This is a genomic window from Dactylosporangium sp. NPDC049742, from assembly GCF_040674675.1.
In the GTDB taxonomy this organism is placed as follows: Bacteria; Actinomycetota; Actinomycetes; order Mycobacteriales; family Micromonosporaceae; genus Dactylosporangium; species Dactylosporangium maewongense.
Map to the genome: position 1 here is coordinate 151,230 of NZ_JBFANF010000010.1, position 57,671 is coordinate 208,900.

General features: G+C 72.0%; 49 protein-coding genes and 1 pseudogene (2 of these 50 cut by a window edge). 41 read left to right on the forward strand and 9 right to left on the reverse strand.

The window, feature by feature from the left end; genetic code table 11:
- Positions 1–760: the 5' portion of a helix-turn-helix domain-containing protein gene (locus AB0J72_RS15880; protein ID WP_363399354.1), read on the reverse strand. The gene continues 1,136 nt to the left of window position 1, outside the view; 760 of the gene's 1,896 nt are visible here — the first part of the coding sequence; its start codon is at positions 758–760; the stop codon falls past the left edge of the window.
- Positions 761–778: 18 nt separating this feature from the next.
- Positions 779–1,570: a 3-hydroxybutyrate dehydrogenase gene (locus AB0J72_RS15885; protein WP_363399213.1), complete on the reverse strand. Its 792-nt coding sequence runs from the start codon at positions 1,568–1,570 to the stop codon at positions 779–781.
- A gap of 140 nt (positions 1,571–1,710) precedes the next feature.
- Between AB0J72_RS15885 and ruvC the strand changes: the two genes are divergently transcribed.
- The 8 genes and pseudogenes from ruvC to AB0J72_RS15925 form a co-directional block, all read left to right on the forward strand.
- Positions 1,711–2,223 (forward strand): crossover junction endodeoxyribonuclease RuvC, encoded by a 513-nt coding sequence (gene ruvC / locus AB0J72_RS15890; RefSeq protein ID WP_344503539.1) that lies wholly within the window; start codon positions 1,711–1,713, stop codon positions 2,221–2,223.
- Positions 2,220–2,828: a Holliday junction branch migration protein RuvA gene (gene ruvA / locus AB0J72_RS15895; protein WP_363399216.1), complete on the forward strand. Its 609-nt coding sequence runs from the start codon at positions 2,220–2,222 to the stop codon at positions 2,826–2,828. Before ruvC ends, ruvA begins: the two co-directional genes overlap by 4 nt.
- Positions 2,825–3,892: a Holliday junction branch migration DNA helicase RuvB gene (ruvB, locus tag AB0J72_RS15900; RefSeq protein WP_363399218.1), complete on the forward strand. Its 1,068-nt coding sequence runs from the start codon at positions 2,825–2,827 to the stop codon at positions 3,890–3,892. Before ruvA ends, ruvB begins: the two co-directional genes overlap by 4 nt.
- A 152-nt stretch (positions 3,893–4,044) precedes the next feature.
- The gene (yajC, locus tag AB0J72_RS15905; RefSeq protein WP_363399356.1) at positions 4,045–4,422 is read left to right on the forward strand and encodes a preprotein translocase subunit YajC; all 378 of its coding nucleotides are present in this window, start codon (positions 4,045–4,047) and stop codon (positions 4,420–4,422) included.
- Between the two features lie 85 nt (positions 4,423–4,507).
- The gene (secD, locus tag AB0J72_RS15910; protein ID WP_363399220.1) at positions 4,508–6,355 is read left to right on the forward strand and encodes a protein translocase subunit SecD; all 1,848 of its coding nucleotides are present in this window, start codon (positions 4,508–4,510) and stop codon (positions 6,353–6,355) included.
- Between the two features lie 2 nt (positions 6,356–6,357).
- Positions 6,358–7,491 (forward strand): protein translocase subunit SecF, encoded by a 1,134-nt coding sequence (gene secF, locus AB0J72_RS15915; protein WP_363399222.1) that lies wholly within the window; start codon positions 6,358–6,360, stop codon positions 7,489–7,491.
- Between the two features lie 52 nt (positions 7,492–7,543).
- Complete coding sequence (locus AB0J72_RS15920) at positions 7,544–8,095, forward strand: adenine phosphoribosyltransferase (protein WP_363399358.1); 552 nt, start codon at positions 7,544–7,546, stop codon at positions 8,093–8,095.
- A 423-nt stretch (positions 8,096–8,518) separates the two neighbouring features.
- Positions 8,519–10,774 (forward strand): annotated as a pseudogene (locus AB0J72_RS15925) (bifunctional (p)ppGpp synthetase/guanosine-3',5'-bis(diphosphate) 3'-pyrophosphohydrolase); the annotation flags it as partial.
- Positions 10,775–11,970: 1,196 nt separating this feature from the next.
- Here AB0J72_RS15925 and AB0J72_RS15930 read toward each other — a convergent pair.
- A complete protein-coding gene (locus tag AB0J72_RS15930; RefSeq protein ID WP_363399224.1) occupies positions 11,971–12,786 on the reverse strand; it encodes a peptidylprolyl isomerase in 816 nt (271 codons plus the stop codon).
- 94 nt (positions 12,787–12,880) lie between these two features.
- Positions 12,881–13,780 carry a peptidylprolyl isomerase gene (locus AB0J72_RS15935; protein ID WP_363399226.1) on the reverse strand — a complete coding sequence of 300 codons (900 nt, stop codon included), beginning with the start codon at positions 13,778–13,780 and terminating at the stop codon, positions 12,881–12,883.
- 166 nt (positions 13,781–13,946) lie between these two features.
- Between AB0J72_RS15935 and AB0J72_RS15940 the strand changes: the two genes are divergently transcribed.
- The 15 genes from AB0J72_RS15940 to aroB all read left to right on the forward strand — a co-directional run bounded on the left by AB0J72_RS15940 (position 13,947) and on the right by aroB (position 31,924).
- Positions 13,947–14,621, forward strand: coding sequence for an MBL fold metallo-hydrolase (locus tag AB0J72_RS15940; RefSeq protein WP_363399228.1), 675 nt, complete (start codon positions 13,947–13,949; stop codon positions 14,619–14,621).
- A 6-nt stretch (positions 14,622–14,627) separates the two neighbouring features.
- Positions 14,628–15,944, forward strand: coding sequence for a histidine--tRNA ligase (gene hisS / locus AB0J72_RS15945; RefSeq protein ID WP_363399230.1), 1,317 nt, complete (start codon positions 14,628–14,630; stop codon positions 15,942–15,944).
- Positions 15,945–15,989: 45 nt separating this feature from the next.
- Entirely contained in the window at positions 15,990–17,819 is a 1,830-nt protein-coding gene (gene aspS / locus AB0J72_RS15950; protein WP_363399232.1) for an aspartate--tRNA ligase, read from the forward strand.
- A 2-nt stretch (positions 17,820–17,821) separates the two neighbouring features.
- Positions 17,822–18,598, forward strand: coding sequence for a sugar nucleotide-binding protein (locus tag AB0J72_RS15955; protein ID WP_363399360.1), 777 nt, complete (start codon positions 17,822–17,824; stop codon positions 18,596–18,598).
- A gap of 154 nt (positions 18,599–18,752) precedes the next feature.
- A complete protein-coding gene (locus AB0J72_RS15960) occupies positions 18,753–20,156 on the forward strand; it encodes a replication-associated recombination protein A (RefSeq protein ID WP_363399362.1) in 1,404 nt (467 codons plus the stop codon).
- Positions 20,153–22,927: a hypothetical protein gene (locus AB0J72_RS15965; protein ID WP_363399234.1), complete on the forward strand. Its 2,775-nt coding sequence runs from the start codon at positions 20,153–20,155 to the stop codon at positions 22,925–22,927. The genes AB0J72_RS15960 and AB0J72_RS15965 overlap by 4 nt, the downstream gene beginning before the upstream one ends.
- 103 nt (positions 22,928–23,030) lie before the next feature.
- Positions 23,031–23,480, forward strand: coding sequence for a DUF948 domain-containing protein (locus tag AB0J72_RS15970; protein WP_363399364.1), 450 nt, complete (start codon positions 23,031–23,033; stop codon positions 23,478–23,480).
- Positions 23,481–23,535: 55 nt separating this feature from the next.
- A complete protein-coding gene (locus tag AB0J72_RS15975; protein ID WP_344503550.1) occupies positions 23,536–23,802 on the forward strand; it encodes a hypothetical protein in 267 nt (88 codons plus the stop codon).
- Positions 23,799–26,459, forward strand: coding sequence for an alanine--tRNA ligase (gene alaS / locus AB0J72_RS15980; protein WP_363399236.1), 2,661 nt, complete (start codon positions 23,799–23,801; stop codon positions 26,457–26,459). The genes AB0J72_RS15975 and alaS overlap by 4 nt, the downstream gene beginning before the upstream one ends.
- 86 nt (positions 26,460–26,545) lie before the next feature.
- On the forward strand, positions 26,546–27,013 hold the full coding sequence (gene ruvX, locus AB0J72_RS15985) for a Holliday junction resolvase RuvX (RefSeq protein ID WP_363399238.1): 468 nt from the start codon (positions 26,546–26,548) through the stop codon (positions 27,011–27,013).
- A gap of 21 nt (positions 27,014–27,034) precedes the next feature.
- Complete coding sequence (gene mltG / locus AB0J72_RS15990; RefSeq protein ID WP_363399240.1) at positions 27,035–28,228, forward strand: endolytic transglycosylase MltG; 1,194 nt, start codon at positions 27,035–27,037, stop codon at positions 28,226–28,228.
- On the forward strand, positions 28,229–29,023 hold the full coding sequence (locus AB0J72_RS15995; RefSeq protein WP_363399242.1) for a shikimate dehydrogenase: 795 nt from the start codon (positions 28,229–28,231) through the stop codon (positions 29,021–29,023).
- 114 nt (positions 29,024–29,137) lie between these two features.
- Positions 29,138–30,316 (forward strand): chorismate synthase, encoded by a 1,179-nt coding sequence (gene aroC / locus AB0J72_RS16000; protein WP_363399244.1) that lies wholly within the window; start codon positions 29,138–29,140, stop codon positions 30,314–30,316.
- The gene (locus AB0J72_RS16005) at positions 30,313–30,810 is read left to right on the forward strand and encodes a shikimate kinase (RefSeq protein WP_363399246.1); all 498 of its coding nucleotides are present in this window, start codon (positions 30,313–30,315) and stop codon (positions 30,808–30,810) included. The genes aroC and AB0J72_RS16005 overlap by 4 nt, the downstream gene beginning before the upstream one ends.
- 46 nt (positions 30,811–30,856) lie before the next feature.
- Positions 30,857–31,924 carry a 3-dehydroquinate synthase gene (gene aroB, locus AB0J72_RS16010; protein WP_363399247.1) on the forward strand — a complete coding sequence of 356 codons (1,068 nt, stop codon included), beginning with the start codon at positions 30,857–30,859 and terminating at the stop codon, positions 31,922–31,924.
- An 887-nt stretch (positions 31,925–32,811) separates the two neighbouring features.
- On the opposite strand, the gene mptB is transcribed toward aroB, so the two are convergent.
- Entirely contained in the window at positions 32,812–34,191 is a 1,380-nt protein-coding gene (gene mptB, locus AB0J72_RS16015) for a polyprenol phosphomannose-dependent alpha 1,6 mannosyltransferase MptB (protein ID WP_363399249.1), read from the reverse strand.
- A gap of 138 nt (positions 34,192–34,329) precedes the next feature.
- Here mptB and efp point away from each other — a divergent pair, with 138 nt between their 5' ends.
- Both efp and nusB read left to right on the forward strand, forming a co-directional pair.
- Positions 34,330–34,887, forward strand: a complete 558-nt coding sequence (gene efp / locus AB0J72_RS16020; protein WP_344503560.1) for an elongation factor P — start codon at positions 34,330–34,332, stop codon at positions 34,885–34,887.
- Positions 34,888–34,937: 50 nt separating this feature from the next.
- Positions 34,938–35,345, forward strand: a complete 408-nt coding sequence (gene nusB, locus AB0J72_RS16025) for a transcription antitermination factor NusB (RefSeq protein ID WP_363399366.1) — start codon at positions 34,938–34,940, stop codon at positions 35,343–35,345.
- Between the two features lie 203 nt (positions 35,346–35,548).
- On the opposite strand, the gene AB0J72_RS16030 is transcribed toward nusB, so the two are convergent.
- Positions 35,549–36,037 carry a transcriptional regulator gene (locus AB0J72_RS16030; RefSeq protein ID WP_033356835.1) on the reverse strand — a complete coding sequence of 163 codons (489 nt, stop codon included), beginning with the start codon at positions 36,035–36,037 and terminating at the stop codon, positions 35,549–35,551.
- A gap of 190 nt (positions 36,038–36,227) precedes the next feature.
- On the opposite strand from AB0J72_RS16030, the gene pyrR reads away from it, so the two are divergent.
- The 13 genes from pyrR to AB0J72_RS16095 all read left to right on the forward strand — a co-directional run bounded on the left by pyrR (position 36,228) and on the right by AB0J72_RS16095 (position 52,257).
- Positions 36,228–36,797 carry a bifunctional pyr operon transcriptional regulator/uracil phosphoribosyltransferase PyrR gene (pyrR, locus tag AB0J72_RS16035; RefSeq protein WP_344503561.1) on the forward strand — a complete coding sequence of 190 codons (570 nt, stop codon included), beginning with the start codon at positions 36,228–36,230 and terminating at the stop codon, positions 36,795–36,797.
- Positions 36,794–37,705, forward strand: coding sequence for an aspartate carbamoyltransferase catalytic subunit (locus AB0J72_RS16040; protein WP_344503562.1), 912 nt, complete (start codon positions 36,794–36,796; stop codon positions 37,703–37,705). The genes pyrR and AB0J72_RS16040 overlap by 4 nt, the downstream gene beginning before the upstream one ends.
- Before the next feature lie 26 nt (positions 37,706–37,731).
- The gene (locus tag AB0J72_RS16045) at positions 37,732–38,928 is read left to right on the forward strand and encodes a dihydroorotase (protein ID WP_363399368.1); all 1,197 of its coding nucleotides are present in this window, start codon (positions 37,732–37,734) and stop codon (positions 38,926–38,928) included.
- Positions 38,925–40,037, forward strand: coding sequence for a glutamine-hydrolyzing carbamoyl-phosphate synthase small subunit (gene carA / locus AB0J72_RS16050; protein WP_363399252.1), 1,113 nt, complete (start codon positions 38,925–38,927; stop codon positions 40,035–40,037). The genes AB0J72_RS16045 and carA overlap by 4 nt, the downstream gene beginning before the upstream one ends.
- On the forward strand, positions 40,030–43,332 hold the full coding sequence (gene carB, locus AB0J72_RS16055; RefSeq protein WP_363399254.1) for a carbamoyl-phosphate synthase large subunit: 3,303 nt from the start codon (positions 40,030–40,032) through the stop codon (positions 43,330–43,332). The genes carA and carB overlap by 8 nt, the downstream gene beginning before the upstream one ends.
- A 184-nt stretch (positions 43,333–43,516) precedes the next feature.
- Positions 43,517–44,503: a quinone-dependent dihydroorotate dehydrogenase gene (locus AB0J72_RS16060; protein ID WP_363399257.1), complete on the forward strand. Its 987-nt coding sequence runs from the start codon at positions 43,517–43,519 to the stop codon at positions 44,501–44,503.
- Positions 44,500–45,342: an orotidine-5'-phosphate decarboxylase gene (gene pyrF / locus AB0J72_RS16065; protein ID WP_363399259.1), complete on the forward strand. Its 843-nt coding sequence runs from the start codon at positions 44,500–44,502 to the stop codon at positions 45,340–45,342. Before AB0J72_RS16060 ends, pyrF begins: the two co-directional genes overlap by 4 nt.
- Positions 45,343–45,462: 120 nt before the next feature.
- Complete coding sequence (gene mihF / locus AB0J72_RS16070; protein ID WP_033356842.1) at positions 45,463–45,783, forward strand: integration host factor, actinobacterial type; 321 nt, start codon at positions 45,463–45,465, stop codon at positions 45,781–45,783.
- A 279-nt stretch (positions 45,784–46,062) separates the two neighbouring features.
- Complete coding sequence (rpoZ, locus tag AB0J72_RS16075) at positions 46,063–46,329, forward strand: DNA-directed RNA polymerase subunit omega (protein WP_033356843.1); 267 nt, start codon at positions 46,063–46,065, stop codon at positions 46,327–46,329.
- A gap of 6 nt (positions 46,330–46,335) precedes the next feature.
- Entirely contained in the window at positions 46,336–47,565 is a 1,230-nt protein-coding gene (coaBC, locus tag AB0J72_RS16080) for a bifunctional phosphopantothenoylcysteine decarboxylase/phosphopantothenate--cysteine ligase CoaBC (protein WP_363399262.1), read from the forward strand.
- A 124-nt stretch (positions 47,566–47,689) separates the two neighbouring features.
- The gene (gene metK, locus AB0J72_RS16085) at positions 47,690–48,883 is read left to right on the forward strand and encodes a methionine adenosyltransferase (protein WP_344503570.1); all 1,194 of its coding nucleotides are present in this window, start codon (positions 47,690–47,692) and stop codon (positions 48,881–48,883) included.
- 194 nt (positions 48,884–49,077) lie between these two features.
- Positions 49,078–51,147, forward strand: coding sequence for a primosomal protein N' (locus AB0J72_RS16090; RefSeq protein ID WP_363399265.1), 2,070 nt, complete (start codon positions 49,078–49,080; stop codon positions 51,145–51,147).
- Between the two features lie 72 nt (positions 51,148–51,219).
- On the forward strand, positions 51,220–52,257 hold the full coding sequence (locus AB0J72_RS16095) for a class I SAM-dependent methyltransferase (protein ID WP_363399267.1): 1,038 nt from the start codon (positions 51,220–51,222) through the stop codon (positions 52,255–52,257).
- Here the strand turns inward: AB0J72_RS16095 and AB0J72_RS16100 are convergent.
- The 3 genes from AB0J72_RS16100 to AB0J72_RS16110 are packed head-to-tail and all read right to left on the reverse strand — an operon-like array spanning position 52,246 to position 55,599.
- Positions 52,246–52,815 (reverse strand): AAA family ATPase, encoded by a 570-nt coding sequence (locus AB0J72_RS16100; protein WP_363399269.1) that lies wholly within the window; start codon positions 52,813–52,815, stop codon positions 52,246–52,248. The genes AB0J72_RS16095 and AB0J72_RS16100 overlap by 12 nt on opposite strands.
- Positions 52,812–54,533 carry an ABC transporter ATP-binding protein gene (locus AB0J72_RS16105; protein ID WP_363399271.1) on the reverse strand — a complete coding sequence of 574 codons (1,722 nt, stop codon included), beginning with the start codon at positions 54,531–54,533 and terminating at the stop codon, positions 52,812–52,814. Before AB0J72_RS16105 ends, AB0J72_RS16100 begins: the two co-directional genes overlap by 4 nt.
- A 10-nt stretch (positions 54,534–54,543) precedes the next feature.
- Positions 54,544–55,599, reverse strand: coding sequence for an amidohydrolase family protein (locus tag AB0J72_RS16110; RefSeq protein ID WP_363399273.1), 1,056 nt, complete (start codon positions 55,597–55,599; stop codon positions 54,544–54,546).
- Positions 55,600–55,648: 49 nt separating this feature from the next.
- On the opposite strand from AB0J72_RS16110, the gene def reads away from it, so the two are divergent.
- The 3 genes in view from def to AB0J72_RS16125 are tightly spaced (each overlapping or abutting the next) and all read left to right on the forward strand, a layout consistent with a single transcriptional unit that may run on beyond the window.
- Complete coding sequence (gene def / locus AB0J72_RS16115; RefSeq protein ID WP_344503576.1) at positions 55,649–56,194, forward strand: peptide deformylase; 546 nt, start codon at positions 55,649–55,651, stop codon at positions 56,192–56,194.
- Complete coding sequence (fmt, locus tag AB0J72_RS16120) at positions 56,191–57,159, forward strand: methionyl-tRNA formyltransferase (protein WP_363399276.1); 969 nt, start codon at positions 56,191–56,193, stop codon at positions 57,157–57,159. The genes def and fmt overlap by 4 nt, the downstream gene beginning before the upstream one ends.
- Positions 57,156–57,671: the 5' portion of an RsmB/NOP family class I SAM-dependent RNA methyltransferase gene (locus AB0J72_RS16125; RefSeq protein ID WP_363399278.1), read on the forward strand. The gene runs 924 nt beyond the window's last position; only the first 516 of its 1,440 coding nucleotides appear in the window; the start codon lies at positions 57,156–57,158; its stop codon lies off the right edge, out of view. Before fmt ends, AB0J72_RS16125 begins: the two co-directional genes overlap by 4 nt.

Genomic DNA, 57,671 nt, shown 5'->3' on the forward strand with positions numbered 1-57,671 from the left:
GGGCGGCGGCGGCCCGCTCGACGGAGTCGCTGTGGGCGCGGATCGTGCCGTTGGCGGCGGACAGCTCCTCGAGGGCGGCCTGGGTCTCGCCGAGGAGGCGGGCGGTGTCGATGGCGACGGCGGCGTTCGCGGCGAGGGAGACGAGCAGCGACACCTCTTCGCGGGCGAACGGGCGGGCGGAGCGGTTCGCGGCGTACAGGACGCCGATGATGCGGGATCCGAGCCGCAGCGGCACGCCCAGGATCGCGACGAGCCCCTCCTCGCCGACGCCGGCGTCGATGTCTCCGGTGTGCCGGAAGCGGGCGTCCTCGGGGTAGTTGGCCGTCACGTACGGGCTGCCGGTCTGCGCCACGAGGCCGCCGAGGCCCGCGCCCATCGGCAGGCGCAGGGCCTGGAACTTCGCGGAGATGGAGCCGTCGGTGACCCGCATGTAGGTGTCGCCGTGCTGTTCGTCGTTGAGCGTCATGTACGCCACGTCGGCGCCGAGCAGGGTCCGGGCGCGGTGCACGATGGCGGCGAGGACCGCGTCGACGTCACGGAGCCCGGCGAGGTCGCTGGCGGTGTCGAAGAGGCCGGAGAGCTCCTCCTCGCGGCGCCGCCGGCGCTCCAGCAGGGCCCGGACGCGCAGGGCGACGACCTTGGCCTGCTCCAGCTCGGCGAGGCGGTCGGGTGGGAGGCCGGCGTTGCGGGCGGCGACGAGCGGGCCCTCGAACTCGACCGCGGCGGCCTCCCGCGCGAGCAGCTCCAGGTACTCCAGCATCGTCACACCCCCATTGTGCTAGTGGGCGGTCCAGCCGCCGTCGATTGCGACGGACGTGCCGGTGATGAACCCCGCGGCGTCGGAGCAGAGGTACGCGACGAGCTCGGCGACCTCCGAGGGCTCGATGAGCCGCTTGATCGCCGCGCTGGTGAGCATGATCTTCTCGACGACCTCGGTCTCGTCGATGCCGTGCGTGGCGGCCTGGGCGGCGATCTGGCCCTCGACGAGCGGGGTGCGCACGTAGGACGGGTTGATGCAGTTGCTCGTGACGCCGTGCGGGGCGCCTTCGAGCGCGACCGTCTTGGACAGGCCTTCCAGGGCGTGCTTGGCCGTCACGTACGCGGACTTGAACGGCGACGAGCGAAGGCCGTGCACGGAGGAGATGTTGACGACGCGGCCCCAGCCGGCGCGGTACATGTGCGGCAGGACCCGGCGGGTGAGGCGGAACGGCGCCTCGACCATGACGGTCTGGATGTAGGCGAACCGCTCCGGCGGGAAGTCCTCCAGCGGCGCCACGTGCTGCAGGCCGGCGTTGTTGACCAGCACGTCGGCGTCCCAGTGCTCCGCCAGGAGCGACTCGGCCTCGTCGAGGTCGGACAGGTCCGCGACCACCGGCGTGAGGCCGAGGTCGGCGAGCGGCTTGATGCCGTCCGCGTCGCGGTCGACGGCGACCACCTTCGCGCCGGCGGCGGCGAGGCGCACGGCGACGCCCCGGCCGATGCCGCTGCCCGCGCCGGTCACCAGTGCGGTCCGGCCGCGCAGGTCCAGGGCGACCACCTGGTGCGGCGAAACGGGATGTGGCGTCGTCATGGCGGGAAACGTACGAGCCTTCGCGCGTGCGTCCCATGGGGGCCGCCCACATACCTTCACGGCACTCGGTGTGTGTGTCCTGTCGCCGGTACGAGCGGCGGGTGGGCTAGTGTGTCGAACACACGTTTGAGGGGGTGCCGGTGCGGGTGCTGGGGGTCGACCCGGGGCTGACCCGCTGCGGGGTCGGCGTGGTCGAGGGCGTGCCGGGGCGGCCGTGCAAGCTGGTGCACTACGAGGTGGTCACCAGCGACCCGGACACCGACCTGGCGCACCGGCTGCTGAACCTCGACGAGCGGCTGACCGCGCTGGTCGCCGAGCACCGGCCCGAGTCCGTCGCCGTGGAGCGGGTGTTCAGCCAGCACAACGTGCGCACCGTCATGGGCACGGCGCAGGCGGGCGCGGTCGCGATCCTCGTCGCCGCGCGGGCCGGCCTGCCGGTGCAGACCTACACGCCGAGCGAGGTCAAGGCCGCGGTGAGCGGCAACGGGTCGGCGGACAAGGCACAGGTCACCGCGATGGTGACCCGGCTGCTGCGGCTGACGGTCGCGCCCCGGCCCGCCGACGCCGCCGACGCCCTGGCTCTGGCAATCTGTCATGTCTGGAGGGGCGGCACCAAGGACCGCATCCAGGCGGCGCTGAGGAGAGCACGATGATCGCGAGTGTGCGGGGGCGGGTCGCCGCCGTGTCACCGGACGGGGCCGTGATCGAGGTCGGCGGGGTGGGCCTGGCCGTGCTGTGCTCGCCGCACACCATCGCGGACCTCCGCGTCGGTGAGGAGGCCCGGCTGGCGACGTCGCTGGTCGTGCGGGAGGACTCCCTGACCCTGTACGGGTTCGCCGACGACGACGCCAAGCAGCTGTTCGAGCTGCTGCAGACCGCGTCCGGGGTGGGGCCGCGGCTGGCGCAGGCGGTCCTCGCGGTGCACACCCCCGAGGTGGTGCGCCGGGCCATCGCCGGCAACGACACGTCGACGCTGACCCGCGTCCCGGGCATCGGCAAGAAGGGCGCGGAGCGGCTCGTGCTGGAGCTGCGCGACAAGATCGGCGCGCTGCCCGGCGACGGCGCGGCGCTGGTCGGGGTCGGTGCCGGCGCGGCGTGGGCCGAGCAGGTCCGCCAGGCGCTCGTCGGGCTCGGCTGGACCGCCGGCCAGTCCGACCAGGCCGTCGCCGCCGTGGCCGAGCAGCTCGACGGCGGCACCGTCCCGCCGGTGCCGGTGCTGCTGAAGCAGGCGATCCGCATGCTGGGCACCATCCGGTGACCGATCCTCTCGTCAGCGCGTACTCCTCGCCGGAGGACCGGGCCGCCGAGCAGAGCGTGCGCCCGAAGCGGCTCGCGGAGCTGATCGGCCAGCACCGGGTCCGCGAGCAGCTGGACCTGCTGCTGCAGAGCGCGCTGCGGCGCGGCAGCCCGCCGGACCACATCCTGCTGTCCGGCCCGCCGGGCCTGGGCAAGACCACCCTCGCCATGATCGTCGCCGCGGAGCTGTCGGCCGGCCTGCGGATGACCAGCGGCCCGGCGATCGAGCGCGCCGGCGACCTCGCCGCGGTGCTGACCAGCCTGTCCGAGGGCGACGTGCTGTTCATCGACGAGATCCACCGGATCGCGAAGCCCGCCGAGGAACTGCTGTACAGCGCGATGGAGGACTTCCGCGTCGACGTCGTGGTCGGCAAGGGTCCGGGCGCGACCGCGATCCCGCTCGACGTCGAGCCCTTCACGCTGGTCGGCGCGACGACCCGTAGCGGCCTGCTCACCGGCCCGATGCGGGACCGCTTCGGCTTCGTCGGCCAGCTGGAGTTCTACGACCCGGACGAGCTGGAGCTCATCATCGCCCGGTCGGCGGGGATCCTGGACGTGCCGATCACCGACGAGGGCTCGGTCGAGATCGGCCGGCGGTCGCGCGGCACGCCCCGCATCGCCAACCGGCTGCTGCGCCGCGTCCGCGACTACGCGGAGGTGCGGGGGACCGGCGTGGTCGACCTCGCCGCGGCCAAGGCGGCCCTGGCCGTGTACGACGTCGACGAGCTCGGCCTGGACCGCCTGGACCGCGCGGTGCTGCACGCGCTGATCCGGCAGGGCGGGGGACCGGTCGGGCTGTCCACGATCGCCGTGGCCGTTGGTGAGCAACCCGACACCGTCGAAGAGGTCTGTGAACCTTTCCTGCTGCGGACGGGCCTGCTCGCGCGTACTCCGCGTGGGCGAGTGGCCACGCCGAGTGCATGGCGCCATCTCGGGCTCCCGGTTCCCGCTGGTACCGTCGGTGGCGGGAGCCACGCAGGGGGAACATCGCCACAATTGCCCGATCTTTTCAGCTTGGAGCCGTAGCGTCCCTAGCTGTCGTGATCGGACCGTGATAGACGCCGGTCTGCGTGTCTTGCGACACACCGACTAGACTCGCCGCGGTCCGCCGCGCGGACTTCATACTTCGCTCGGTCCACCCAGGCAACTGGGTTCCGAGCCGACCGGAAGGCATGATCGTGCTGTTCGCCGAGGCGCAGGGTTCAGGGGGCAGCGGCTTTCCCAGTCTGCTGCTGATCGTCGGGGCCTTCGTCCTGCTCTACTTCATGATGATCCGCCCGCAGCAGCGCCGCCGCCGGGAAGTGCAGAACATGCAGTCCTCGATGGGGGTCGGCGACGAGATCGTCACGGTTGGTGGCCTGTATGGCACGATTCGTGAGATCGACGACGAGACTGTCCTGCTGGAGATCGCGCCCGGCGTCACCGCCAAATACGCCAAGGCCGCGATCGGCAAGGTGAACCAGAAGGCCGCCGCCGTCGACGAGGACGTGACCGAGGCCGAGACCGAGGAGGCCGACGAGCCGGCACCGGGCTCGACGCCGAAGTCGATCGACTGAGCGATCGGCTGAGCTACCGCCACCACCACGACGAACAAGCACGCCGCGCACCCCGCCGGCGTTAGTGCAGGGAGACCCGACAGCCGTGGCACAACCTCAGGCACCGATGCACCCGGGCCGTCAGCTCGGTGTGCTCGGCACCATCTTCGTTCTGCTCGCCATCTGGGTGTGGTTCGGCGGTGACGGCGGCTGGCGCAACCGGCTTGAGCCTAACCTCGGCCTCGACCTCATCGGCGGGACCACGGTCACGCTGCAGGCGAAGACCGACAACGGCAAGCCGCCGACGAAGCAGCAGATGGCGACGGCCAAGGACATCATCGACAGCCGGGTCAACGGCCTCGGTGTCTCCGAGGCCGAGGTTGTCGTCGAGGGCGACACCAACATCGTCGTCTCCCTGCCGGGCAAGAGCGACGACCGGTTGAAGCAGATCGGCCAGACCGCCGAGCTGCGCTTCCGCAAGGTGCTCGGCTCGACGCAGGACATCGGCGGCGCAGACCCGTCGGCGTCCGCCTCGGCGTCGCCCTCCACCGCGCCCTCCTCGGCGGCTCCTTCGGGGACCCCGTCGGCGTCCGGGTCGGCCAGCGCCAAGCCGTCGGGCTCGGCGTCCGCGCCGTCCTCCGCGCCGGCGACCTCCGCCCCCGCGTCGGACCCCGCCTCCGCGCCGGCCTCGTCCGCGCCCCCGGTGGCGGCGGACGTCGCCCAGCAGCGCGCGGCGGTGCAGAAGAAGCTCGGCGAGTCCGTCTGGGCCGCCGCCATGGCCGAGACCGCGCCGGTCGACCTGTCCGCCGACCCGGCGAAGGCCCAGCTCTACGCGCCGTTCAAGACCCTGACCCCCGAAGAGGTCGCGGTCCTGCCGCCGGCGATGCAGTACAACATCCCGACCGTCACCTGCGCCCAGCTCGACAAGCGCCCGGTCGGCTCGATCCGCGACGAGAAGCAGCCCGCGGTCGCCTGCCAGCCCGGCGTCAAGTACAACCTCGACGTCGCCAAGGTGCTCGGCACCGACGTGGACAACGCCGACTCCTCCATCGACTCGACCAACGGCAAGTGGATCGTCACGATCTCCTTCACCAGCGGCGGCCAGAACCGGTGGACCGAGCTGACCCGCGAGGCGTACAACAACGGCACCGACAGCAAGCAGGTCGCGGTCGTGCTCGACAACCAGGTCGTCTCGGCCCCGGTCATCGAGAGCGTCATCCCCGGCGACGCGCGGATCACCGGCCAGTTCACCAAGCGTGACACCGAACTGCTCGCCAACCAGCTGCAGTACGGCGCGCTCCCGCTGTCGTTCACCCCGCAGGACGCGCAGAGCATCTCCGCCACCCTGGGCAGCTCGCACCTGGAGGCGGGCGTCCTCGCCGCCGGCATCGGCCTCGGCCTGGTCGTGCTCTACTCGTTCTTCTACTACCGGCTGCTCGGCCTGGTCATCACGATCAGCCTCGTGCTGTCCGGCGCGATGGTCTACATGGCGCTGATCATCCTGGGCCGCACGATGGGCTTCACCCTGACGCTCGCCGGGTTCGCCGGCTTCATCGTGTCACTGGGTGTCGCCGCCGACTCGTTCGTCATCTACTTCGAACGATTGAAGGACGAGATCCGGGAGGGCCGCAGCCCACGCAGCGCCGTGCCGCGCGCCTGGACCCGGGCCCGCCGCACGATCATCTCGGCCAACGCGATCACCCTGCTCGCCGCCGCGGTGCTGTACTTCTTCTCGATCGGCTCGGTCCGAGGCTTCGCGTTCGCCCTGGGCGTCGCGACCATCCTCGACCTCGTCGTCGTGTTCCTGTTCCGCCATCCGATCATGACGATGTTCGCGCGCAGCAAGGCGTTCTTGTCGCCGCGGGTCTCCGGCCTCGGCCGGATCGTCGAGCAGCGTCCGAGCACTGGTGTGGCGTCCTCCGCCCCCCGTCGTAACCGCCCGAAGGAGGTCTGACGATGAGCGGCAAAGGTGGCATCGCAGCCCGGCTCTACCGTGGTGAAGCCAACGTCAACGTCGTCGGTCGCCGGCGCCTCTGGTTCACCGTCGCCGGCATCGCCCTGCTGATCGCGATCGCCAGCATGGTGTTCCGGGGCTTCACGCTCGGCATCGAGTTCGAGGGCGGCAACCAGTACAACGTCCCGGTCAGCGTCGGCACGCTCGACGAGGTCGAGAAGGCGTTCGGCGACGCCGGCGTCGAGGTCAAGACGGGCCAGACGGTCGGTGACACGCAGTACGTCATCAAGACCGAGCTGATCAACGACGCGGCCCGGCAGACCGAGATCAAGGAAAAGGTCGCCGACCACTTCAACATCGACGCCACCCAGATCAGCGACAGCGCCGTCAGCACCTCGTGGGGCGACCAGGTCACCGAAAAGGCCCTGGTGAGCCTCGTGATCTTCCTGGCGCTGGTGACGGCCTACCTGGTCTTCCGCTTCGAGTGGCGGATGGCCGTGGCGGCGCTCGGCTCGCTGCTGCTCGACCTGGTCCTCACCGGCGGCGTCTACTCGCTCGTCGGCTTCGAGGTCACCCCGTCGACGGTCATCGGCTTCCTCACCATTCTCGGTTTCGCGCTGTACGACGTCGTCGTGGTGTTCGACAAGGTGCAGGAGAACACCCGCGGCATCACGGGCAACAACAACAGCACCTACAGCGAGGCCGCCAACCTGGCGGTGAACCAGACGCTGATGCGCTCCATCAACACCGGTCTGGTCGCGCTGCTGCCCGTCGGCGGCCTGCTCTTCATCGGTGCCGGCCTCCTCGGCGCGGGCACCCTGAAGGACCTCGGCCTGGTGCTGTTCATCGGTATGGGCGTCGCCGTCTACTCGTCGATCTTCTTCGCCACGCCGGTCCTGGCGGAGCTGAAGGTCCGCGAGCCGCGGCTGCAGGCGCACGAGTCCCGCGTGGCGAACCGCCGGGCGGCGCTCGCCAAGCAGGCCACCCAGGCGCCCGTCGTCGACAGCGACGGCGTGCCGCTGACCAAGACCGGGGAGCGTTCCGAGCTCGCCGGTGCGGCACCCCGCCCGGGCAGCCGGCCGCAGGCCAGGCGGCCTCGGGCCGGCGGACGGCCCGGCGCCTCCGGGCGCCGCTGAACCCTCAATTGATCACCGGCACGGGCGTCGCTTCGCAGCGGCGCCCGTTCCGCTGTTACCGGAGGTGTACCCCAAGTTGGAGATCTCGGAGCTGGTCGCGAGCAAGGTCGTCGACGTGCCCGACTTTCCCAAGCCCGGCATCCTGTTCAAGGACCTGATGCCCCTTTTCTCCGACGGCCCGGCGTTCGCCGCCGTCATCGACGCGATCATCGCCGAGCACGGCTCGGACAGCTTCGACGTGGTGGCCGGGATCGAGGCGCGGGGCTTCGTGATCGCCGCCGCCATCGCGTACGCCACGGGCAAGGGCGTCGTCCCGGTGCGCAAGGCCGGCAAGCTGCCCCGCGCCACCGTGTCGGCCAGCTACGCCCTCGAGTACGGCGAGGCGACCCTGGAGGTCCACGCGGACGCCTTCGTGGCCGGTGAGCGCGTCCTGGTGGTCGACGACGTGCTGGCGACCGGCGGTACGGCCGCCGCCACCCTCAGCCTCGTCGAACGCGCCGGCGGGACCGTCAGCGGCTTCAGCGTGCTGCTGGAGCTCGGGTTCCTCGACGGGCGGTCCCGGATCGCGCCGCGCCCGGTTCATGCCCTGCTGACCGTGTCCTGACCCCAATTCTGGCCTGGGAATGTCGGTGGGGGCGGGTACGCTTGCGGTCCATACGTTGACGGCGATGAGGAGTGGCCGGTGACCGGCGACATCGCATCCCCGAAGGGGGGTACGGTCAAGCGGATGGGCGCTGCGTCGACACCGGAGGCGGTCCACGTGCCAGACGATCAGCAACACGCACCGCAGGGCACCGAGCCCGAGACGGCCGAGGCCGGCGGTGTGGTGCTGCAGTTCCCGACCCCCGACGGCGCCGTGGTGCACAACCGGCGCTCGACCGACCCGGGCTACACCGGTCCCCAGCCCCCGGCGCCCGCCGGGGGCCCGCCGGCGCGCCGGGTGGTGGACGAGCCGCCGGGCGAGGACACCGAGGACCTGACCGAGGCGGCCGGCTCGATGACGGGCGCCGCCCTGGGCCTCGTCGGCGCCGCGCCGACCGGCCGGCGGGTCCGCGCGCGGCTCGCCCGGTTCAACGCGCCGTGGCAGAGCCCGTCGGTCAGCGAGGTGCTCGAGCCGCTGATCGCCCAGCACAAGGCCAGCCACCCGAAGGCCGACGTGCGGCTGCTGCAGCGGGCGTATGACATGGCCGAGCACTTCCACAAGGGGCAGTACCGCAAGTCCGGCGACCCCTACATCACCCACCCGCTCGCCGTCGCCACGATCCTCGCCGACCTGGGCATGGACACCACCACCCTGGTCGCGGCGCTGCTGCACGACACGATCGAGGACACCGAGTACACGATCGAGCGGATCCAGCACGACTTCGGCGGCGAGGTCACGCTGCTCGTCGACGGCGTCACCAAGCTCGACAAGGTCAAGCTCGGCGACGCGGCCAAGGCCGAGACGATCCGCAAGATGGTCGTCGCCATGGCCAAGGACCCGCGGGTGCTGGTCATCAAGCTCGCCGACCGGCTGCACAACATGCGGACCCTGACCTTCCTGCCCCGCCCCAAGCAGGAGCAGAAGGCCAAGGAGACCCTGGAGATCCTGGCGCCGCTGGCGCACCGCCTCGGCATGAACACGATCAAGTGGGAGCTGGAGGACCTCGCGTTCCGCACGCTCTTCCCGAAGCGGTTCGACGAGATCAGCCGGCTCATCGCCGAGCACACCCCGCAGCGCGACTCGCTGCTGCGCACGGTCACGCAGAAGGTCGCCGCCGACCTCAAACAGGCGAAGATCAAGTCCGAGGTCACCGGCCGGCCGAAGCACCTGTACTCCGTCTACCAGAAGATGATCGTCCGCGGCCGCGACTTCGGCGACATCTACGACCTCGTCGGCGTGCGCATCCTCGTCGACACGGTCCGGGACTGCTACGCGGCCCTCGGTGTCATCCACGCGAACTGGCAGCCCGTCCCGGGCCGGTTCAAGGACTACATCGCGATGCCGAAGTTCAACATGTACCAGTCGCTGCACACGACCGTGATCGGCCCCACCGGCAAGCCGGTCGAGCTGCAGATCCGCAGCTACGCGATGCACCGCACCGCCGAGTACGGCATCGCCGCGCACTGGCGCTACAAGGAGTCCAAGAGCGCGACGATCGCCGGCCCGCCCGCCCACATCGACGAGATGACGTGGCTGCGGCAGCTGCTGGACTGGCAGCGGGAGGCGAGCGACCCGTCGGAGTTCCTCGACGCGCTGCGCTTCGACCTCTCCAGCCAGGAGGTCTACGTCTTCACGCCCAAGGGCGACGTGATCGCGCTGACCACCGGCTCCACCCCGGTCGACTTCGCCTACGCCGTGCACACCGAGGTCGGCCACAAGTGCATCGGCGCCCGGGTCAACGGCAAGCTCGTCCCGTTGGAGAGCACCCTCTCCAACGGCGACGTCATCGAGATCTTCACGTCGAAGTCCGAGACCGCCGGCCCCACCCAGGACTGGCTCGGCTTCGTCAAGAGCCCCCGGGCCCGCACCAAGATCCGGCAGTACTTCAACAAGGAGCGCCGCGAGGAGGCGATCGAGGCCGGCAAGGAGGCGATCGTCAAGGCCATGCGCAAGCAGGGGCTGCCCCTGCAGCGCCTCCTGACCTCCGAGTCGCTCATGACGATCGCCCGCGAGCTGCACCTCGCCGACGTCGCCGCCCTCTACGCCGCCGTCGGCGACGGCCAGGCCTCGGCCCAGTCGATCGTCCAGCGCCTCGTCGCCGGCTACGGTGGCGAGGAGGGCGCCGTCGAGGACATCGCGGAGACCGCCACCCCGACCCGCCCCGCCCGCACCCGCACCGCAGCCTCCGACCCCGGCGTCGAGGTCCTGGGCGTCGACGACGTCTGGATCAAGCTCGCCCGCTGCTGCACCCCGGTCCCCGGCGACGCCGTCTTCGGCTTCGTCACCCGCTCCGGCGGCGTCAGCGTCCACCGCGACGACTGCGCCAACGCGGCCGACCTCAAGGAGCAGCCCGAGCGCGTCCTCGAGGTCAACTGGAAGCCGACCAGCGCCTCCACCTTCCTGGTCGCCATCCAGGTCGAGGCCCTGGACCGCCACAAGCTCCTCGCCGACGTCACCCGCGTCCTCTCCGAGGAGCGCGTCAACATCCTCTCCGCCACCGTCACCACCACCCGCGACAGGGTGGCGATCAGCAGGTTCAGCTTCGAGATGGCCGACCCGAAGCACCTCAACCACCTACTGGCCGCCGTCCGCCGCATCGACGGTGTCTACGACGCCTACCGGGTCACCTCGGGCGCCTAGCCGCTTTTCCGGGCTCCTGCTTCCCGCGCACGCCACCGCCCGCGCGTGGGTCCCACCTGTCCCTTTGCGGTGCGGCGACCTTGTGCCCGCCGCGCCCGCCCAGCGCTGGTGGCGCGGTGGATCCGGCCGCCTCGGGCGCACCGCCACCGGCGAGACGGCTTCCTGTCTACGACCAACGACGGCGTGGAGCCTTGGACGGCGCTGGACCGTGCAGGGACGGCATCGGGGGAACATCACCGGCACCGCGGCACTTGCGGGCAACCACGCCACCTGACACACGGCTCGCCGCCCTGCGGGCTGAATGAACACACCCACCGTCTTGTCCGGTGTGGCCAGTTCCCACCAAGATCTGCGAACGCGCCCCAGCACGGACCGAGATCCCCGGCCGGGCACTCGCAACTCAAGACGCACCGAAAGCCAGGCACTCGCAGCTCGAGACGGACCATGATTCCCCTGGTCCGGGCGCCGCGCGGCCAAGCCCGACCGAGATCCCAGGCAGGGCTGGCCGCGTGCAGGGATCTCGGGCCGGGTTGGCCATGTGCAAGCGCGACCGGGATCCCTGGCCGGCGGTGGGCCGTGTGCAGGCGCGACCGAGACCTTGCAGGGCGCCATCGCCACACCAGTAGGACCGCCCGCGCCGCCCGTGCTGGACTCGGCCCGTGCTGGCCTCTGCTTGCGCTGAACTTCGCCCGTGCTGGACTTCGCCCGTGCTGGACTTCGCCCGTGCTGGACTTCGCCCGTGCTGGACTTCGCCCGTGCCGGCCGTGAAAGACGTTGGTCAATGCCCGTGTTTGCGGCGTTTTGTGCATTGAGGTTGGGCGATCTGCCGCTGCTTCAGTGACCCAATTGGGGTGGATCGCGCGACGCCTATCCGGAAAGTGGGCAAATCGGGGCATTGGCCAACGTCTGTGTGGGGCGGCGGCTGGGCCGGTTCTCGCCGTTGCCGGGCAGATCCACGGTGCTGTCGCGGGTTCCCTATGCCGGTGCGTGTCGGCGCGAGTGGGCTCCTGGGCTGCTGGCCTCGGCTGCGGCGAGCATCAGTAAATGCGCGGATTTGGGGCTTTTGTGTATCGGTGCTTCATCTGGAAAGGAGCGAATCTCGGTATTGGTCGACGTCTGTGCGGGGAGTGGTTGTCGGGGAATGCGAAACGGCCGCGGGTGGGAGCCCGCGGCCGTTCGGTGGAGAGTGATGAGCGTCAGGAAGCTGGGCTCATCGTCAGGGTCTTGATCTTCACCTCGGTCTTCGGGGCGCCGTCGCCGGAGGCGGCTGCGGCGGGGTCGCCGGAGGCGGCGGGGTCGGGCAGGGTGCCCGCCTCGGCGACCTTCTTGACCAGGTCGAGGCCCTCAGTCACGCGGCCCAGGACCGTGTAGTCGGCGGAGAGCTGCTCGATGTCCTTGTAGACGATGAAGAACTGGCTGCCGCTCGAAGCCGGGTTCTGGGTCTTCGCGATGGCGACCATGCCCTCGGTGTACGCGGGGCGGCGGCCGGTCGGCAGGTTCTCCTCGGCGTAGCGGTACGTCGGGCCGCCGAGGCTGGTGCCGGACGGGTCGCCGCACTGCAGGACGTAGATGCTCTGCGTCACCAGGCGGTGGCACTTGGTGTCGTCGAAGAACTTCTTGCTGGCCAGGTACGTGAAGCTGGCGGCCGCGCACGGAGCGTTGGCGGTGTCGACCTTGATCTTGATCGTGCCGACGCTGGTGTCCATGGTCATGGTCTGCGAACCGGTGCGCGGCTCGCCGGAGGTGGGCGGGGTGCCCACGTCCTTGACCTCCTTGGGGATCTCGGGCGCGGGCGACGCCGACGGGTCGACCAGGGGCAGCCAGGTGCAGTTGGTCGGGGCCGCCGAGGCGGACCCCGAGGCGGCAGCCTCGGGGCTCGCCTTGTCATCGCCCTTGGTCAGCACGATCACCAGCCACGCCACACCGAGCAGGACCACCAACCCGCCGGCCGCAGCGGCGATCGTCGTGTTCCTGCGCCGTCGGCCGGCTGAGCGCTCTGCGCGGTCTGCCATCTCCCGCTCCAGCCGCGCACGCGCTGCGGCGCGCTGGCGGTCCCGGTTGGAGGTCACGGTTGGTACTCCTTGCTCAGCAGGGATTGGGATGGAGTTACGACTTGCTGGAAGCGCTGGCCAGCGGCGTCGCGGGTGCGGACGACGCGGGCGTCGAGGCCGGGACCGACGTGGCGGGCGTCGGGTCCTTCTGCGGCGCGACGTCGGTGACCGTCAGCGAGCTGATCTTGGCCTCGGTCTTCGGCTTGCCGTCGTTGGCCGGCTCGGAGCCGCCTTCACCGATCTTGGTGAGGACGTCCATGCCGCCGACGATCGTGCCGAAGACGGTGTAGTTCGGCGGCAGCTTGACGTCCTTGAACACCAGGAAGAACTGGCTGCCGTTGGTGTCGACGCCCGAGTTGGCCATGGCGACCGTGCCGGCCGGGTACAGGACGTTGGTGTCCGCCGGGGCCGACGGGTCCGCCGCGGAAGCGGACGGCGCGGGGGCCGGCGGCGGGTTGTTCTCGTCCGGGAACCGGTACGCGGGTCCGCCGCTGCCGGTCGCCGACGGGTCGCCGCACTGCAGCAGCGAGTCGTTGACCATCCGGTGGCAGGTGGTGTTGTCGAAGAACTTCTTGCCCGCGAGGTACGTGAAACTCTCCACGGTGCACGGCGCCTTGCTCGGGTCGAGCTTGGTGGTCACGGTGCCCTGACCGAGCGCGATCGTCATCGTCTTGACGCCGTTCTTGACGATGTCGTTGGTCCGCGGCTTGCCCACGTCGGTCACGCCGTTGCCGGCGTCGATCGGGGTCCAGGCGCACTCGGAAGCGCGGATCGGTTCGGGGTCGAAGCCTCCGGTCTTCCAGATCACGGCAAGGACCAGCAGGGTCAGTGCCACCGCCCCGCCGATGCCGGCCTGCCATTGCCGACGACGCCGTGCCGCTGCCGCCCGACGGGCGATCTGCCGCTCGGTCTTCGCCCGCGCCAAGGCGCGTTGCCGGCTCTTACTGGAAGCCACCTGTGCTCCCCTCCAGGAAAATACGTTTGGGTCCCACGTCACACGCCCGCCAGAGTGTACGGGTAGAAACCGGAATGGTGGTCGCCGCCCGGTCACGGTTCGCTGTGCCTGACCTCCGGATAGGGTCTGAGGGGTTGTCGCGCGGAAATCGACAGGGAGGAGCGCCGTGCTCGTCGCCGGCTTTCCCGCCGAAGCGTTCGGGACCAACTGCTACGTGGTCGCCCCGGCGCCAGGTGAGCAGTGCGTGGTCATCGACCCCGGGATCGGGGTCGTCGACCGGCTCGACGCCGTGCTCGCCGAGCACCGGCTGCAGCCGGCCGCGGTCCTGCTGACCCACGGCCACCTGGACCACACGTTCTCCGTCACGCCGGTCTGCGGCGCACGCGGGATCACGGCCTACATCCACCCGGACGACGGCGAGATGCTCGCCGACCCGGCGAAGGGGCTCAGCACCGACCTGACGGCGCTGTTCGGCGGCCGGCTGACCTGGACGGAGCCCGAGGACGTCGCACCCCTGGAGGACGGCCTGGTCCTCAAGATAGCCGGGCTGGAGCTGATCGTCGACCACGCGCCGGGCCATACGCGCGGGTCGGTGATGTTCCGCAGCGCCGAGGAGATCTTCACCGGCGACGTGCTGTTCAAGGGCTCCATCGGCCGCACCGACCTGCCGGGCGGCAGTATGACGCAGATGATGGCGAGCCTGCGCGACAAGGTGCTCACGCTCCCCGACGACCTGGTGGTCCTGCCCGGGCACGGGCCCGGCACCACGATCGGCCGGGAGCGCAAGGGCAACCCGTACCTGCGCGAGGCGACGACACAGAACCCCAACCGAGGCTGGTAGAGACAGATGACCCGTCCCACGCCGCTGTCCGGGTTTCCGGAGTGGCTCCCCGAGCAGCGCCTCGTCGAGCAGCAGGTCCTGGACCGGCTGCGGCGCACCTTCGAGCTGTACGGCTTCTCGCCCCTGGAGACGCGCGCCGTCGAGCCCCTCGACCAGCTGCTGCGCAAGGGTGAGACCTCGAAGGAGGTCTACACCCTGCGCCGCCTGCAGGCGGCCGAGGGCGAGGACGATCAGAGCCTCGGGCTGCACTTCGACCTGACCGTCCCGTTCGCGCGGTTCGTCCTTGAGAATGCCGGAAAGCTGCAGTTCCCGTTCCGCCGGTACCAGATCCAGAAGGTGTGGCGGGGGGAGCGGCCGGCGGCGGGTCGCTATCGCGAGTTCCTGCAGGCGGACATCGACATCGTCGACCGTGACACCCTGCCCTCCCACTACGAGGCCGAGATCCCGCTGGTGATCGGCGACGCGCTCAGGTCGTTGCCGATCCCGCCGGTCAAGATCCTGGTGAACAACCGGAAGCTGTGTGAGGGGTTCTACCGGGGCCTCGGCATCGAAGACCCGGAAGAAATTCTGAGAATAGTCGACAAATTGGACAAAGTGGGTCCAAGTGCGGTAAAAGACGAAATCAAGGAAAAGTACACAGAAGCCCAGGCGGACGCCTGCCTCGCGCTGGCCGGGATCACCGCGCAGGACGACTCGTTCGCCGACGAGGTCCGCAAGCTCGGCGTCGAGCACCCGCTGCTCGACGAGGGCATCGCCGAGCTCGCCGCGGTCGTGGAGACCGCCCGCGAGCACAGCCCGGGCCTGGTCCAGGCGACCCTGAAGATCGCCCGCGGCCTCGACTACTACACCGGCACCGTGTACGAGACGGAGCTCGCCGGGTTCGAACAGTTCGGCTCGATCTGCTCCGGCGGCCGGTACGACAACCTCGCCAGCGCCGGCCGCGACGTCTTCCCCGGCGTCGGCATCTCCATCGGCGTCTCGCGCCTGCTCGGCCTGCTGTTCAAGGCCGACGCGCTCGGCGTCACGCGGCCCGTGCCGACCGCCGTCCTCGTCGCGCTGTGGAGCGAGGAGGAGCGCGCCGTCAGCAACCGGATCGCCGCCTCGCTGCGCGCCCGCGGGATCCCGACGGAGGTGGCACCCGTACCGGCGAAACTCGGCAAGCAGATCCGCTACGCCGAACGGCGCGGCATCCCGTTCGTCTGGTTCCCCGCCAACGGGGAGAACCCGGACCAGGTCAAGGACATCCGGTCCGGCGAGCAGACCGGGGCCGACGCCCAGACCTGGGCGCCCCCGGCCGCGGACATGGCACCGACGCTGCGGTGACAGAATGACTACCACCTGCCCATGCGCGAAGGAGAGAGACATCCCGTGATCCGATCCCATCAGTCCGGCGCCCTGCGGGCCGGCGACGCCGGCACGACCGTGACGCTCGCCGGCTGGGTGGCCCGCCGGCGCGACCACGGCGGCGTGATCTTCGTGGATCTCCGGGACGCCTCCGGTGTCGTCCAGGTCGTGTTCCGCGAGGACATGGAGGTCGCGCACGCGCTGCGCAACGAGTACTGCGTGCTCGTCACCGGCGAGGTGCGCGCCCGGCCCGCCGGCAACGAGAACGCCGACCTGCCCACGGGCGACGTCGAGGTCGTCGCGACGGCCCTCGAGGTGCTGTCGGAGGCCGCGCCGCTGCCGCTGCCGATCGACGACGGCGAGGCCGCCAGCGACGACGTGCGCTACCGGTACCGCTACCTCGACCTGCGCCGCTCCGGCCCGCACAAGGCGATGAAGCTGCGCTCGCGCGCCAACCAGATCGCTCGCAACCTGCTCGCCGACCGCGACTTCGTCGAGGTCGAGACGCCGACGCTGACCCGCTCCACGCCCGAGGGCGCCCGCGACTTCCTGGTCCCGGTCCGCCTGCAGCCCGGCACCTGGTACGCGCTGCCCCAGTCGCCGCAGCTGTTCAAGCAGCTGCTCATGGTCGGCGGCCTGGAGCGGTACTACCAGATCGCCCGCTGCTACCGCGACGAGGGCTTCCGCGCCGACCGGCAGCCGGAGTTCACCCAGCTGGACATCGAGATGTCGTTCGTGACCCAGGACGACATCATCGAGCTCGGCGAGTCGATCGTCCGGGCGCTGTGGTCCGACCTGGCCGGCCACGAGATCACCGGCGAGATCCCGAAGCTGACCTGGCACGACGCCCTCGCGCGGTACGGCTCCGACAAGCCCGACCTGCGCTACTCCGTCGAGCTGACCGAGCTGACGGAGTACCTGCGCGGCACCGAGTTCCGCGTCTTCGCCGGCGCCATCGACGGCGGCGGCTACGTCGGCGGGGTCGTCATGCCCGGCGGCGCCGCGCAGACCCGCAAGGAGCTCGACGCCTGGCAGGACTGGGCGAAGGCGCGCGGCGCCCGCGGCCTCGCCTACGTCGTCCTCGACGCCGAGACCGGCGAGCCGAAGGGCCCCGTCGCGAAGAACCTGTCCGCGGAGCACCTGGCCGGCCTCGCCGACGCCGTCGGCGCCAAGCCCGGCGACGCGGTGTTCTTCGCCGCCTCCGCCGAGCGGCGCCAGGCGCAGGAACTGCTCGGCGCGGCCCGCGTCGAGATCGCGAAGCGGGCGAAGCTCGTCGACGAGTCGGCGTGGTCGTTCTGCTGGATCGTCGACGCGCCCATGTTCGAGCCGACCGACCCGGAGGCCGGCGGCACCGGCGGCGGCGCGAAGGGCTGGACGGCCGTGCACCACCCGTTCACCTCGCCCAACCGCGAGTGGATCGACCGCTTCGAGGAGTCGCCGGGCGAGGCCCTCGCCTACGCGTACGACATCGTCTGCAACGGCAACGAGATCGGCGGTGGGTCGGTCCGTATCCACCGGGGCGACGTGCAGCGCCGGGTCTTCGACATGCTGGGCATCAGCGCCGAGGACGCCGCGGACAAGTTCGGCTTCCTGCTCGAGGCGTTCAAGTACGGCCCGCCGCCGCACGCCGGCATCGCCTTCGGCTGGGACCGCATCTGCATGCTGCTGTCCGGCGTCGACTCGATCCGTGAGGTGATCGCGTTCCCGAAGACCGGCGGCGGCTTCGATCCGCTGACCGGCGCGCCGACCCCGATCACCACCCAGCAGCGGTTGGAGGCCGGCGTGGACGCCAAGCCCAAGGCGGCCGGGGCCACCGAGGCGAAGACTGAGGCGAAGACAGAGGTCAAGGCTTGACGGTGCTCGTGACCGGCGCCTCCGGGTATCTCGGAGGCGCCGTCGCCGCCCTGGCCGGGGCCGTCCCCGCGCCGCGGATCGACATCAGGGACCTGGGCGCCCTGTCGGCGATGTTCGCAGTGGTACGACCGGCGACGGTCATCCACACGGCCACGGTCCTCGGCAACAAGGGCGGCTCGGCCGACGACCTCTGGCCGGTCGTCTCGGCGGGCGCCGCCAACGTCGCGGTCGCCGCCCGCTCGATCGGCGCCCGGCTCGTGCACGTCTCCTCCGACGCCGTGTTCGCGGGACGTGACGCACCGTACACGGAGGCGGACGCCCCGTCGCCGGTCTTCGACTACGGCGCCGCGAAGGCCGCCGCCGAGGAGGCCGTCGCCGCCGTCGACCCGGGCGCGGCGATCGTCCGCACGTCCCTGATCGTCTCCGGCGGCCGCGGGAAGCTGTCCCGGCACGAGCAGACCTGCCTCGACCTGGCGAACGGCACCGCTTCGGGCGCCCTGTTCACCGACGAGATCCGCTGCCCGATCGCCGTCGACGACCTGGCCGCCGCCCTGGTGGCGTTCGCCGCCACCGACTACGCCGGCGTGCTCAACGTGGCCGGCCCCGAGGCGCTGTCCCGGCACGCACTCGGTGTGCGAATCGCTGCCCGAAACGGCATGGATCCTGCAACGGTGCCGTCTTCGACACTCGCGGAGAGTGGTCTCAACCGTCCCGGCCGGGTCGTTCTGGACTCCTCGGCGGCGGAGAAGCTGCTCGGTCTCGCCCCTCGGCCTGTCTGACCAAGGTCTTTCGCAGCGCACACAAAGTTTGAGTGCGGACGCGGAGCGTTCGCATGGGGGGTGTGGGGAGGCGCAGTCCCCCACAAAAACGCGGCCCGCAAGGGTCGGGGAGCTAGAAGCTGTAGGGTCTGGGGCCGTGGACGGCTTGTTCGAGATGCAACCACCGGGCGGCGGCGGCGATCCCGCGCCCCCGGGTGGGTTCGACGACGTCGCCGCCGACGCGCCCCTCGCCGTGCGGATGCGCCCGCGGACCCTCGACGAGCTCGTCGGGCAGCAGCACCTGCTCGCGCCGGGCGCGCCGCTGCGGCAGCTGGTCAGCGGCGACGCGCCGATGTCGGTGATCCTGTTCGGGCCGCCCGGCTGCGGCAAGACCACGGTCGCGCACCTGGTCGCCCGGGCCACCGACCGCAAGTTCGTGGCGCTGTCCGCGCTCAACGCGGGCGTCAAGGACGTGCGGTCGGTCATCGATGTCGCACGCCGGGAGCGCCGCCGGGGCGGGCCGCCGACCGTGCTCTTCATCGACGAGGTCCACCGCTTCAGCAAGACGCAGCAGGACTCGCTCCTCGCGGCCGTCGAGGACCGCACCGTCACCCTGCTCGCCGCCACCACCGAGAACCCGTTCTTCTCCGTCATCACGCCGCTCATGTCGCGCTGCGTGCCGCTGAAGCTGCATCCGCTGACCGAGGACGACGTGCGCGAGCTGCTGCGCCGTGCCGTGGCCGACCCGCGGGGGCTCGGCGGCGCGGTGACGCTCGCTCCCGACGCGGAGGCGCATCTGGTACGCCTGGCGGGCGGCGACGTGCGGAAGGCCCTCACCGCTCTCGAGGCGGCCGCGGCCGCGACGACGGCACAGGGCGCCGACGTCATCGACCTGACCACCGCCGAGCAGGCCATCGACGTGGCGGCGCTGCGGTACGACCGGGACGGCGACGAGCACTACGACGTGGTGAGCGCGTTCATCAAGAGCATCCGCGGCTCCGACGTCGACGCGGCCCTGCACTACCTCGCGAGGATGCTGGAGGCGGGGGAGGACGCCCGGTTCATCGCCCGGCGCCTGATCGTGCACGCCAGCGAGGACGTCGGCATGGCCGACCCGACCGCCCTGCAGACCGCGACCGCCGCCGCGCACGCCGTGCAGTTCGTCGGCCTGCCCGAGGCGCAGATCGTCCTGGCGCAGGCGGTGATCCACCTGTCGGTCGCCCCGAAGTCCAACGCGGTCGTGGCCGCGATCGGCGCCGCCATGTCCGACGTCCGTGCCGGGCACGGCGGTGCAGTTCCCGCGCATTTACGCGATTCGCACTACAGCGGTGCATCCAAGCTCGGCCACGGCAAAGGGTACAAATACCCTCACGACGACTCCCGAGGCGTTGTGCAGCAACGGTACGCCCCGGAAGGGCTCGACGACCGGGAGTACTACCGCCCTACGGGCCATGGCGCAGAGCGCGCTGTGGCGGAACGATTGCCGAAACTGCGGCGTATCGTGCGGGGGACCACAGTGTCGGCAGCAGACCCCGCAACCGACGGCGCGACCAGCATGGTGGAGGAGCGGCACCGGTGACATCGGGTCGAGATGAGGCCAAGAAGCGGCGCGGCCGCGGCAAGGCCGAAGAAGGCCCGAGCGACGAGGACCTCGGCTGGCTCGCCGAACTCCGCAGCGCCCGAGGCGACGAGGACGTCCTTCAGCAGCCGCCCGCGGCCCCCCGCGACGGCGGCCACGACGTCCTGGACCAGCCGGCCCCCCGCCGCGCCGAGCCCACCCAGGCCTGGCAGGCCCCCCGCGCCGCCGGCCGCGGTGAGGTCGAGCGTGAGTCGCCGTCGGGTGGTGTACCGGCGGCGGGTCGTCGCGCCGCCCCTGAGCCGACGGCGGCGTGGCAGGCCCCCCGCGCTGCTGGTCGCGGTGAGGTCGAGCGTGAGTCGCCGTCGGGTGGTGTACCGGCCGCGGGTCGTCGCGCTGCCCCTGAGCCGACGCCGGCGTGGCAGCCCGAGACTTCCCAGTCCGGCCGTCGCGCCGCTGGTCGCGGTGCGGTCGATCGTGAGTCGCCGTCGGGTGGCGTGCCGGCGGCTGGTCGTCGTGCCGCGCCTGAGCCGACGACCGCGTGGCAGCCCGAGACCTCCCAGTCCGGCCGTCGCGCCGCCCCCGACACCTCCCAGCCGGCCGGTCGCCGCGCCGCGGCCGACACGTCGCAGCCGACGGGTCGCCGGGCCGCTCCCGAGGCCGGCCCCTGGCAGCCACAGGCCGACCCGGTGGTGCGCCGCGAGCCGGCGACCGGATCCGTGCCGGGTGCGCCGGCCGCCCCGCCGGCAGGCCCTCCGCCCGCCGCCGGTCGTGCGTCCGCGACCGGTCGCACCTCGGTGCCCGGACCCGTCACCGGTCGCCCCGGCGTTCCCGAGGTGCCGCCGGCCACAGGTCGCACCGCCGTTCCCGGGCCCGCCACGGGCCGCACGACCGTGCCCGACGCCACCCCCGCCACAGGCCGCACGTCGGTGCCCGGGCCCGTCACGGGCCGCACGTCCGTGCCCGAGACCGGGCCGGCGGCGGGCCGCACCTCGGTCCCCGGCGCCGGACCGTCGGCGGGTCGCCCGGCAGCGCCCGGGGCAGGGCCGGCGGCGGGTCGCGGCGGCGTGCCGTCCGCGTGGGACGCCCCAGCCCGTGAGGCGACACCGGGCGGGCACCGGGCCGCCGACGAGGAGTCGCCGTCGCGCGGGCGCCGGGCCGCACCCGAACCCCGCCGCGGCGAGCCCGACCTGGAATCCAGCGGCGGCCGGAGGTCGTTCGAGGCGGCCGCCGGCGCCGTTCCACCGCCGCAGCGTCGTGGCGAGCCGGACCTGGAGTCGAGCGGCGGTCGTAGGTCGTTCGAGGCAGCCGGCGGCGCCATCCCGCCGCAGCGTCGTGGTGAGCCGGATCTGGAGTCCAGCGGCGGTCGCAGGTCGTTCGAGGCGGCTGCCGGTCCGATCCCGCCGCAGCGCCGTGGTGAGCCGGACCTGGAGTCCAGCGGCGGCCGGAGGTCGTTCGAGGCGGCCGCCGGCCCCGTCCCGCAGGCGCAGCGCCGCGGCGGCGCCGAGCCGACCGGCCGCTTCGCCGCCGACGCCGGTCCCGCCGCCGCCCAGGGCCGCGCCGGCCACGGCTCCGCCGGCTCCAGAGGCGTCGGCTCGCAGCAACCCGGACCGGACAAGACCGGCCCGCAACACACCGGACCGCACGGCCCGGGCGCGGGACCGCAGGAGCCCGGACCGCCCGGCGCGCGCGGCCAGAGCGGCCCGCGGACCGGCACCGGCCCCCAGAGCGACCCGCACGGCCGTGCCCAGGGCGAGGCGTACGGACGCGGCGGACCCCAAACGGGCGCCACGGCCGGCAACCAGCACGGCCCCCAGGGCGGGCCGCACGGCGGCGGGCCCGGCGGCGGGCAGGGGCCGGCGCACCCCGGCGGCGGGCCGCAGCAGCGGGGACCGCAGCAGCGCGGCCCGCACGGCGCGCCCGGCGGGCGGCCACCGGTCAACGCACCGGGCGGGCGGCCCTCGCCCTACGGCGTGCCGCGGCAGCCGGGGGAGGCGCCGCCGAAGCCGTTCGTGGACCTGGCGCGGTTCGACCCCAACCCCGCGACCACGTACCGCGGCATCGCCACCACACCGGGAGCGTTCGACTGGGAGTCCACGACGCAGATCGCGCCGTTCGGGCTGCTGCAGCTCGCGCAGGCCAAGCGGGTGCGGCAGCTGCGGCTCGCGACGATCATCTTCGTGGTGCTCGCGGTGGTGAGCGCGCCCGCGGCGTTCTTCGTGATCCGGGAGTTCACCAGGGACCCGGTGTTCGTGGAGCTCGACAACCTCAACCTGCCGGAGTGGGCGGCCCGCAACCCGACCGACGGGGCGCTCGGCAGCCGCTGGTGCATCCGGGAGTGCCGGTCCCGGCAGCGGACCTGGGAGTCGGCGCGCGGGCCGGAGGAGACCAACCGGGCGTTCGTCGGCAAGCTCAAGGACGCCGGCTGGGTCGAGTGGGACATCCCCGACTGCCAGGCCGAGGGCGTCGACGGGATCGAGACGTGCTGGCAGCGCGACGAGTACGTCCTGGACCTGTGGGTGCGCGCGGCCGTCTGCGAGGTGAAGGGCGCCCGCCCGACGGTGAACCCGTCGCAGGCGAACCCGTCCCAGTCGGGCAAGCCGACGCCGAAGGCACCGGCCAGCCAGCCCGCGTCGCAGGACCCGGCGCCGCAGCCGTCGGGGGAAAGCGACCCGGGCCCGGCGCCCACCGCGATCTGCCCCCTCGCGGTGGCGACCATCAAAGTCTTCAACCGGATCAGCTACGGCCCAGGTGGCGAGCAGGGCGGCGGCTGACGGCGACACCGGCCGGTCGAGAAGCGCCGCCTCATCACGGAGGGTAGGGTTCCTCCGTTGGATGAGCGCATCCACGCGGGTGAAGGAGGAAACGGGCGTGACCGTGTCCCTGGGCGGTATCGCGGCGCTGGTGGCGTCGGGTGGTTTTTTCGTGCTCGTGCTGGTGCTCGCGGTGCCGATCCTTCGGGTCCGGCACACGATCGACGCGGCGACCGGCGCGCTGCGCGACGCCGCGGACCAGACGACCCCCATGCTGGAGCGGATCAACAGCACGATCGACAACGTCAACGTGGCCCTCAGCCAGGTGCACACCACGCTTGACGGGGTGAACATGCAGCTGGCGCGCATCGACACGATCACCGAGAACGTGTCGCACGTGAGCGCCAACGTGGCGAACCTGTCCACGGTGGTCAGTGCGGCCGCGGCGAACCCGCTCGTGAAGGTCGCCGCGTTCGGCTACGGCGTGCGCAAGGCCGCCGCCAACCGCCGCGCCGCCGCCGACGAGGCCGAGGTGCGCGAACAGATCAAGCAGTCGCGGCGCAAGCGCGTCTAGTCGCGCGGGCGCTGCCCGTACACCACCTGACAAACGAGACAAGAAAGGTTGAGCCATGCGGCGCATGCTGTGGCTCGGGATCGGACTCGCCATAGGCGCTTTGGTCGTCCGCGCGGTCACCAAGAAAGCGCAGGCCTTCACCCCGCAGGGCATCGCCGCCTCGGCGCGCGACTCGGCCGTCGGCCTCGCCGGCACCGTCCGCGGGTTCGTCGACGACGTGCGTGACGGCATGGCGGAGCGTGAGGCCGAGATCCACGCCGCGTTCGCGGAAGGCGCGACCCTCGACGAAGACCTTTACCCGGAAGGCCGGCAGCACCGATGAAGACCGCGGAGATCAAGCGTCGTTTCCTCGCCCACTTCGAGGGGGCGGGACACACGGTCGTGCCGAGCGCGCCGTTGCCGGCGATCGCCGACCCGAACCTGCTGTTCATCAACGCGGGCATGGTGCAGTTCGTGCCGTTCTTCCTCGGCCAGCGCACGCCGCCCTACCCGCGGGCCGCGAGCGTGCAGAAGTGCATCCGGACGCCGGACATCGACGAGGTCGGCAAGACCAGCCGGCACGGCACGTTCTTCCAGATGAACGGCAACTTCAGCTTCGGCGACTACTTCAAGGACGGCGCGATCAAGCTCGCCTGGGACCTGTCGACCAACCCGGTCGACAAGGGCGGCTTCGGCCTGGACCCGGAGCGGATCTGGGCGACGGTCTACCTCGACGACGACGAGGCGATCGAGATCTGGAAGAAGACCGGCCTGCCCGCCGAGCGGATCGTGCGGCGCGGCAAGAAGGACAACTTCTGGTCGATGGGCATCCCCGGGCCGGCCGGTCCGTGCTCCGAGCTGTACTACGACCGCGGCCCCGCCTACGGCAAGGAGGGCGGCCCGGAGGTCGACGAGGACCGTTACCTGGAGTTCTGGAACCTCGTCTTCATGCAGTACGAGATCACCAACGTGCGGTCGAAGGAGGACTTCGACATCGTCGGTGAGCTGCCGGCGAAGAACATCGACACGGGCATGGGCCTGGAGCGCATCGCCTCGATACTGCAGGGCGTCGACAACCTGTACGAGATCGACGAGGTCAACCCGATCCTGAGCAAGGCCGCGGAGATGACCGGCAAGCGCTACGGGCAGACCGTGTCGAAGGTGGCCGGCGAGTCGCACCCCGACGACGTGCGGCTGCGCGTCATCGCCGACCACGTCCGCACCGCGCTCATGGTGATCTCCGACGGGGTCACGCCGTCGAACGAGGGCCGCGGCTACGTGCTGCGCCGCATCCTGCGCCGGGCGATCCGCTCGATCCGCCTGCTCGGCTGGCACGAGGGTCCGGCGCTGCCGATCCTGCTGCCGATCGCGCGGGACTGCATGTCGCCGTCCTACCCGGAGGTGGCGGCCGACTTCGACCGCATCTCGACGTACGCGTACGGCGAGGAAGAGGCCTTCCTGCAGACGCTGAAGGCGGGCACCACGATCCTCGACACCGCCGTCACGGAGACGCGCGCCGCCTCGAAGACCGTGCTGTCCGGGGACAAGGCGTTCCAGCTGCACGACACGTACGGCTTCCCGATCGACCTGACCCTGGAGATCGCGGCCGAGCAGGGCCTGACGGTCGACGAGGAGGGCTTCCGCCGCCTCATGGCCGAGCAGCGCACCCGCGCCAAGGCCGACGCGAAGGCCCGCAAGACCGGCCACGCCGACCTGTCGCAGTTCCGCGCCGCCCTGGAGCAGGGCGGGCCGGTCGAGTTCACCGGCTACCGCGAGGTGGCCCGGGAGTCGGTCGTGCGGTCGCTGCTCGGTGCCGCCGCAGGGGGCCAGGGCGAGGAGATCTCGCTGGTGCTGGACGCCACCCCGTTCTACGCGGAGGGCGGCGGCCAGATGCCCGACCTGGGCGTCATCACCACCGGCAGCGGCAAGGCCGAGGTCCTCGACGTGCAGAGCCCGCTGCCCGGCCTGATCGTGCACCGGGTGAAGATCCTCGAGGGCGAGATCCGGCCCGGCGAGTCGGCGTTCGCGGAGATCGACACCGCGCGCCGGCGGGCCGTGTCGCGGGCGCACACCGCGACCCACCTCATCCACCAGACGATGCGCAACTTCCTCGGCGAGTCGGCGACCCAGGCGGGCTCGCTCAACGCGCCCGGCCGGCTCCGCTTCGACTTCAACACCCCCGGCGCCGTGCCGCAGAGCGTGCTGCACGACGTCGAGCAGCAGGTGAACGAGGTGCTGCTGCGGGACCTGCTGGTGCACGCGTTCGTCACGTCGCAGGAGGAGGCGCGCAAGCTCGGTGCCATGGCGCTGTTCGGCGAGAAGTACGGCGACGAGGTCCGCGTCGTCGAGGTCGGCGACTACGCCCGCGAGCTCTGCGGCGGCACGCACGTCGAGCGCTCCAGCCAGCTGGGCCTGGTGAAGATCCTCTCCGAGTCGTCGATCGGTTCGGGTGTACGACGGGTCGAGGCGCTCGTCGGTCTGGACGCGTTCGGGCACCTGGCGCGGGAGCACGTCCTCGTGTCGCGCCTGGCCGAGCTCTTCCGGGTCCCGGGCGACCAGGTCGCCGACCGGGTCGAGCAGACCGTCGCGCAGCTGCGCGACGCCGAGCGGGAGCTGGAGAAGCTGCGCACCCAGCTGGTCCTCGCCAACGCAGGCGGGCTCGCCGACGCGGCGAAGGACGTGCACGGCGTCGCGTACGTCGGCACCGAGGCGCCCGAGGGCACCTCCGCGAACGAGGTCCGGACGCTGGTGCAGGAGATCCGCGGCCGGATCCCGGCGGAGCGGCCCGCGGTCGTCGCCGTCGCCGCCCGCGCGGGCGGCAAGGCGTCGCTCGTCGTCGGCATCAACGCGGCCGCGAAGAGCCGCGGCCTGTCCGCCGGTGACCTGGTCAAGGGCGCCCTGTCCGGCCGCGGCGGCGGCAACGCCGACCTCGCGCAGGGCGGCGGCGTGCCGGCGGCGGAGGCCCCCACGTTGCTCGCCGCGGTCGAGCGAGCGCTGTAGATCGGCTGCCATGCGGGTAGGTGAATTCGTCGATTCACCTACCCGCGGGCGTTTGCGGGGTGCGCGGTGCGCATAGGGTGCTACCCGTGACGACGCAGCCGTGGACCCGTGGCCGGCGGATCGGCGTCGACGTCGGCAGTGTCCGCGTCGGCGTCGCGATGTGCGATCCGGACGGGATCCTCGCGAGCCCCGTCGCCACCCTGCCGCGCGATCAGGTCACCGAGAGTGACAAGGTTGCATCCGACATGTCGGAAATCCTGCGGCTGGTCGCGGAACACGAAGTGGTGGAGATCGTTGTCGGCCTGCCGATTAACCTGGCCGGCAAGGAAGGGCCCGCAGCGGCTCTGATCAGGCAATATGCCGACCGTCTGGCGGAGCTGGCGGACCCCGTGCCGGTCTTGCTGACGGACGAGAGGATGTCCACCGCGGCGGCAACACGTAGGCTGTCGGAGCGCGGCGTCCGTGGCAGGCGGCAACGCGCGGTCATCGATCAGGTGGCCGCCGTGGAGATCCTGCAACGATGGCTCGACGCGCGACGGGCCGTTCGCGGCTGAATGCCAGGAGGCGAAGGACAGATGGGCGAGCTTGACCTGGGCTGGGACGACGAGGAGCGGCCCAGCAGACATCGGCGCCGCGCCGCGTCCGCTCCGGCCCGCGGCAGACGGAAGGGCCGTGGCGGGAGGACCTTCCTCGCGCTCTTCATCAGTCTGCTGGTCTTCGGCGGTCTCGCGTTGGGCGTCTATGTCGGCGTCGACCGGGTCAAGGACATGTTCACCGCTGCCGACTACAACGGCGGCGGCTCCGGCGAAGTGACGGTCGAGGTCCTGCCCAACCAGTATGCCGCCGACATCGCCAACACGTTGGCGGAAAAGGGCGTCGTGAAGAGCGCGAAGGCGTTCGTCGAGGCGGCGAAGAAGGACGAGCGCAGCAAGAAGCTGCAGCCGGGCTTCTACAAGCTGCGCAAGCAGATGGCCGCCGCCCAGGCCCTGTCGCTGATGCTCGACCCGAAGAGCCGCCTGGTCAACAAGGTGACGCTGCCCGAGGGCCTCACGTTCCAGGAGACGTTCAAGAAGCTGGCCGACGTCACGAAGATCCCCTACGAGGAGTTCGAGAAGGCCTCGCAGGACACCAAGGCGCTCGGCCTGTCCGACGTGTGGTTCCAGCGCCAGGACGGCAAGGGCGTCGCCAAGAGCATCGAGGGCTTCCTCTTCCCGGCGACCTACGACTTCCCGCCGAACGTCGACGCGACCGCCATCCTGAAGATCATCATCAACCGGTTCAACCAGGAGATCGAGTCCCTCGGGTTCATCGACGGCGTGCAGAGTTCGCTGCACATCTCGCCCTACGAGGCGCTGATCGGCGCGTCGATCGCCCAGGTCGAGGGCCTCGACAAGGACCAGGAGGGCATCGTGCGGGTGCTCTACAACCGGGTCTACTCCGGCAAGTTCCCGTGCAGCTGCCTGCAGGTCGACAGCACCGTCAACTACTACCTGCGGATCACCGGCAAGGGCGCCAAGCCGTCCACCGAGCTGCTCAACTCGGAGCTGCACAACAAGAAGAACCCGTACAACGCCCACGACGTCCCCGGCATGCCGATCGGTCCGATCAGCAACCCCGGCACCAGCGCGCTGAAGGCGGCGATCAACCCGCCGAAGCACGACTACTACTACTTCTGCGCCATCGACACGGCCGGCAACACCGGATACGCCAAGACGTACCCCGAGTTCGAGAAGCTGTGGGCCCAGGCGCAGAAGAACGGCGTCAAGTAGGTGCGTGCCGCCGTCCTCGGCCAGCCGGTGAGCCACTCGCGCTCACCGGCGATCCACAACGCCGGCTACGCGGCCGCCGGGCTGCGCGACTGGACCTACACGGCGATCGAGTGCGGCACCGAGGACCTGCCCGGGTTCGTTGCCGGGCTCTCGCCCGACTGGGCCGGGCTGTCGCTCACCATGCCGCTCAAGGAGGTCGCGCTGACGGTCGCCGCGATGGTCGACCCCTTCGCGGCGGCGATCGGCGCGGCGAACACGCTGGTCCGGCGGGCGTACGGATGGCACGCGTACAACACCGACGCCCCCGGCATGGTCCGGGCGCTGCTGGAGGCGGGTGTCTCGCGCACGCCGCGGCTCGCCGTGCTCGGTGGCGGCGGCACCGCCCGGGCCGCCCTGGCCGCGGCCGCTTCCCTGTCGGCGGACGTCACGCTGTACACGCGGCGGCTCGAAGCTTTTGAAGAGCTGCTGCCGGTGGCCTCGGCGCTCTCCGTGGACCTCGTGCACGCGCCCTGGTCGTCGCTCGACTCGTGCACCTCCTTCCCGGTGGTGATCTCCACGGTGCCGAAGGGGGCGGCGGACCCGCTCGCGGTCGCGGACTGGTCCGGGCGGCCCGTCGTGTTCGACGCGATCTACGAGCCGTGGCCGACGCCGCTGGCCGCCGCGGCGTCCGCTGCCGGGTGTGCGATCGTGTCCGGGCTCGATCTGCTGCTGTGGCAGGCGGTCGACCAGTTCGAGCTGTTCACCGGCAAGGCTGCGCCGGTCGCGGCGATGCGGGCGGCGCTGCGTTCCGCCTGACTGCGTGTTGTCTTTTGGATCGCTGTTCGTCGGCGAGGCGGCCGTGCGTTCCGTCTGATGGGCTTTGGTGACCTCATTGCGGGAAGTGTCATACCCGCGTGACATGCTTGCCGGGTGTTGCGCTGGTTGACCGCAGGTGAGTCGCATGGCCCGGCACTCGTCGCGATCCTGGAGGGTGTTCCCGCAGGTATCGAGCTGACGAGCGCGTCCGTGGCGGCAGAGTTGGCCCGTCGACGTCTCGGCTATGGCCGCGGCGCGCGGATGGCGTTCGAGCAGGACGTGGTCGAGTTCGTCGGCGGCCTCCGGCACGGGCGCACCCTCGGCAGCCCCGTCGCGATCCGCGTCGGCAACAGCGAGTGGCCGAAGTGGGAGACCGTCATGGCGGCCGACCCCGTCGACCCCGACGTGCTCGCCGCCCAGGCGCGCAACGCGCCGCTGACCCGGCCCCGCCCCGGCCACGCCGACCTCGCCGGCATGCAGAAGTACGGGCACACCGACGCCAGGCCGATCCTGGAGCGGGCCAGCGCGCGGGAGACCGCCGCCCGGGTCGCCGTCGGCGCCGTCGCCAAGGCCCTGCTGCGCCAGGCGCTCGGCATCGACATCGTCTCCCACGTCATCGAGCTCGGCTCCGTCGCCGCCAAGCCCGGCCTGCTGCCCCGGCCCGAGGACTTCGACCGCATCGACGCCGACCCGCTGCGCTGCCTCGACCCCGACGCGAGCGCCCGCATGGTCGAGGAGGTCGACGCCGCGAAGAAGGACGCCGACACCCTCGGCGGCATCGTCGAGGTCCTCGCCTATGGCGTCCCGCCGGGCCTCGGCAGCCACGTGCAGTGGGACCGCAAGCTCGACGCCCGCCTCGCCACCGCCCTCATGTCCATCCAGGCGATCAAGGGCGTCGAGATCGGTGACGCGTTCACGCAGGCCCGGTCCCGCGGCTCGCAGGCGCACGACGAGATCATCCCCACCGCCGACGGCGTCCGCCGGGTCACCGACCGCGCCGGCGGTCTCGAGGGCGGCATCACCACCGGCGAGCCGCTGCGGGTCCGCGCCGCGATGAAGCCCATCTCGTCGCTCAACCGGGCGCTGCAGACCATCGACGTCACCACCGGCGAGCCCGCCACCGCCATCAACCAGCGCTCCGACGTCTGCGCGGTCCCCGCCGCGGCCGTCGTCGCCGAGGCGATGGTCGCGCTCGTCCTCGCCGAGGCGGCCCTGGAGAAGTTCGGCGGCGACTCGGTCCCCGAGATCCAGCGCAACGTCACCGGCTACCTGTCGAACCTGGTCATCCGGTGAAGCCTCGCGCCGTCCTCGTCGGCCCGCCCGGAGCGGGCAAGACGACCGTCGGCACGCTGCTCGCCGCCGCGCTGGGCGTCGACTTCCGCGACGTCGACGCGGACATCGAGGCCGTCGCCGGCAAGCCGATCCCGGAGATCTTCATCGACGAGGGCGAGGACCACTTCCGCGCGCTGGAGCGGGCCGCGGTCGCCTCGGCGCTGTCCACGTTCGACGGGGTGCTGGCCCTCGGCGGCGGCGCGATCCTGGCCGCCGAGACCCGCGAGCTGCTCTCCGGGCACACCGTGGTCTACCTGACGGTCGAGCTGTCCGACGCGGTGTCCCGGGTCGGGCTCGGCAGCGGGCGGCCGCTGCTCGCGCTCAACCCGCGGGCCACGCTGAAGTACCTGCTGGACCAGCGGCGGCCGCTGTATGAGCAGGTCGCCACCGTCACCGTCGGCACCGGCGGCCGCACCCCCGAGGACATCGCCGAAGAACTGGCCGGCAAGCTGTGACCGCTGTCGCTGTCGCTGCCGGTGTCGCTGGGTTGGAGGGTCTGCTGTGACCGCCGTTTCCGTGGTCGACGTCTCGGGCTACTCCGTCCTGATCGGGCGGGGACTCTTCGACCGGGTGCCTTCGCTGGTCAGCGGCGCGGCGCAGGTCGCCGTGCTGTTCGCCGGGCCGGTCCGCGGGCACGCCGAGCAGGTCATGGCGGCGCTGCGGACCGCCGGCCACGTTGTGCTGCCCCTCGAGGTCCCCGACGCCGAGGCGGGCAAGGACATCGCCGTCGCCGCCGGCTGCTGGGACGCGCTGGGGGAGGCCGCGTTCACCCGCAGCGACGCCGTCGTGGGCGTGGGCGGCGGGGCCGTCACCGACGTCGCCGGGTTCGTCGCCGCGAGCTGGCTGCGGGGCGTCCGGCTCGTCCAGGTCCCGACCAGCCTGCTCGGCATGGTCGACGCCGCGGTGGGCGGGAAGACCGGCATCAACACCGCCGCCGGCAAGAACCTCGTCGGCGCCTTCTACCCGCCGGTCGGCGTCGTGTGCGACCTGTCGACCCTGGACACGCTGCCCGCCGACGACCTGCGCGCCGGCATGGCCGAGGTGGTCAAGTGCGGGTTCATCGCCGACCCCACCATCCTCGACCTCGTCGAGGCCGACCCGGCGCTCGCCCTCGACCCGCACGGCGCGGTGCTGCCCTCGCTGGTCGAGAAGGCCGTCGCCGTCAAGGCCCGGGTGGTCTCCACCGACCTGCGCGAGTCCGGCCTGCGCGAGATCCTCAACTACGGCCACACCCTGGGCCACGCGATCGAGCGCCGCGAGCAGTACCGCTGGAAGCACGGCCACGCGGTCTCCGTCGGCCTCGTCTACGCGGCCGAGCTGGGCCGGCTCACCGGCCGCCTCCCCGCCGACGTCGCCACCCGCCACGCCGCGGTGCTGAAACTGCTGGACCTCCCTGTCACGTACGACGCCGCCGCCTGGCCCGACCTCCACGCCGCGATGCGCGTCGACAAGAAGGCCCGCGGCGCGACGCTGCGCTTCGTGGTGCTGGACGGCCTCGCCACCCCGGGCACCCTGGCCGGCCCACCCGACGACCTGCTCTTCGCCGCCTACGCCGCAGTAGCCGCCTGACCCCACCCCCTGGGCCGCGCCGGTCGATCGCTGAACCGGCCGGTACCAGGACAGCTTTTCCGTGATCCGGAAGAGTTTGTGCTGCTATGACGACATGAAGTCTTCCGGATCATGGGGTGGGTGAGGGCTGAGGTCGTGGTGCTGTTCCCCGACCGTTGTCCTCGTGTGGTCTGGCGCCGTTGAGGGCGTTGTTCGCTGCTCCGTGCCGCCCGCTGGTCTAAGAACCAGGACTGTCGATTGCTGGACTGGGCGGTACCAGGACAGCTTTTCCGTGATCCGGAAGAGTTTGTGCTGCTATGACGACATGAAGTCTTCCGGATCATGGGGTGGGTGAGGGCTGAGGTCGTGGTGCTGTTCCCCGACCGCTGTCCTCGCACGGTCCGGCGTCGTCGAGGGCGTTGTTTGCTGCTTCCGTGTCGCCGTTTGGTCCAAGAACCAGGGTCGCCGATTTGCCGGACTGGTTGGTGCCAGCTCGCTCCCCGTGATCCCGAACTGTCCTGGTAGCCCTGGCTACCGGAACCGCACGGGATCACGGGGGAGGGAGCCGTGTCGATTGCTGGACCGGCGGGTACCAGGGCAGTTTTCCGTGATCCGGAAGAGTTTGAGTTGCTATGACAGCACAAAGTCCTCCGGATCATGGGGTGGCTGGCGTGGGTGGCGCTGGCTGGCTGCTCATGATCCCGAATGGTTCTGGTAGCCCTGGCTACCGGAACCGCACGGGATCATGGGGAAGAGGGACGCGTCGATTGCTGGACTGGCTGGTGCCGGGGCGGCTTTCCGTGATCCGGAAGAGTTTGTGCTGCTATGACGGCACAAAGTCTTCCGGATCATGGGGTGAGTGGCGTGGTGGTGCCGGCTGGCCGTCGTGATCTCGAATGTGTTCTGGGTCAGGGGGTGGCGGGGGCTGGGGTGGCAGGGGCTGCAGTGGAGAGCAGGGTGGGCAGGGGTGGGCGGAGGCGCAGGTACAGGATGCCGCCGACGGTGCCGAACATGGCGGCCACGACGGCCTGCGGGTAGGTGGGGGCGCCGAAGGGGAGCAGGAACATCGCGATGCCGACCGAGAGGCGGATCGCGGCGGGGGGCGGGTGGTGCAGGCCGGCCGCGAGCGGGACGATCGGCCACAGCAGGTACCACGGGTGCACGACCGGGCCGCACAGGACGATCGCGGCCAGGGCCAGGCCGAGGCCCGCGACAGGGTTCGGGGCGCGCAGCAGGGCCCAGCCGGCGAGCGCGCAGCCCGCGGCCGCCGCGACGAGGCGGATGACGGCCATCGCGGAGGGGTGGCCGGCGGAGGCGAGGAGCATGCCGACGTCGGTGCTGAGGGAGAGGCCGTTGCGGACGGTGGTGGGGGTGTGCAGGGCGGCGATCCAGCCCAGGCCCAGACCGGACGCGGCCTGGAGCACGATGAAGGCGAGGCCCGCCCCCGCCGCCGTGCGGATGAGGGCGCCCCGGCGGCCGCGGGTCAGGGCGACGACCGTGACGAGGGCGAGGATCGCGGGCGCCTTGACCAGGGCCGCGGCGACGATGAGGGCGGCGCCGAGCAGGGGGCGGTCGCGGACGGCGGCGAGCAGGCCGGCGGCGACGAGGCCGACCATGAGGGCGTCGTTGTGGACGCCGGCGACGAGGTGGAGCAGGAGCAGCGGGTTGAGCGCGCCGAACCACAGGGCGCGCTGCGGTGGGACGCCGAAGCGGGCGGCGAGGCCCGGCAGGCAGGCGACGGCCAGGGCGACCCCGGCCAGGGCGACGAGCCGCATCGCCCAGACGCCCACGACGGTGTGCTCGCCGGTGACGGCGACGATCATCGACGCGCAGCGCAGGAAGACGGGGCCGTAGGGGGCGGGCGTGTCCTGCCAGATGGGCGGGACGTCCAGGGCGAGGGGGCCGCCGAGCGTGGAGGGGCCCCAGCGGTACGCGTCGAGCCCCTGCCGCACCATCGCGCCCTGGGCGAGGTAGCTGTACACGTCGCGGCTGAACATGGGGGCCGTGGCGGCGAGCGGCGCCGCCCACCACAGCAGGGTCTTGATCAGGTCGGCGGGGCGCTGGCCGTCGACCGTGGACCGCATCCGCAGCCACGCGCCGCACAGCAGCACCAGCCCGAAGTAGGTGATGGCGACGCCCGCGAGGGGGAAGGCGCGCAGCTCGCGGATCAGCGGCCAGTCCTCGAACGGGTCGCGGCGAGGAAGGGCGCCGGCGGCGACGCCACCCAGCGCGATCGCGACGGAACCCGCGAAACCCAGGGTACGGTTGACGATGTCCGGTCTGCCCACTACGGCACACTGGCTGAGTTTCATGTCCTGGTGGCCAATGCGACATGAACTCCGGCCACCTCGACCGGTACACTGCTTCGGGCCTTTCCGCCGGCACGACGCCGCACGGACCAACTGACGAAAGTGACGTCTATCCACATGGCAACCACGAACGACCTGAAGAACGGCCTGGTGCTCAACCTCGACGGCGATCTGTGGGCCGTTGTTGAGTTCCAGCATGTGAAGCCGGGCAAGGGCGGCGCGTTCGTGCGGACCACCCTGAAGAACGTGCTCTCCGGCAAGGTGGTCGACCGCACGTTCAACGCCGGGACGAAGGTCGAGACCGCCACCGTCGACAAGCGGACGATGCAGTACCTGTACATCGACGGCGAAGACTACGTGTTCATGGATCTGCAGTCGTACGAGCAGATCTCCGTCCCCGCCGGCACGGTCGGCGAGGGGACCAAGTTCCTGCTCCCCGAGGCCGAGGTGACGGTGGCGACCCACGAGGGTGTGCCGCTGTACGTCGAGCTGCCCACGTCGGTGATCCTCGAGGTCACCTACACGGAGCCGGGCCTGCAGGGCGACCGCTCCACCGGTGGCACCAAGCCGGCGACGGTCGAGACCGGCGCCACGGTCAACGTGCCGCTGTTCATCAACATCGGCGAGAAGATCAAGGTCGACACCCGCGACAGCCGTTACCTCGGCCGGTCCTGACCGTGTCCTTCACTGGGGGCTCCTTCCTCGGGGGCGACGTCACCGCGCAGATGACCGCGCGGCGGAAGGCCCGCAAGCGTGCCCTCGACGTGCTCTACCAGGCCGACCTGCGCGGTGAGCCGCGCGGGTCGGTCCTGACGGCCTACGTGGCGAACCTCGAGGAGCCGAAGCCGGGCTACCTGCCGTACACCGTCCAGCTGGTGGAGGGTGTGGAGAGCCACGCCGTCCGGATCGACGAGCTGCTGTCCAGCTACGCCGAGGGGTGGACCCTGGAGCGGATGCCGGTGGTCGACCGGAACCTGGCCCGCATCGCGGTGTACGAGCTGCTCTACAACGACGAGATCGACAACCCCGTGGCGATCACGGAGGCGGTCGAGCTCGCGGAGGCGCTGTCGACCGACGACTCGCCCCGCTTCCTCAACGGCATCCTGGGCCGGATCGCCGACTACGCCACGTAAGACGCCGCTAAGCAAGGTGAGCCGGGTGTGATCCGCCGTCGGACGACGGGGGATCCGCCCGGCTTTGTGCTGCCTGCGGGAGGTCGGCGACGCGGCGAGATCATCATCACGCCCTCCGCGGAGAGTGATGTCCGCCCCACCCGGGGCGGGGTATCAACGCAAGGAGGGGGCCGCCGGAGCGACCCCCTCCTTGCTACGGAAGGTCAGGACTGAAACAGGCTGCGCGGGTCGGTGACCAGCACACCGTGCTCGTTGAGCCGCTCGACCAGCCCCGACGGCGAGGCGTCGTAGACGATCGCCAGGGCGCGCAGGTCGTCGGCCCGGATGGACAGCACGCGACCGTTGTAGTCGCCGCGCTGCTGCTGGATGGCGCGCGCGTAGCGGGCCACGTAGGCAAGGTCCTCGGCGCCGGCGTCGTACAGCCGCTCCAGGTCCAGGACGATCTTGTTGGTGGGCTCGTGCCTGACACCGCTGCCCTCGGGCAGCAGCTCGGCGACGGGGACGCGGTAGAACTCGGCCAGCTCGGCCAGGCGGGACACGGTGACGGCCCGGTCGCCCCGCTCATACGAACCGACGACGACGGCCTTCCAGCGCCCTGCCGACTTCTCCTCGACACCCTGCAGAGACAGCCCCTGCTGCTGTCGGATCGAGCGCAGGCGAGCACCAAGAGACTTGGCGTACTCAGACGGCATACGGACACTCCCAGTCACTGGCCTGAGGGGTTTCCCCAGCGATCGCTACGGAGCGTGACCGTAACTGGCGGAAGTCGCGGGGTCAAGTGGTCGAGACCCATCCGTTGCCCAGGTCAGGGCGGTTGTTAGGGTGGTTGCCGTTCGACGTCCTTTAACGACCCGTCCGGTGAGGCGGGGAAGGAGGTCTGGTTTGTCGACCCCGACAACAGGCGCTGAGCTGGGCAAAACCATCCTAACGGCGGCAGATGTCGCCCGTGTGGTGGACCGGATTGCCCATCAGATTCTGGAAAAGACGTCCGGAGCCACCGAAACGGTGCTGCTCGGCATACCTACCCGAGGCGTACCGCTCGCTCGCAGACTCGCCGCCAGGATCGCCACTTTCGAGGGTGCTGAGATCCCGGTGGGTGTGTTGGACATCACGCTCTATCGGGACGATCTTCGCCTCCAGGCGACCCGTGCGCTGGGTCACACGGAGATCCCGCCCGGTGGTCTCGACGGGCGCCGGGTGATCCTCGTCGACGACGTCCTCTTCTCCGGCCGCACGGTCCGCGCGGCCCTCGACGCGCTCAAGGATCTCGGCCGGCCGCGGATGGTCCAGCTGGCGGTCCTCGTCGACCGGGGCCATCGCGAGCTGCCGATTCGCGCCGACTACGTGGGCAAGAACATCCCGACCTCGATCGACGAGAGCGTCCGGGTGTCCGTCGCCGAGCAGGACGGCGACGACGCCGTGGTGATCGTGAGCAAGGAGAGGCAGGCATGAAGCACCTGCTCAGCGCCGCCGACCTGGACGCCGCCGCCGCCACGCTGGTGCTCGACACCGCGGCGGAGATGGCGAGCATCGCGGGGCGCGAGGTGAAGAAGCTGCCCGCGCTGCGGGGGCGCACCGTGGTGAACCTGTTCTACGAGGACTCGACCAGGACCCGGATCTCGTTCGAGGCGGCGGCGAAGCGGCTGTCGGCCGACGTCATCAACTTCTCGGCGAAGGGCTCCAGCGTCTCGAAGGGTGAAAGTCTCAAGGACACCGCCCTCACGCTGCAGGCGATGGGCGCCGACGCGGTCGTGATCCGCCACCCGGCCAGCGGCGCGCCGCACCGGCTCGCCAACTGGGTCGAGGGCAGCGTCGTGAACGCCGGCGACGGCACGCACGAGCACCCCACGCAGGCCCTGCTCGACGCGTACACGATGCGCAACCGCCTCGGCAGGCTCGCCGGGCTCAACGTGGCCATCGTCGGCGACGTGCTGCACTCCAGGGTGGCCAGGTCGAACGTGCAGCTGCTGCACACCCTCGGCGCGAAGGTGACGCTCGTCGCACCGCCCACGCTGCTGCCGGTCGGCGTCGGCGCGTGGCCGGCCAGCACGTCCTACGACCTCGACGCGGTGGTCCCGGATTCCGACGTCGTCATGATGCTGCGGGTCCAGCGGGAAAGAATGAACCAGGCGTACTTCCCCTCGGAGCGGGAGTACGCGCGGCGCTACGGCTTCGACGTGCCGCGCATGAGCCGGCTGCCCGAGCACGCGATCGTCATGCACCCCGGGCCGATGAACCGGGGCATGGAGATCGCGCCCGAGGTCGCGGACTCGCCCCGCTCCACCATCGTCGAACAGGTCGCCAACGGGGTGTCCGTGCGGATGGCCGTCCTCTACCTGCTGCTCGGAGGCAAAGCGTGATCATCTCGGACACCCAGCTGGGCGAGATCACCGTCGAGGACGGGGTAATTGTCGGCATAAATCCGGACAAGAAGGGTGGCAAGATCGCGCTTCCCGGACTCGTGGACCTGCACACCCATCTGCGGGAGCCCGGGCGGGAGGACGCCGAGACGGTCGAGTCCGGCTCGCGCGCCGCGGCCCTGGGTGGATACACGGCCGTGTGCGCGATGGCCAACACGAGCCCGGTCGCCGACACCGCCGGCGTCGTGGAGCAGGTCTGGCGCCTCGGCCGCGAGGCGGGCCTGGTCGACGTGCAGCCGATCGGCGCCGTCACCGTCGGGCTGGGCGGCGAGCAGCTCGCCGAGCTCGGCGCGATGGCCGACTCCGCGGCGAAGGTCCGCGTGTTCTCCGACGACGGCCACTGCGTGCACGACCCGCGCCTCATGCGCCGGGCTCTCGAATACGTCAAGGCGTTCGACGGGGTCGTCGCCCAGCACGCCGAGGAGCCGCGGCTGACCACCGGCGCGCAGATGAACGAGGGCGAGGTCGCCGCCCGCCTGGGCATGACCGGCTGGCCGGCCGTCGCCGAGGAGGCGATCATCGCCCGGGACGTGCTCCTCGCCGGGCACGTCGGCGCCCGCCTGCACATCTGCCACGTGTCGACGGCCGGCAGCGTCGAGCTGATCCGCTGGGCGAAGTCCAAGGGCTGGCGGGTGACCGCCGAGGTGACGCCGCACCACCTGCTGCTCACTGAGGACCTCGCCGTCGACTACGACCCGGTGTACAAGGTGAACCCGCCGCTGCGGACCCAGGCCGACGTGCTCGCGCTGCGCAAGGGCCTGCAGGACGGCACGATCGACTGCGTCGCGACCGACCACGCCCCGCACAGCGTCGAGGACAAGGAGTGCGAGTGGGCGTACGCCAGGCCGGGGATGCTCGGCCTGGAGACCGCCCTGGCGATCGTCGTACAGACGATGGGGCCGCAGTGGGACAGGATCACGGACTGGATGTCCGTCGCGCCGGCGAAGATCGCCGGTCTCGCCGGGCACGGCCACGCCCTGCAGGTCGGTCAGGTCGCGAACATCGCGGTCTTCGATCCGGAGGTCCGGTGGACGGTCGACCCGACCGCCCTGGCCAGCCGGTCACGCAACACCCCATACGCCGGGATGGAGCTGCGCGGTCGCGTCGAGGCGACCTATCTGCGCGGCGAGCCGACGGTGTTGAACGGAAAGGCGACTCGGTGAAGCGCAGAGCAGCATTGTTGGTACTGGAGGACGGCCGCACCTTCCGCGGCGAGGCCTTCGGCAGCATCGGGGAGACCTTCGGCGAGGCGGTGTTCAACACCGGCATGACCGGCTACCAGGAGACGCTGACCGACCCGTCCTACCACCGGCAGGTCGTCGTGCAGACCGCGCCGCAGATCGGCAACACCGGGATCAACGACGAGGACGACGAGTCGGGCCGCGTCTGGGTCGCCGGTTACGTGGTGCGCGACCCCGCCCGGTCCTACTCCAACTGGCGCGCCTCCGGCAGCCTCCAGGACCGGCTCGCGGTCGAGGGGATCGTCGGGATCAGCGGCGTCGACACCCGCGCCCTCACCCGCCACCTGCGCGAGCGCGGCGCGATGCGCGTCGGCGTCTCCAGCGTCGACGACGACCGCGACGGCATCCTCGAGCGCGTCCGCCAGCAGCCCGAGATGCTCGGCGCGGACCTGTCCGCCGAGGTGAGCACGCCCGAGCGGTACACCGTGGAGGCCGAGGGCGAGCACCGCTTCACGGTCGCCGCGATCGACCTGGGCATCAAGCGCAACGTCCCGCGCCGGCTGGCCGCCCGCGGGGTGACCACCCACGTGCTGCCCGCGAGCACCACCCTGGAGGACATCCGCGCGCTGAACGCCGACGCGGTGTTCTTCTCGCCCGGCCCGGGCGACCCGTCCACCGCCGACGGCCCGGTCAGCCTGGCCAAGGAGGTCATGTCCGCGAGGATCCCGCTCTTCGGGATCTGCTTCGGCAGCCAGATCCTGGGCCGCGCGCTCGGGTTCGGCACGTACAAGCTGGGCTACGGCCACCGCGGGATCAACCAGCCCGTCCTGGACCGGACCACCGGCAAGGTCGAGGTGACCAGCCACAACCACGGCTTCGCCGTCGACGCGCCCCGCGAAGGGCGCACCAGCACCGAGTTCGGCGAGGTCGAGGTCAGCCACGTCTGCCTCAACGACGGGGTCGTCGAGGGCCTGCGCTGCCTCGACGTGCCGGCCTTCACCGTCCAGTACCACCCGGAGGCGGCAGCGGGGCCGCACGACGCGGACTACCTGTTCGACAGATTCGCGGAGTTGATGAACACCAATGCCTAAGCGGACCGATCTCCGGCACGTCCTCGTCATCGGCTCCGGCCCGATCGTCATCGGCCAGGCGTGCGAGTTCGACTACTCCGGCACGCAGGCGTGCCGCGTGCTGCGCGCCGAGGGGCTGCGGGTCAGCCTCGTCAACTCCAACCCGGCCACCATCATGACCGACCCGGAGTTCGCCGACGCCACGTACGTCGAGCCGATCACCCCCGAATTCGTCGAGCAGGTCATCGCCAAGGAGCGCCCCGACGCGCTGCTCGCCACGCTCGGCGGGCAGACCGCGCTCAACACCGCCGTCGCGCTGCACGAGGCGGGCGTGCTCGACAAGTACGGCGTCGAGCTCATCGGCGCCAACATCGACGCCATCCGGCGCGGCGAGGACCGGCAGCTGTTCAAGGACATCGTCGCCAAGGCCGGCGGCGAGACCCCGCGCAGCCGGGTGTGCCACTCGATGGACGAGGTCCGCGCGACCGTCGCCGACCTCGGCCTGCCGGTCGTCATCCGGCCGTCGTTCACCATGGGCGGCCTCGGCTCCGGCATGGCGCACACCGACGCCGACCTGGAGCGGCTCGCCGGCGGCGGGCTCGTCGCCTCCCCGGTGCACGAGGTCCTCATCGAGGAGAGCGTGCTCGGCTGGAAGGAGTACGAGCTGGAGCTGATGCGCGACAAGCACGACAACGTGGTCGTCGTCTGCTCCATCGAGAACGTCGACGCGATGGGCGTGCACACCGGCGACTCCGTGACCGTCGCGCCGGCCATGACGCTCACCGACGTCGAGTACCAGCGGCTGCGCGACCTCGGCATCGCCGTGCTGCGCGAGGTCGGCGTCGACACCGGCGGCTGCAACATCCAGTTCGCGGTGCACCCGCAGACCGGCCGGCTGGTCGTCATCGAGATGAACCCGCGCGTCTCCCGCTCCAGCGCCCTGGCCAGCAAGGCGACCGGCTTCCCGATCGCGAAGATCGCCGCGAAGCTCGCCATCGGCTACACCCTGGACGAGATCCCCAACGACATCACCCTCAAGACGCCGGCGGCGTTCGAGCCCTCGCTCGACTACGTCGTGGTGAAGATCCCGCGGTTCGCGTTCGAGAAGTTCCCCGGCGCCGACGCGGAGCTGACCACGACCATGAAGTCGGTCGGCGAGGCCATGTCGATGGGCCGCACGTTCCAGGAGGCCCTGGGCAAGGCGATGCGGTCGATGGAGACCAAGGCCGCCGGGTTCTGGACCTACCCCGACAAGGCGGGCGTCGACCCGATCGAAGCGCTGAAGGTGCCGCACGACGGCCGGCTGTACACCGCCGAACGCGCGCTGCGGGAAGGGCACAGCGTCGCGGCCGTGGCCGAGGCGAGCGGCTTCGACCCGTGGTTCGTCGACCAGATCGCCGCGCTGGTCGACCTGCGCGCCGAGATCCTCAGCGCCGCCGTGCTCGACGAGCCGCTGCTGCGCACGGCGAAGCGGGCCGGCCTGTCCGACCGGCAGATCGCCGCGCTGCGGCCCGAGTTCGCCGGCGAGGACGGCGTGCGCAGCCTCCGCCAGCGGCTCGGCCTGCGGCCCGTCTACAAGACCGTCGACACCTGCGCCGCCGAGTTCGCGGCCGGCACCCCGTACCACTACAGCACCTACGAGGAGGAGACCGAGGTCGCCCCGTCGGACCGGCCCAAGGTCATCATCCTGGGCTCCGGGCCGAACCGGATCGGGCAGGGCATCGAGTTCGACTACTCGTGCGTGCACGCGGTCATGGCGCTGCGCGCCAAGGGCTTCGAGACCGTCATGGTCAACTGCAACCCGGAGACGGTGTCCACCGACTACGACACCGCGGACCGGCTGTACTTCGAGCCACTCACGTTCGAGGACGTCCTGGAGGTCGTGCACGCCGAGGACGAGTCCGGCAAGGCCGCCGGCGGCCCCGGCGTCGTCGGCGTCGTCGTGCAGCTCGGCGGGCAGACCCCGCTCGGCCTCGCCCAGCAGCTCGCCGACGCGGGCGTGCCGATCGTCGGCACCTCGCCCGAGGCGATCGACCTGGCCGAGGACCGCGGCGCGTTCGGCAAGCTCCTCACCGGGGCCGGCCTGACCGCGCCGGCGCACGGCACCGCGACCAGCTTCGGCGAGGCCAAGCTCATCGCCGACGAGATCGGCTACCCGGTGCTGGTGCGGCCCTCGTACGTGCTGGGCGGCCGCGGCATGGAGATCGTCTACGACGAGCAGACCCTGCGCGGCTACATCGCCCGGGCCACCGAGATCTCCCCGGCGCACCCGGTGCTGGTCGACCGGTTCCTCGACGACGCCATCGAGATCGACGTCGACGCCCTCTGCGACGCCGACGGCGAGGTCTACGTCGGCGGGGTCATGGAGCACATCGAGGAGGCCGGCATCCACTCCGGCGACTCCTCCTGCGTCCTGCCGCCGATCACCCTCGCCGGGGTGCACCTGGACGAGGTGCGGCGCTACACGGTCGCCCTCGCCCGTGGCATCGGCGTCCAGGGGCTGCTCAACGTCCAGTACGCGCTGAAGGACGACGTCCTGTACGTCCTGGAGGCCAACCCGCGCGCGTCGCGCACCGTGCCGTTCGTGTCGAAGGCGACGGCGGTGCCCCTGGCGAAGGCCGCGGCCCGCATCGCGCTCGGCGCCACGATCGCCGAGCTGCGCGCCGAGGGCCTGCTGCCCGCGACCGGTGACGGCGGCACCCCGCCGGAGCACGCGCCGATCGCGGTCAAGGAGGCGGTGCTGCCGTTCAAGCGCTTCCGCACGATCGAGGGCAAGGGCGTGGACAACCTGCTCGGCCCGGAGATGAAGTCGACCGGCGAGGTCATGGGCATCGACACGTCCTTCGGCCACGCCTTCGCGAAGTCGCAGGCCGCCGCGTACGGGTCGCTGCCCACCACCGGCACGGTGCTGGTCACGGTCGCCAACCGGGACAAGCGCGGCATCGTGTTCCCGGTCAAGCGCCTCGCCGACCTCGGCTTCTCGATCGTCGCCACCGCCGGCACCGGTCAGGTCCTGCGCCGGTACGGGGTCGCCTGCGAGATCGTGCCGAAGCACTTCGAGGAGGGCGGCGGCCGCAACGCCGTGTCGATGATCGCCGGCGGCGAGGTCGCCCTGGTGATCAACACCCCGCAGGGCTCCAGCGGCCGGCAGGACGGCTACGAGATCCGCAGCGCGGCGGTCGTCGCCGACATCCCGTGCATCACCACGCTGCCGGGCGCGGCGGCCGCGGTCATGGGCGTCGAGGCGCTGCTGCGCGGCGAGATGACGGTCCGGCCGCTGCAGGAGCTGCACGCCGCCCTGCGCGGGCAGCAGTGAGCGGCCAGCGGAGCGTCTTGGGCCGCTCACGGGCAGTGCAGGTTGGGCTCGCGGCGACGCCGGAGGCGGCGTTGTGAGCGGCCAGCGAAGCGTCTTGGGCCGCTCACGGGCAGCGCAGGTTGGGCTCGCGGCGACGCCGGAGGCGGCGTCGTGAGCGGTCAGCGTCGGCCTTGGAGGCTGCGTCGTGACGTATGAGCGGCTGGTCCGCCCGGTGCTGTTCCGTCTCGGCGGCGGCGACGCCGAGACGGTGCACGAGCGGACCCTGCACTGGCTGTCGCGGGTGCCGTCGAAGAAGCGGGCCTACAGCCCGCCCGGTGCGCGCCGGACCGTGTTCGGGATCGACTTCCCGAACGCGGTCGGGCTCGCCGCCGGCATGGACAAGGACGGCCGGGCGCTGCGGGCCTGGCCGCGGCTCGGCTTCGGCTTCGTCGAGGTCGGCACCGTCACCTGGCACCCGCAGCCCGGCAACGACCGCCCCCGCCTGTTCCGGTTCCCTCCGCAGGAGGCGATCGTCAACCGGATGGGCTTCAACAACGGCGGCGCGCGGGCCCTCTCGGCCCGGCTGAAGGCCCTCGGGCCCCTGCCCGTGCCGCTGGGCATCAGCCTCGGCAAGTCGAAGGTGACGCCCCTGACCGGCGCCGTCGAGGACTACGTCAGCAGTTTCCGGCAGCTGTACGACCAGGGCGCGTACTTCGCGGTGAACGTCAGCTCACCGAACACCCCGGGGCTGCGGGAGCTGCAGGACAAGGCGCACCTGACGGCGCTGCTCGGCGCGCTGCACGCGGAGAACCGGGCGGGCAAGCCCGTGCTGGTCAAGGTCGCCCCCGACCTGACCGACGCGGCGCTCGGCGAGCTGCTCGACGTGTGCCTGGCCCAGGGTGTCGCCGGGCTGATCGCCACCAACACGACCGTCGCCCGGCCGGGCGTGACGACCACCGAGACCGGCGGGCTGAGCGGCCGCCCGCTCGCGCCGCGGGCCCTGGAGGTCGTGCGTTTCGTCGCCAAGGAGAGCGGGCTGCCGGTCGTCGGTGTGGGCGGGATCACCTCCGCCGACGACGTGACCCGCATGCTCGAGGCCGGGGCGTCGCTCGTGCAGCTCTACACCGGATTCATCTACCACGGCCCGCGCCTCGTGAAGCAGGCCGTCCACGCCACCAGGGAGCACGCGTGAGCGAACGGTTCGGGGCCCGGCTGAGGGCCGCCATGGACACGCTGGGGCCGCTGTGCGTCGGGATCGACCCCCACCCCTCCCTGCTGGCCGCCTGGGGCCTCTCCGACGATGTCAAGGGCCTGGAAGCGTTCAGTCGGACGGTGGGGGAGGCCCTGGCCGACCGGGTCGCGGTGATCAAGCCCCAGTCCGCCTTTTATGAGCGTTTCGGCTCCAGGGGCATAGCGGTGCTGGAGTCGACTATCCGACAGTTTGACTCGACCCGGACTCTTGTAGTTCTCGACGTCAAGCGGGGTGACATCGGTTCGACGGCCGCCGCGTACGCGGACGCGTACCTCGACCCGGCGTCCCCGCTGCGGGCCGATGCGATCACCGTCAGCCCGTTCCTCGGGGTCGGTTCGCTGCGCCCGATCTTCGACAAGGCGGCCGCGAACGGCCTCGGCGCGTTCGTCCTCGCGCTGACGTCGAATCCCGAGGGCGCGTCGGTCCAGCGGGCCGTCGGGGCCGGCGGAAGGACCGTCGCGCAGACCGTCGTCGACGAGATTGCGCAGCTCAACGCGGGTGTGACGCCCCTCGGCGACGTCGGCGTCGTGATCGGCGCGACGCTCGGTGAGCACGGCCACGACCTGACGAACCTCAATGGACCGATCCTGGCGCCGGGCCTCGGTGCACAGGGCGGCAGAGCCGACGGACTGCGGGCCGCGTTCGGTGATCAAGCCCCTGACGTGCTGCCGTCGTACTCCCGGGAGATCCTCGGCGCGGGCCCGGACGTGGCCACGCTGCGTGCTGCCGCGGAGCGGGCGCGTGACGAATGCGCGGCCGCTCTGGCGGTCACCGCCTGATCATCAAGCCGCCACCGGCCGTCGATCATGCGATACCCACGTTGCCGAAATGGCTCGTGACCGCTAGTTTTCCCCGCGCTAGACCATCAACATTCTTTTCAAGGGACCTGAGGAGACCTGGTGCCGCTCCCGTCACTGAGCCCGGAACAGCGCGCGGCCGCTTTGGAAAAAGCGGCTGAGATTCGTAAGGCTCGCGCTGAGCTGAAGGAGCAACTGAAGCAGGGGAAGACCACCCTCGCTGCCGTGCTCGATCGTGCGGAGTCCGACGACGTCGTCGGCAAGCTTCGGGTTTCGGCCGTGCTGCAGGCAATGCCCGGCATCGGCAAGATCCGCGCGACGCAGATCATGGAGAAGCTGAAGATCGCCGACAGCCGCCGCCTCCGCGGCCTGGGCGACCAGCAGCGCAAGGCACTGCTCGGGGAGTTCGCCGGCGGCAAGTGACTGCCGCGTGGCCGGTCCCCCCGGACCAGTGCTGAGACCTCGACGCGCCCGGACCCCTTGGGTCCGGGCGCGTTGTGTTTGCGCAGTCACCCGGCCGGACCCGCGGCCGGGACGTTTGCGTTTGCGCAGTCACTAGCTGCCCCACCGCAGGCGGCGGGTCCCGCCGGGGGATTCTCACCCCGGACCCCCAATGCTCGCTGCGCTCCCACCACCTGCGCCCTGGGCTGGTAAGGTTTACGGGTTCGCGAGCTGTCAATTGGAAAGTCGTGAGGTTGTTTCGTGGCCGGAACCGTGGCAGACCCCCAGGGCATCACCAACCCGCCGATCGACGAGCTGCTGGAGAAGACCACCTCGAAGTACGCCCTGGTGATCTTCGCGGCGAAGCGGGCCCGTCAGGTCAACGCCTACTACAGCCAGCTGGGTGAGGGTCTTCTCGAATACGTGGGTCCCCTGGTGGAGACCACGCCGCAGGAGAAGCCGCTCTCCATCGCGCTGCGCGAGATCAACAGCGGCCTGCTGACCGCCGAGCGCATCGAAGAGGTCTAGTCCGACATGCACGCCGAGGACGACGGAGCCGGTGACCGGCCGAGGGTCGTTCTCGGCGTCGCCGGTGGGATCGCCGCCTACAAGGCCTGCGAGCTGCTGCGGCTGCTGACCGAGTCAGGGCACGACGTCCGGGTCGTGCCGACGGCGGCGGCGCTCACGTTCGTCGGCGAGGCCACCTGGGCCGCCCTGTCCGGCCGGCCGGTCAGCACCGACGTGTGGACCGGCGCCCACGAGGTCCCGCACGTCCGGCTCGGCCGCGAGGCCGACCTCGTCGTCGTCGCGCCCGCCACCGCCGACCTTCTCGCGAAGGCCGCGCACGGGCTCGCCGACGACCTGCTCACCAACACGCTGCTCACCGCCCGGTGCCCGGTGCTCTTCGCGCCGGCGATGCACACCGAGATGTGGGAGCACCCCGCCACCCAGGCCAATGTCGCCACGCTCCGCTCCCGCGGCGTCGTGGTGCTGGAGCCCGACGCGGGGCGGCTCACCGGAGCCGACACCGGCAAGGGGCGGCTGCCCGCCCCGGCCGCGATCTTCGCCACCGCCCAGCGGCTCCTGCGGCGCGGCGGTCTCGCCGCCGACCTGGCCGGGCGGCACGTGGTGGTCACCGCCGGCGGCACCCGCGAGCCCATCGACCCGGTCCGCTTCATCGGCAACCGCTCCTCCGGCAAGCAGGGCTACGCGATCGCGCGGGCCGCCGTCGCCCGGGGCGCGCGGGTCACCCTCATCTCGGCCAACGTGGCGCTGCCCGACCCGGCCGGCGCCGACCTGGTTCGGGTCGAGACGACCGAGCAGCTGCGGGTCGCCACCTTGGACGCGGCCGCGAAGGCCGACGCCGTGGTCATGGCGGCCGCGCCGGCCGACTTCCGGCCCGCGGTCTTCGCCCCCGGCAAGATCAAGAAGGTGGACGGGACCGCGCCCACCCTGGAGCTCGTGACCAACCCCGACATCGCCGCGGAGCTCGGCGCGGCGAAGCCGGCGGGGCAGGTGCTCGTCGCGTTCGCCGCCGAGACCGCCGCGATCGAGCAGGCCGTCGCGAACGGTCACGAAAAGCTGCTCCGCAAGCGCGCGGACCTTATCGTCGTGAACGAGGTCGGGGTCGGCAAGACCTTCGGCGCGGAGCGCAACCAAGCGGTCATCCTCGGCGCCGACGGGACCCGCTCGGCCCTGCCCGAACTGTCCAAAGACGACCTTGCCGATAGGATTTTGGACCTCGTCATCGACCGTTTGCCCTGATCATCCCGGTCCCACGACGACGTGGCGGCCCAGACTCCACCATGCCTTTGTCGGTTCTCGAGGGCCAAGTCGTACACTGCTGCGAAGCCAACCAAACCGACGCCGTAACCCCTGAGGAGCACCATTGGCCCGCCGCCTGTTCACGTCAGAGTCGGTCACCGAAGGTCACCCCGACAAGATTGCCGATCAGATCAGTGACGGCATCCTCGACGCGCTCCTCACGCAGGACGCCCGCAGCCGGGTCGCCGTCGAGACGCTCATCACCACCGGCCAGGTCCACGTCGCCGGTGAGGTGACCACCAGCGCCTACGCCGACATCGCGAAGATCGTCCGCGAGACGATCCTCGGCATCGGCTACGACTCGTCGAAGAAGGGCTTCGACGGCGCCTCCTGCGGCGTCAGCGTGTCGATCGGCGCCCAGTCGCCCGACATCGCCCAGGGCGTCGACTCCGCGATCGAGGTCCGCGAGGGCTCCGGCAGCGACAACCTCGACCTGCAGGGCGCCGGCGACCAGGGCATGATGTTCGGCTTCGCGTGCAGCGAGACGCCCGAGCTCATGCCGCTGCCGATCGCGCTCGCGCACCGGCTCGCGCGCCGCCTGTCCGCGGTCCGCAAGGACGGCACGATCCCCTACCTGCGCCCCGACGGCAAGACGCAGGTCACGATCGAATACGACGGCCTGCGCCCGGTCCGGCTGCACACGGTCGTCGTCTCCAGCCAGCACGCGCCCGACATCTCGCTCGAGTCGCTGCTGACCCCCGACGTGCGCGAGCACGTCATCGCCCCCGAGCTCGAGGGCCTGGGCCTGGAGACCGACGGCTACCGCCTGCTGGTCAACCCGACCGGCCGCTTCGAGATCGGCGGCCCGATGGGCGACGCCGGCCTCACCGGTCGCAAGATCATCGTCGACACCTACGGCGGCTACGCCCGCCACGGCGGCGGCGCGTTCTCCGGCAAGGACCCGTCGAAGGTCGACCGCTCCGCGGCGTACGCCACCCGCTGGGTCGCGAAGAACGTCGTGGCCGCCGGCCTGGCCGAGCGCTGCGAGGTCCAGGTCGCCTACGCGATCGGCAAGGCGCACCCCGTCTCGCTGTTCGTGGAGACCTTCGGCACCGAGGTCGTGCCGGTCGAGCGGATCGAGAAGGCCATCAACGAGGTCTTCGACCTGCGCCCGGCCGCGATCATCCGCGACCTCGACCTGCTCAAGCCGGTCTACCAGCAGACCGCGGCCTACGGTCACTTCGGCCGCGAGCTGCCCGGCTTCACGTGGGAGCAGGCGAGCCGCACGGCCGAGCTGAAGTCCGCCGCCGGCGCCTGATCCACACTTCGACGTTGGCCGATCAATCTGATACCGGGATTGATCGGTCAACGTCTATTTCCGGCCTATCACAGGACGGTCTCTTCCCGTCACTGGAGCCGGTCGGGAAGGCCGCCGCGAAGGCCACCGGAAAAGCCGCCGCCGAGCGCGTCGCGGGAAAGTCGCGCACCGCGAAGCCCCGCGAGGCCGCCGCCGTGCTGCCGGTCGCCCGGATCTGCGTCGACGTGCCGCTGCCGCACCTGGACCGGCCGTTCGACTACCTGGTGCCCACCGCTCTCGACGCCGCCGCCGTCCCGGGTGTACGGGTGAAGGTCCGCTTCGCCGGACAGCTCGCCGACGGGTTCCTGCTGGAGCGGGTCGCGGAGTCGGAGCACGGGGGCCGCCTGCAGTTCCTGGACAAGGTGGTGTCACCGGAGCCGGTGCTGCGGCCGGAGGTCGCCGCCCTGGCCCGCGAGGTCGCGGACCGCTACGCGGGCACCATGTCCGACGTCCTCCGCCTCGCCGTCCCGCCCCGTCACGCGGCCACCGAAAAACGTTCCCCCGCCGATTCACCCTCCGCACCGGCCGCCGACGAGGGGTCGCCGGACGAGGGTTCCCAGGGCGAGGGGTCTCCGGACGAGGGGTCTCAGGGAGAGGCTCCGTCGGGCGAGGCTTCTCCGGACGTGCCGTCTTCGGCGGCCGCCCCGTCCGCCGGGTTCCCGCCCGCGGTGCCACCGGTCTCCGAGGCGGGGTGGCGGCGGTACCCGGCAGGAGTGGCGCTGCTGCGGGCCCTCGGCGACGGGCGGCGGCCGCACGCCGTGTGGACCGCGCTGCCCGGGGAGGACTGGCCGGCGCGGCTCGCCGAGGCCGCGGCGAGCACCCTCGCCGGCGGACGCGGCGCGCTGATCGTCGTCGCGGACGCCCGGGACCTCGACCGGCTCGACGCGGCGATGGCCGAGGCGCTCGGCGGCACCGGGGCGCACGTGGCGCTGTCCGCGGCGCTCGGGCCCGCCGAACGGTACCGCCGCTTCCTCGCCGCGGCGCGCGGGCACGTGAAGGTCGTCATCGGCACCCGGGCCGCCTGCTTCGCGCCCGTCGCCGACCTGGGCCTCGTCGCCGTCTGGGACGACGGCGACGACCTGCACGCCGAGCCCAGGGCGCCGTACCCGCACGCCCGCCAGGTCCTCCTCGCCCGCGCCGAACAGGCAGGGTGCGGGATCATCGTCGGGGGGTTCGCGCGTACCGCCGAAGCCCAGCAGCTCGTCGAGGCCGGCTGGGCCATCGAGGTCGCCGCCGGCAGGGACGTCGTGCGGCGGCACATGCCGCAGGTGGTGACCGTCGGCGAGGACGACCAGATGGCCCGCGACCCGGGAGCGGTCTCGGCCCGGCTCCCCACCGCCGCCTGGCGGGCCGCCCGCGACGCGCTGCTGCGGGACGCGCCGGTGCTCATCCAGGTGCCGCGGCGCGGGTACATCCCGTCGGTCGCCTGCGCCGAGTGCCACACCCCGGCCCGCTGCCCGAACTGCTCCGGACCCCTCGCGCTGCCGTCGGCGACCGCGCCACCGTTGTGCCGGTGGTGCGGACGGGTCGCCGCCGCGTACGCCTGCCCGGAATGCCGCAGCCGACGCCTCCGCGCCTCCGTCGTCGGCGCGCGCCGGACCGCCGAGGAGCTCGCCCGGGCGTTTCCGGACACCCCGGTGCGGACCTCGGGCCGCGACGGCGTCCTCGCCACGGTCCCCGGCGAGGCGTCGATCGTCGTGTCGACCCCGGGCGCGGAGCCCGTGGCCCCCGGCGGGTACGGCGCCGTCCTCCTCCTCGACACCTGGGCCCTGCTCACCCGCGCCGACCTGCGCGGCACCGAGGAGGCGCTGCGCCGCTGGCTGACCGCCGCGGCCCTGTGCCGGCACACCGGCACGGTCGTCGTGGTCGCCGACGCGTCGCTCGCGGTCGTGCAGGCGCTCGTGCGGTTCGACCCGGGCTGGCTCGCCGCCCGCGAGCTCGCCGACCGGCGCGAGCTCGGCTTCCCGCCGGTCGTGCGGATGGCGTCGCTGACGGGTGCGCCGGCCGCCGTCGCCGACCTCCTGGCGGCGGCGAAACTGCCACCGGGCGCGGAGGTCCTCGGCCCCGTCCCCGCCGCCGACGGCCAGGAGCGGATGCTGGTCCGCACCGGCCGGTCCGGCGGCCGTGCCCTCACCCTCGCCCTGCGCTCCGCCGCCGGCCTGCGCTCCGCCCGCAAGGCCACCGACCCCGTCCGCGTCCAGGTCGACCCCCTGGATCTGCTCTGACCTGCTCTGACTTTGTGATTCGCCCTGTTTCTCGCTCCGGAGTCACCCCGGGCAGGCGGTTGCATGGAAGGCATGGATACCGAACGGTTCAACGAGCTCCTGGAGCGTGCCGTCGCCGACCTCGGCGCCTGCCCGTCAGCCGGGCTGATCGCCGTGGGGGAGCGGACGGGCCTGTTCGCCGCGCTGCGGCAGGGCCCCGCGACGACCGCCGAGCTGGCACGGCGGTCCGGGACCGCGGAGCGCTACGTCCGTGAGTGGGCCGGCGCGCTCACCGCGGGCGGCTACCTGACGCACGACGGCGGCACGTACGCGCTGAGCCCCGAGCAGCACGTCCTGCTCGACCCCGACGGGCCGGTGAACCTGCCGGCGGCGGCCGAGCTCTGCCTCGCGATCCTGAGCGACACCGACCGGCTCGAACGCGCCTTCCGCACCGGCGAGGGCATCGGCTGGGGCGAGCACGACGAGGCGCTGCACGCGGGCGTCGCCGCGTTCTACCGGCCCGGCTACGCCCAGCACCTCATCAGCGGGTGGCTGCCGGCCCTCGACGGGATCACCGACCGGCTGCGCGCCGGCGGCAGCGTCGCCGACATCGGCTGCGGGCACGGCGCCGCGACCGTCCTGATCGCCGAGGCGTTCCCGGCCGCGACGGTCACCGGGTTCGACGCGCACCCCGGGTCGGTCGCCGCCGCGACGGCCGCCGCGGCGAAGGCCGGCGTCCGGGCCGAGTTCGAGGTCGCGACCGCCGCCGGGTTCCCCGCACCCCCGGACGGCGGCTACGACCTGGTGACGATCTTCGACGCGCTGCACGACCTCGGCGACCCCCTCGGGGCCGCCCGGCGGGTCCGGGAGACCCTGAGCGACGACGGCACCTGGCTGATCGTCGAGCCCCGGGCCGGGGACCGGGTCGAGGACAACCTGCACCCGCTCGGGCGGCTCTTCTACGGCGCGTCGACGTACCTGTGCGTGCCGCACGCCATCTCCGAGGGCGGCGCCGCGCTGGGCGCGCAGGCGGGCGCGGCGCGGCTGACCGGGCTGCTCACCGAGGCCGGGTTCAGCGACGTACGGGTCGTCGCCACCACGCAGACCAACCTGGTCCTGTCAGCCCGGTAGCAGGGCCCTGAGGGCCGCCTCCAGGGGCGGGGCGCCCTCGCGGTTGTCCACCTCGCGGTGCGGGACCGCCGGTGGCCGGTCCGGCGGGATCGCCGCAAGGAAGTCGTCCCACCGGTCCAGCTTCTGTCCGTCGCGGTGCGAGCCGCGGGCCAGGAGCCGGGCCCGCAGCGTCGCCGGGTCGGAGCGGACCCACACCAGGTGGACGGGGTCGCCGCCGAGCGAGGACACGAACCCGGCCCACCGGCCCGCGTCGGAGATCTGGCCGGTGAACGGCGCGGACAGCACCACCGGGCAGCCGCGGGCGCGGATCTCGCGGGCGGTGGCGGCGAGCCCCGCGTACTCGTGCAGCTTGATGTTGGCGTCGTACCAGACGCCCTCGCGCTCACCCGGGGACCGGCCGGCGGCGGCGAGGGTGGCGGCGACGAACCCGCCGTAGAGGGTGTCCTTGTCCAGCAGCGCCGGCACCGGGTCGAGCAGCCCGATCAACAGGTCCGCGACCGTCGACTTGCCCGCCCCGGGCGGCCCGGCGACCACCCAGACCTCGGCCGGACCGCTCATGCCACCAGCAACTGGTTGGTGGCCAGCTCGCGGTACAGCTCGCTGGAGTCGAGCAGGTCGGCGTGCCGGCCGGTGGCGACGACCCGGCCGCCCTCCATGACCACGATCTGGTCCGCGTCGACGACGGTCGACAGGCGGTGCGCGACGACGATCATCGTCCGATTGTGCGCCACCGTGTCGATCGCCTGACGCAATGCCACCTCGTTGCGCGCGTCGAGGTTGGACGTCGGCTCGTCCAGCAGCAGGATCGGCGGCGCGGCCAGCAGCGTCCGGGCGATCGCGAGCCGCTGCCGCTCCCCGCCGGACAGCAGCACCCCGCCCTCGCCGACCTGCGCGTCCAGGCCGAGCGGGGTCCGCTCGACGACGTCGGCGAGGTTGACCGCGTCGAGGACCTCCAGCATCTGCGCGTCGGTGGCGCCGGGCGTGGTGAGCCGCAGGTTCTCCCGCAGCGTCCCGGCGAGGACCGGCGCCTCCTGCTCCACGTAGCCGAGCTGGGCGCGCAGCGTCTGCCGCGGCAGGTCCCGCACGTCCACGCCGGCGACCCGGACGGTGCCGGCGGTCGCGTCGTAGAACCGCTCGACGAGCTGCAGCAGCGTCGACTTGCCCGCCCCGGAGGGGCCGACGAGGGCGGTGCGGGTGCCGTACGCCACCGTGAACGACACATCGCGCACGACCGGCTCCAGCGAGGCCGCGTAGCCGAACGTGACCCCCTCGAACGAGACGGCGACGGGGGAGTCCGCCACCGCGGCGGTGCCCGCGTCCTCCTCCAGCGGCACGACCAGGATGTCCTCCATCCGCTGCAACGCGCCCAGCCCCGTCTGCAGCTGCGTGTACGCGTGCAACGCCTGGCCGAGGGGCATGACCAGGAAGAACAGGTAGAGCACGAACGCGACCAGGTCACCGACGGAGATGGTGCCGTTCGCGACGCGGGCGCCGCCGACGCCGAGCAGCAGCAGGAACGCGCCCTGGATCGCGGCGACGCTGGCCGGCCCGACGAGCGCCTGCAGCTTCGCGATCCGCACGCCCGCCCGGTACGCCTCCTCGGCGCCGGACTCGACGGTGGCGACCTCGCGGTCCTCGGCGTTGCTCGCCCGGATCGTGCGGGCCGCGGTCAGCGCCCGCTCGACGGCGCTGGTCATGTCGCCGATGCGGGCCTGCGCCTCCTCCGAGGCGGGCCGGACCCGGCGGGAGAAGACCACCGCGATCGACAGGCCCAGCGCGAGACCGCCGCCGGCGGTGAGGAACAGGACTGGGTCGAGCAGCAGCATCGCGACGCCGGCGCCGACGACCATGACGGCGCCGGTGACGGTCTCGAACAGGCCGGACGTCACGACGGCCCGCAGGAGCGTCGTGTCGGCGCCGACCCGGGACAGCAGGTCGCCGGTGCGGCGCTGGTCGTACTCGGCGATCGGCAGCCGCAGCAGGTGCCGGGTCAGCCGCCGGCGGGCGGTCAGCACGAGCCCCTCGGCGGTGCGCTGCAGCAGGTAGTCGCGCAGCGCGTTGAGCACCGCGACGGCGGCGAGGACCGCGACCAGCAGCGCGACGGTCCGCCCGACCGCCTCCGAGGCCTGCAGGCCGTCGAGGACGTCGCGGGTCAGCAGCGGCTGGGCGAGGGTCGTGGCGGATCCGAGCAGCGACAGCACGCCGACGACGACGAGCGTCCGGCGGTGGTCACGCAGGTACGGCAGCAGCGAGCGCAACGAGACTTTGGCGGCCACCTGGCCGAGGCTAGCCCCGTTTTGCTGAGCGTCCCCTGAGGAGCACCAGTGACGGGTGTCGCAGCGCCTCGGGCGTCACCCTCGGGTCGGCGGCGACCGCGACGAGGTCGGCGGGCGCGCCCTCCTCGATGCCCTGGAACCCGAGGTAGCGGCGGGCGTCCCAGCACGCGGCGCCGACCGCGGCGGCCGGCGGCAGCCCCGCCGCGACCAGGTGCCCGATCTCCGCGACGACGTCGCCGTGGCCGAGGGAGTCGGTGCCGGCGAGGACGGTGACGCCGGCCTCCCACGCGTCGACGGTCGCGGTGCGCAGGCTCTCGACCCCGCCGAGGAACCAGTCCTTGCGCGGCCCCTCCGGCTTCGTGCGTACGGCGTCGACGTGGCCGACGAAGCCCGTCCACGTCGGGGTCACCGCGCCGCCCCGCGCGGCGAGCACGCCGAGCAGGTCGGGCGTCAGGAACCAGGCGTGCTCGATCGAGTCGACGCCGGCCAGGACCGCGGCGCGGGTGCCCTCGGCAGTCTGGCAGTGGGCGGCCACCCGCCCGTTCACCGCGTGCACGGCGTCGCAGAGCTCCCGCAGTACCGACTCCGGGGTCTTGACCCGGTCGAACTCCCAGTCGCCGTAGGTCTTGCACCAGCCGTCGTTGGCGAGGGCCTGCGCGACGCCTTCCGCGGCCAGGTTCTTCGGCACGGTCTGCAGGTCATCGAGCTCCTCCAGCCCTCGCCACGCGAGCCACGGCCCGGCGGTGACGAGCCGCGGCACGGCGTCGTCCTCCCGGAGCACTGCCGGGATCGGCTCCCGATGGCCCGGCACGCGCAACAGGAGGGTGCCGTCTTCTGTGTACTGCCGTGCGGCCGCCGCGAACAGCTCCGGGTCGAACGCCATCGTGTCCGCGTGGTGGCCCAGGTGCGCGTGGGCGTCGACGAGACCCGGCAGGATGAACCCGCCCTCGTGGACCGTGGTCACGTCGCCGGACGGGCGTTGGAAGGTGAGCCGGTCGCCGAGCACCCAGATGTCGCGGACGTCACCGTCCGGCAGGACGGTGCCACGCAGGTGGAGGCTCGTCATCGGGCCACACTAGACTTGTTTGACTCGAACCAGATATGGGGTGCCTCGTTTGACCGTCCAGTCCGTCCGCCTCTTCGGCGACCCGGTGCTGCGCACGCCCGCCGACAGCGTCGTGGACTTCGACCGTGAGCTGCGCAAGCTGGTCAAGGACCTGCTCGACACCATGGGCCAGCAGAACGGGACCGGCCTCGCCGCCCCGCAGATCGGCGTCGGGCTGCGCGTGTTCACCTTCGATGTCGACGACGTCATCGGGCACCTGGTCAACCCGGTGCTCGAGTTCCCCGACGAGGAGGAGCAGGACGGTCCCGAGGGCTGCCTGTCGATCCCGGGCGTCTACGTGGACACCAAGCGCCGGCAGAACGTGATCGCCAAGGGCTTCAACGAGCACGGCGACCCGATCCAGATCGTCGGCACCGGGCTGATGGCGCGCTGCGCCCAGCACGAGACCGACCACCTCGACGGGGTCCTGTTCGTCGACCGGCTCGACGCCGACCGGCGCAAGCAGGCGATGAAGGAGATCCGGGCGGCGGAGTGGTACAACCCCGACGCCCCGCCGGTCGTGAAGACCAGCCCGCACGGTCTGTTCGGCCGGTGAGGCTCGTCTTCGCGGGGACACCCGCCGTGGCGCTGCCCGCCCTCGACGCGATCGCCGCCTCCTCGCACGACCTGGTCGCCGTGGTGACCCGCCCCGACGCGCCCTCCGGCCGGGGCCGGCAGCTGGTGCCGTCGCCGGTCAGCGCGTGGGCGCAGGAGCGGGACATTCCCGTCCTGACCCCCGAGCGGCCGCGTGAGCCCGCGTTCCTGGACCGGCTCCGTGAGCTGGCGCCCGACTGCTGCCCGGTCGTCGCCTACGGCGCGCTGGTGCCGCGGGTCGCGCTCGACATCCCCCGGTTCGGGTGGATCAACCTGCACTTCTCGCTGCTGCCCGCGTGGCGCGGCGCGGCCCCGGTCCAGCACGCCGTCCTGCACGGCGACGACATGACCGGCGCCAGCGTGTTCCTCCTGGAGGAGGGCCTGGACACCGGCCCCGTCTACGGCACGCTCACCGAGCCCGTCGGCGCCCGCGACACCTCCGGCGACCTGCTGTCGCGGCTCGCCGACTCCGGCGCCTCGCTGCTGGTCTCCGTCCTGGACGGCATCGCCGCCGGCTCGCTCGCCGCCGTGCCGCAGGCGCACGAGGGCATCTCCCTCGCGCCGAAGCTCACCGTGGACGACGCCCTCGTCCGCTGGGGCGACCCGGCCTTCGCCGTCGACCGGCGGGTCAGGTCCTGCACGCCCGCCCCCGGCGCCTGGACGACCCTGCGCGGCGACCGGTTGAAGCTCGGCCCGGTCACGCCGGTCACCGCCGCCTCCGTCATCGGCGGCGGCGCGACGCTCGGTCCGGGCGTCGTCGCCGTCGAACGCAACCGGGTCCTGGTCGGCACCGGCACGGTGCCGGTCGCGCTGGGCACGGTCACCGCACCCGGGAAGAAGGCCATGCCAGCGGACGCCTGGGCGCGCGGCGCCCGCATCGAGTCCGGCGTGGTGCTCGGCGCCCCGGCTTCCGGAGCCTCGTCTTGAGGTCGCCCCGGCGGGGGCCGGGGCCGCGCCCGGCGGGCGCCCGTGACGACCGGCTCGTCCGGCCGCCGCGCGGTGGCCGCCCGGCGATCGACCCTGCCCGCGAGGCCGCCTACGAGGCTGTCGCCGCCGTGCACCGCGACGACGCGTACGCCAACCTCGTGCTGCCGAAGCTGCTCCGCGAGACCGGGGTCACCGGCCGCGACGCCGCGTTCGCGACCGAGCTGACCTACGGCACGCTCCGCCAGACCGGCACCCTGGACGCGATCGTCGCCGCCGCCGCGGACCGTGCCGTGGACCGCATCGACCCACCCGTCCGCGACGCGCTGCGGATCGGCGCCTACCAGCTGCTCAACATGCGCGTCGGCGCGCACGCCGCGGTCGCGACCACCGTCGACCTGGTCCGCTCCCTGGTCCCGGGCGCCGCCGGCTTCGCCAACGCGGTCCTGCGCCGCGTCGCCGAGTCCGACCGCGCCGCGTGGCTGACCCGGCTGGCCCCCGCCGACCCGTACGAG

Coding starts and splice junctions, on each gene's coding strand:
- efp (WP_344503560.1), top strand. CDS start 34,330: ATGGCAACCACGAACGACCTGAAGAACGGCCTGGTGCTCAACCTCGAC.
- AB0J72_RS15885 (WP_363399213.1), bottom strand. CDS start 1,570: ATGACGACGCCACATCCCGTTTCGCCGCACCAGGTGGTCGCCCTGGAC.
- AB0J72_RS16030 (WP_033356835.1), bottom strand. CDS start 36,037: ATGCCGTCTGAGTACGCCAAGTCTCTTGGTGCTCGCCTGCGCTCGATC.
- AB0J72_RS16095 (WP_363399267.1), top strand. CDS start 51,220: ATGGATACCGAACGGTTCAACGAGCTCCTGGAGCGTGCCGTCGCCGAC.
- AB0J72_RS16110 (WP_363399273.1), bottom strand. CDS start 55,599: ATGACGAGCCTCCACCTGCGTGGCACCGTCCTGCCGGACGGTGACGTC.
- AB0J72_RS16040 (WP_344503562.1), top strand. CDS start 36,794: ATGAAGCACCTGCTCAGCGCCGCCGACCTGGACGCCGCCGCCGCCACG.
- secF (WP_363399222.1), top strand. CDS start 6,358: ATGAGCGGCAAAGGTGGCATCGCAGCCCGGCTCTACCGTGGTGAAGCC.
- coaBC (WP_363399262.1), top strand. CDS start 46,336: ATGCACGCCGAGGACGACGGAGCCGGTGACCGGCCGAGGGTCGTTCTC.
- AB0J72_RS15960 (WP_363399362.1), top strand. CDS start 18,753: ATGCAACCACCGGGCGGCGGCGGCGATCCCGCGCCCCCGGGTGGGTTC.
- AB0J72_RS15930 (WP_363399224.1), bottom strand. CDS start 12,786: ATGGCAGACCGCGCAGAGCGCTCAGCCGGCCGACGGCGCAGGAACACG.
- ruvA (WP_363399216.1), top strand. CDS start 2,220: ATGATCGCGAGTGTGCGGGGGCGGGTCGCCGCCGTGTCACCGGACGGG.
- hisS (WP_363399230.1), top strand. CDS start 14,628: ATGACCCGTCCCACGCCGCTGTCCGGGTTTCCGGAGTGGCTCCCCGAG.
- mltG (WP_363399240.1), top strand. CDS start 27,035: ATGGGCGAGCTTGACCTGGGCTGGGACGACGAGGAGCGGCCCAGCAGA.
- alaS (WP_363399236.1), top strand. CDS start 23,799: ATGAAGACCGCGGAGATCAAGCGTCGTTTCCTCGCCCACTTCGAGGGG.
- carB (WP_363399254.1), top strand. CDS start 40,030: ATGCCTAAGCGGACCGATCTCCGGCACGTCCTCGTCATCGGCTCCGGC.
- AB0J72_RS15975 (WP_344503550.1), top strand. CDS start 23,536: ATGCGGCGCATGCTGTGGCTCGGGATCGGACTCGCCATAGGCGCTTTG.
- AB0J72_RS16100 (WP_363399269.1), bottom strand. CDS start 52,815: ATGAGCGGTCCGGCCGAGGTCTGGGTGGTCGCCGGGCCGCCCGGGGCG.
- nusB (WP_363399366.1), top strand. CDS start 34,938: ATGACCGCGCGGCGGAAGGCCCGCAAGCGTGCCCTCGACGTGCTCTAC.